This window comes from Mesorhizobium sp. B2-4-19, from assembly GCF_006441315.1.
Classification (GTDB): Bacteria; Pseudomonadota; Alphaproteobacteria; order Rhizobiales; family Rhizobiaceae; genus Mesorhizobium.
The window spans coordinates 1-55,946 of sequence record NZ_VFUV01000010.1; the positions used below are offsets into that span (position 1 = coordinate 1).

General features: G+C 64.9%; 54 protein-coding genes and 1 pseudogene (1 of these 55 running past the window's edge). 27 read left to right on the forward strand and 28 right to left on the reverse strand.

The window, feature by feature from the left end:
* From FJ546_RS17910 to xth, 5 genes and pseudogenes are all read left to right on the forward strand, one after another.
* Nucleotides 1–412 (forward strand): annotated as a pseudogene (locus FJ546_RS17910) (ammonium transporter); the annotation flags it as partial.
* Between the two features lie 325 nt (nt 413–737).
* A complete protein-coding gene (locus FJ546_RS17915; RefSeq protein ID WP_140890713.1) occupies nt 738–1,013 on the forward strand; it encodes a hypothetical protein in 276 nt (91 codons plus the stop codon).
* Between the two features lie 241 nt (nt 1,014–1,254).
* Nucleotides 1,255–3,918: a DNA translocase FtsK gene (locus tag FJ546_RS17920; protein ID WP_140890549.1), complete on the forward strand. Its 2,664-nt coding sequence runs from the start codon at nt 1,255–1,257 to the stop codon at nt 3,916–3,918.
* A gap of 136 nt (nt 3,919–4,054) precedes the next feature.
* Nucleotides 4,055–4,735: an outer membrane lipoprotein carrier protein LolA gene (locus tag FJ546_RS17925; protein ID WP_140890714.1), complete on the forward strand. Its 681-nt coding sequence runs from the start codon at nt 4,055–4,057 to the stop codon at nt 4,733–4,735.
* A gap of 419 nt (nt 4,736–5,154) precedes the next feature.
* The gene (gene xth / locus FJ546_RS17930) at nt 5,155–5,961 is read left to right on the forward strand and encodes an exodeoxyribonuclease III (RefSeq protein ID WP_140890550.1); all 807 of its coding nucleotides are present in this window, start codon (nt 5,155–5,157) and stop codon (nt 5,959–5,961) included.
* A gap of 53 nt (nt 5,962–6,014) precedes the next feature.
* Here xth and FJ546_RS17935 read toward each other — a convergent pair whose 3' ends face one another.
* Together FJ546_RS17935 and FJ546_RS17940 are read right to left on the reverse strand one after the other, a co-directional pair.
* Nucleotides 6,015–6,473 carry a cyclic nucleotide-binding domain-containing protein gene (locus FJ546_RS17935; RefSeq protein ID WP_140890551.1) on the reverse strand — a complete coding sequence of 153 codons (459 nt, stop codon included), beginning with the start codon at nt 6,471–6,473 and terminating at the stop codon, nt 6,015–6,017.
* A 184-nt stretch (nt 6,474–6,657) separates the two neighbouring features.
* Nucleotides 6,658–7,341, reverse strand: a complete 684-nt coding sequence (locus tag FJ546_RS17940) for a response regulator transcription factor (RefSeq protein WP_010912284.1) — start codon at nt 7,339–7,341, stop codon at nt 6,658–6,660.
* A gap of 144 nt (nt 7,342–7,485) precedes the next feature.
* On the opposite strand from FJ546_RS17940, the gene FJ546_RS17945 reads away from it, so the two are divergent.
* Nucleotides 7,486–8,022: a L,D-transpeptidase gene (locus FJ546_RS17945; protein WP_181167990.1), complete on the forward strand. Its 537-nt coding sequence runs from the start codon at nt 7,486–7,488 to the stop codon at nt 8,020–8,022.
* Nucleotides 8,023–8,121: 99 nt separating this feature from the next.
* On the opposite strand, the gene FJ546_RS17950 is transcribed toward FJ546_RS17945, so the two are convergent.
* Nucleotides 8,122–8,364: a hypothetical protein gene (locus FJ546_RS17950; protein WP_140890553.1), complete on the reverse strand. Its 243-nt coding sequence runs from the start codon at nt 8,362–8,364 to the stop codon at nt 8,122–8,124.
* Nucleotides 8,365–8,494: 130 nt separating this feature from the next.
* Here FJ546_RS17950 and gcvA point away from each other — a divergent pair, with 130 nt between their 5' ends.
* Nucleotides 8,495–9,427: a transcriptional regulator GcvA gene (gene gcvA / locus FJ546_RS17955; protein ID WP_140890554.1), complete on the forward strand. Its 933-nt coding sequence runs from the start codon at nt 8,495–8,497 to the stop codon at nt 9,425–9,427.
* 24 nt (nt 9,428–9,451) lie between these two features.
* Here the strand turns inward: gcvA and FJ546_RS17960 are convergent, their stop codons facing one another.
* The 7 genes from FJ546_RS17960 to tsaD all read right to left on the reverse strand — a co-directional run bounded on the left by FJ546_RS17960 (nt 9,452) and on the right by tsaD (nt 14,256).
* Nucleotides 9,452–10,195 (reverse strand): glycosyltransferase family 25 protein, encoded by a 744-nt coding sequence (locus FJ546_RS17960; protein ID WP_140890555.1) that lies wholly within the window; start codon nt 10,193–10,195, stop codon nt 9,452–9,454.
* Between the two features lie 15 nt (nt 10,196–10,210).
* On the reverse strand, nt 10,211–10,627 hold the full coding sequence (locus FJ546_RS17965) for a DUF1761 domain-containing protein (protein WP_140890556.1): 417 nt from the start codon (nt 10,625–10,627) through the stop codon (nt 10,211–10,213).
* Nucleotides 10,628–10,696: 69 nt separating this feature from the next.
* Nucleotides 10,697–11,353, reverse strand: coding sequence for a methyltransferase (locus FJ546_RS17970; RefSeq protein ID WP_140890557.1), 657 nt, complete (start codon nt 11,351–11,353; stop codon nt 10,697–10,699).
* Nucleotides 11,350–11,775: an EVE domain-containing protein gene (locus FJ546_RS17975; protein ID WP_140890558.1), complete on the reverse strand. Its 426-nt coding sequence runs from the start codon at nt 11,773–11,775 to the stop codon at nt 11,350–11,352. The genes FJ546_RS17970 and FJ546_RS17975 overlap by 4 nt, the downstream gene beginning before the upstream one ends.
* Nucleotides 11,776–11,813: 38 nt before the next feature.
* Entirely contained in the window at nt 11,814–12,110 is a 297-nt protein-coding gene (locus FJ546_RS17980; protein ID WP_140890559.1) for a YciI-like protein, read from the reverse strand.
* Between the two features lie 38 nt (nt 12,111–12,148).
* Entirely contained in the window at nt 12,149–13,174 is a 1,026-nt protein-coding gene (locus tag FJ546_RS17985; protein WP_140890560.1) for an NAD(P)H-dependent glycerol-3-phosphate dehydrogenase, read from the reverse strand.
* Nucleotides 13,171–14,256 (reverse strand): tRNA (adenosine(37)-N6)-threonylcarbamoyltransferase complex transferase subunit TsaD, encoded by a 1,086-nt coding sequence (tsaD, locus tag FJ546_RS17990; RefSeq protein WP_181167991.1) that lies wholly within the window; start codon nt 14,254–14,256, stop codon nt 13,171–13,173. Before tsaD ends, FJ546_RS17985 begins: the two co-directional genes overlap by 4 nt.
* Before the next feature lie 102 nt (nt 14,257–14,358).
* Between tsaD and hemC the strand changes: the two genes are divergently transcribed.
* The 6 genes from hemC (at nt 14,359) to FJ546_RS18020 (ending at nt 20,466) form a co-directional block, all read left to right on the forward strand.
* Nucleotides 14,359–15,285 (forward strand): hydroxymethylbilane synthase, encoded by a 927-nt coding sequence (hemC, locus tag FJ546_RS17995; RefSeq protein ID WP_140890562.1) that lies wholly within the window; start codon nt 14,359–14,361, stop codon nt 15,283–15,285.
* Between the two features lie 2 nt (nt 15,286–15,287).
* A complete protein-coding gene (locus FJ546_RS18000) occupies nt 15,288–16,004 on the forward strand; it encodes a uroporphyrinogen-III synthase (protein WP_140890563.1) in 717 nt (238 codons plus the stop codon).
* A gap of 110 nt (nt 16,005–16,114) precedes the next feature.
* Entirely contained in the window at nt 16,115–17,587 is a 1,473-nt protein-coding gene (locus FJ546_RS18005) for a COG4223 family protein (protein WP_140890564.1), read from the forward strand.
* A gap of 10 nt (nt 17,588–17,597) precedes the next feature.
* Nucleotides 17,598–19,199 carry a heme biosynthesis protein HemY gene (locus FJ546_RS18010; protein ID WP_140890565.1) on the forward strand — a complete coding sequence of 534 codons (1,602 nt, stop codon included), beginning with the start codon at nt 17,598–17,600 and terminating at the stop codon, nt 19,197–19,199.
* A 52-nt stretch (nt 19,200–19,251) separates the two neighbouring features.
* Entirely contained in the window at nt 19,252–19,731 is a 480-nt protein-coding gene (locus FJ546_RS18015) for a TerB family tellurite resistance protein (RefSeq protein ID WP_140890566.1), read from the forward strand.
* Nucleotides 19,732–19,749: 18 nt separating this feature from the next.
* Nucleotides 19,750–20,466 carry a glutamine amidotransferase gene (locus FJ546_RS18020; protein ID WP_140890567.1) on the forward strand — a complete coding sequence of 239 codons (717 nt, stop codon included), beginning with the start codon at nt 19,750–19,752 and terminating at the stop codon, nt 20,464–20,466.
* Nucleotides 20,467–20,605: 139 nt separating this feature from the next.
* Here FJ546_RS18020 and FJ546_RS18025 read toward each other — a convergent pair whose 3' ends face one another.
* The 8 genes from FJ546_RS18025 to FJ546_RS18065 form a co-directional block, all read right to left on the reverse strand.
* A complete protein-coding gene (locus FJ546_RS18025) occupies nt 20,606–20,914 on the reverse strand; it encodes an NIPSNAP family protein (RefSeq protein ID WP_140890568.1) in 309 nt (102 codons plus the stop codon).
* A gap of 48 nt (nt 20,915–20,962) precedes the next feature.
* Entirely contained in the window at nt 20,963–22,201 is a 1,239-nt protein-coding gene (locus FJ546_RS18030) for an MFS transporter (RefSeq protein ID WP_140890569.1), read from the reverse strand.
* Between the two features lie 259 nt (nt 22,202–22,460).
* The gene (locus tag FJ546_RS18040; RefSeq protein ID WP_140890571.1) at nt 22,461–23,561 is read right to left on the reverse strand and encodes an aminotransferase class I/II-fold pyridoxal phosphate-dependent enzyme; all 1,101 of its coding nucleotides are present in this window, start codon (nt 23,559–23,561) and stop codon (nt 22,461–22,463) included.
* 122 nt (nt 23,562–23,683) lie between these two features.
* The gene (locus FJ546_RS18045) at nt 23,684–24,139 is read right to left on the reverse strand and encodes a MucR family transcriptional regulator (protein WP_140890572.1); all 456 of its coding nucleotides are present in this window, start codon (nt 24,137–24,139) and stop codon (nt 23,684–23,686) included.
* 212 nt (nt 24,140–24,351) lie between these two features.
* Nucleotides 24,352–25,056 (reverse strand): ROK family protein, encoded by a 705-nt coding sequence (locus tag FJ546_RS18050; protein ID WP_140890573.1) that lies wholly within the window; start codon nt 25,054–25,056, stop codon nt 24,352–24,354.
* 14 nt (nt 25,057–25,070) lie between these two features.
* The gene (gene zwf / locus FJ546_RS18055; protein ID WP_095774739.1) at nt 25,071–26,447 is read right to left on the reverse strand and encodes a glucose-6-phosphate dehydrogenase; all 1,377 of its coding nucleotides are present in this window, start codon (nt 26,445–26,447) and stop codon (nt 25,071–25,073) included.
* A 22-nt stretch (nt 26,448–26,469) separates the two neighbouring features.
* Nucleotides 26,470–27,486: a phosphogluconate dehydrogenase (NAD(+)-dependent, decarboxylating) gene (gnd, locus tag FJ546_RS18060; protein WP_140890574.1), complete on the reverse strand. Its 1,017-nt coding sequence runs from the start codon at nt 27,484–27,486 to the stop codon at nt 26,470–26,472.
* 48 nt (nt 27,487–27,534) lie between these two features.
* Nucleotides 27,535–29,952 (reverse strand): glucan 1,4-alpha-glucosidase, encoded by a 2,418-nt coding sequence (locus FJ546_RS18065; RefSeq protein WP_140890575.1) that lies wholly within the window; start codon nt 29,950–29,952, stop codon nt 27,535–27,537.
* Between the two features lie 209 nt (nt 29,953–30,161).
* Between FJ546_RS18065 and FJ546_RS18070 the strand changes: the two genes are divergently transcribed.
* The 5 genes from FJ546_RS18070 to FJ546_RS18090 all read left to right on the forward strand — a co-directional run bounded on the left by FJ546_RS18070 (nt 30,162) and on the right by FJ546_RS18090 (nt 36,843).
* Nucleotides 30,162–31,175: an ABC transporter substrate-binding protein gene (locus tag FJ546_RS18070; RefSeq protein ID WP_140890576.1), complete on the forward strand. Its 1,014-nt coding sequence runs from the start codon at nt 30,162–30,164 to the stop codon at nt 31,173–31,175.
* A 49-nt stretch (nt 31,176–31,224) separates the two neighbouring features.
* Nucleotides 31,225–32,694 (forward strand): sugar ABC transporter ATP-binding protein, encoded by a 1,470-nt coding sequence (locus FJ546_RS18075; RefSeq protein ID WP_140890577.1) that lies wholly within the window; start codon nt 31,225–31,227, stop codon nt 32,692–32,694.
* A 1-nt stretch (nt 32,695) separates the two neighbouring features.
* Nucleotides 32,696–33,676 (forward strand): ABC transporter permease, encoded by a 981-nt coding sequence (locus tag FJ546_RS18080; protein ID WP_181167981.1) that lies wholly within the window; start codon nt 32,696–32,698, stop codon nt 33,674–33,676.
* A 3-nt stretch (nt 33,677–33,679) separates the two neighbouring features.
* On the forward strand, nt 33,680–34,627 hold the full coding sequence (locus tag FJ546_RS18085) for an ABC transporter permease (RefSeq protein WP_140890579.1): 948 nt from the start codon (nt 33,680–33,682) through the stop codon (nt 34,625–34,627).
* Nucleotides 34,628–34,776: 149 nt separating this feature from the next.
* Nucleotides 34,777–36,843, forward strand: coding sequence for a 3-hydroxyacyl-CoA dehydrogenase NAD-binding domain-containing protein (locus FJ546_RS18090; RefSeq protein WP_140890580.1), 2,067 nt, complete (start codon nt 34,777–34,779; stop codon nt 36,841–36,843).
* Nucleotides 36,844–36,882: 39 nt separating this feature from the next.
* On the opposite strand, the gene FJ546_RS18095 is transcribed toward FJ546_RS18090, so the two are convergent.
* The 9 genes from FJ546_RS18095 to FJ546_RS18145 form a co-directional block, all read right to left on the reverse strand.
* The gene (locus FJ546_RS18095) at nt 36,883–38,391 is read right to left on the reverse strand and encodes an aldehyde dehydrogenase family protein (RefSeq protein ID WP_140890581.1); all 1,509 of its coding nucleotides are present in this window, start codon (nt 38,389–38,391) and stop codon (nt 36,883–36,885) included.
* Between the two features lie 20 nt (nt 38,392–38,411).
* Nucleotides 38,412–38,756 carry a cupin domain-containing protein gene (locus FJ546_RS18100; protein ID WP_095202811.1) on the reverse strand — a complete coding sequence of 115 codons (345 nt, stop codon included), beginning with the start codon at nt 38,754–38,756 and terminating at the stop codon, nt 38,412–38,414.
* Nucleotides 38,757–38,778: 22 nt separating this feature from the next.
* A complete protein-coding gene (locus FJ546_RS18105) occupies nt 38,779–39,120 on the reverse strand; it encodes a cupin domain-containing protein (protein ID WP_140890582.1) in 342 nt (113 codons plus the stop codon).
* Nucleotides 39,121–39,143: 23 nt separating this feature from the next.
* The gene (locus tag FJ546_RS18110) at nt 39,144–39,494 is read right to left on the reverse strand and encodes a cupin domain-containing protein (RefSeq protein WP_140890583.1); all 351 of its coding nucleotides are present in this window, start codon (nt 39,492–39,494) and stop codon (nt 39,144–39,146) included.
* A 235-nt stretch (nt 39,495–39,729) separates the two neighbouring features.
* A complete protein-coding gene (locus FJ546_RS18120) occupies nt 39,730–41,004 on the reverse strand; it encodes a glycosyltransferase (protein WP_140890584.1) in 1,275 nt (424 codons plus the stop codon).
* 10 nt (nt 41,005–41,014) lie between these two features.
* A complete protein-coding gene (locus FJ546_RS18125) occupies nt 41,015–42,088 on the reverse strand; it encodes an ABC transporter ATP-binding protein (protein ID WP_140890585.1) in 1,074 nt (357 codons plus the stop codon).
* Nucleotides 42,085–42,879, reverse strand: a complete 795-nt coding sequence (locus tag FJ546_RS18130) for an ABC transporter permease (protein WP_140890586.1) — start codon at nt 42,877–42,879, stop codon at nt 42,085–42,087. Before FJ546_RS18130 ends, FJ546_RS18125 begins: the two co-directional genes overlap by 4 nt.
* Nucleotides 42,872–43,714: an ABC transporter permease gene (locus FJ546_RS18135; RefSeq protein ID WP_140890587.1), complete on the reverse strand. Its 843-nt coding sequence runs from the start codon at nt 43,712–43,714 to the stop codon at nt 42,872–42,874. The genes FJ546_RS18130 and FJ546_RS18135 overlap by 8 nt, the downstream gene beginning before the upstream one ends.
* Before the next feature lie 237 nt (nt 43,715–43,951).
* Nucleotides 43,952–45,016, reverse strand: coding sequence for a spermidine/putrescine ABC transporter substrate-binding protein (locus FJ546_RS18145; RefSeq protein WP_140890589.1), 1,065 nt, complete (start codon nt 45,014–45,016; stop codon nt 43,952–43,954).
* Between the two features lie 236 nt (nt 45,017–45,252).
* Between FJ546_RS18145 and FJ546_RS18150 the strand changes: the two genes are divergently transcribed.
* The 4 genes from FJ546_RS18150 to FJ546_RS18165 are packed head-to-tail and all read left to right on the forward strand — an operon-like array spanning nt 45,253 to nt 50,162.
* Complete coding sequence (locus FJ546_RS18150) at nt 45,253–46,191, forward strand: GntR family transcriptional regulator (protein ID WP_140890590.1); 939 nt, start codon at nt 45,253–45,255, stop codon at nt 46,189–46,191.
* A 10-nt stretch (nt 46,192–46,201) separates the two neighbouring features.
* Nucleotides 46,202–47,485 (forward strand): glycosyltransferase, encoded by a 1,284-nt coding sequence (locus tag FJ546_RS18155; protein ID WP_140890591.1) that lies wholly within the window; start codon nt 46,202–46,204, stop codon nt 47,483–47,485.
* Between the two features lie 5 nt (nt 47,486–47,490).
* Nucleotides 47,491–48,861 carry a glutamine synthetase family protein gene (locus FJ546_RS18160; RefSeq protein ID WP_140890592.1) on the forward strand — a complete coding sequence of 457 codons (1,371 nt, stop codon included), beginning with the start codon at nt 47,491–47,493 and terminating at the stop codon, nt 48,859–48,861.
* A 2-nt stretch (nt 48,862–48,863) separates the two neighbouring features.
* Nucleotides 48,864–50,162, forward strand: a complete 1,299-nt coding sequence (locus FJ546_RS18165; RefSeq protein ID WP_181167982.1) for an FAD-binding oxidoreductase — start codon at nt 48,864–48,866, stop codon at nt 50,160–50,162.
* A 16-nt stretch (nt 50,163–50,178) separates the two neighbouring features.
* On the opposite strand, the gene FJ546_RS18170 is transcribed toward FJ546_RS18165, so the two are convergent.
* A complete protein-coding gene (locus tag FJ546_RS18170; RefSeq protein ID WP_140890593.1) occupies nt 50,179–50,949 on the reverse strand; it encodes an IclR family transcriptional regulator in 771 nt (256 codons plus the stop codon).
* Nucleotides 50,950–51,069: 120 nt separating this feature from the next.
* Between FJ546_RS18170 and FJ546_RS18175 the strand changes: the two genes are divergently transcribed.
* From FJ546_RS18175 to FJ546_RS18195, 5 genes are all read left to right on the forward strand, one after another.
* Nucleotides 51,070–51,927, forward strand: coding sequence for a CoA transferase subunit A (locus FJ546_RS18175; RefSeq protein ID WP_140890594.1), 858 nt, complete (start codon nt 51,070–51,072; stop codon nt 51,925–51,927).
* Complete coding sequence (locus tag FJ546_RS18180; RefSeq protein ID WP_140890595.1) at nt 51,924–52,721, forward strand: CoA-transferase subunit beta; 798 nt, start codon at nt 51,924–51,926, stop codon at nt 52,719–52,721. The genes FJ546_RS18175 and FJ546_RS18180 overlap by 4 nt, the downstream gene beginning before the upstream one ends.
* A gap of 1 nt (nt 52,722) precedes the next feature.
* Nucleotides 52,723–53,928, forward strand: coding sequence for a 3-oxoadipyl-CoA thiolase (gene pcaF / locus FJ546_RS18185; protein ID WP_140890717.1), 1,206 nt, complete (start codon nt 52,723–52,725; stop codon nt 53,926–53,928).
* A gap of 154 nt (nt 53,929–54,082) precedes the next feature.
* Nucleotides 54,083–55,114 carry a BMP family protein gene (locus FJ546_RS18190; protein WP_140890596.1) on the forward strand — a complete coding sequence of 344 codons (1,032 nt, stop codon included), beginning with the start codon at nt 54,083–54,085 and terminating at the stop codon, nt 55,112–55,114.
* Nucleotides 55,115–55,383: 269 nt separating this feature from the next.
* On the forward strand, nt 55,384–55,946 hold the 5' end (the start) of the coding sequence (locus FJ546_RS18195; protein WP_140890718.1) for an ABC transporter ATP-binding protein. It continues 928 nt past the right edge of the window; 563 of the gene's 1,491 nt are visible here — the first part of the coding sequence; it begins with the start codon at nt 55,384–55,386; its stop codon lies off the right edge, out of view.

Here is a 55,946-nt window from a genome sequence, read left to right on the forward strand (position 1 = left end):
CTCGGGTGCCGTCGCCGGTCTCGTCGCGGTGACGCCGGCTTCCGGCTTCGTCAACCCGACCGGCGCCTTCATCGTCGGCATCGTCGCCGGCGTGGTCTGCTACATCTCGGCGGTCAAGGTGAAGCACATGTTCGGCTATGACGACTCGCTCGATGCCTTCGGCGTCCATGGCGTCGGCGGCGTGGTCGGTGCGTTGCTGACCGGCGTGCTCGCCGATCCGGCGATCAATGCGCTCGGCAAAGACGCTTCCATCGGCAAGCAGCTCTACGGCATCCTCTTCACTATCCTGTGGACCGCGATCGCCACCTTCGTGATCCTCTACATCGTCAAGGCGCTGGTCGGCCTGCGTCCGACGACCCAGGAAGAGGTCGAAGGCCTCGACATCTCCCAGCATGGCGAAGTGGTGCCGTAAGGCCAGCCTCGCCAACGGGGCCGGCGGATCCTCCTCCCGCCGGCCCTGTAGTTCCCCGCGCAATTCTGGGAAAACCCGCAATTCGGCTTTCCCTGGAACTGCTGCAGAGATCCCGTCGTGACGCTCCCGCAAGGAGCTCACGCCTTGAGGCCCGGATTGTTTCCGGGCCTCTTTTTTGGTAAAATGTTCTGATTATACCCCTGGTTCGTGCAATCACGTTCGCGTGATGGGCCTTTGGGAAGAAACATCGACCGCATTGGTTCCGAACTGTGGGGGCGATCGTCGTTTTGACGCTCGTGCAAAAAAACAGGGAAGGAACTTTCTCATGAACCTCAAGAATATCTGCCTTGGAGCGCTCGCTCTTTCTATGGTCGGTGGCATGGCATTTGCCGGTGCTCTGGATGAACCGGACAACATGGCGCCGTTCTTCACCGATTCCAGCATGAAGACTATGAAGCCCGAGGCGGGTTTCAAGGCAGCCTGGGCCTCGACGGCCAAGGACAAGCAGGACAAGATGATGAAGGAATGCCAGGACGCAGCGATGAGCAAGCCTCACGCCGAATTCTGCGCCAACCTGATGATGTATGCCGGTCACAACTGATTGCGCGAGATCGGGTCCGAAAGGGTCCGATCCTTTGTAGCCGAACGATGGCGGGTCTACGTGCCCGCCATCGCTTCGTTTGCACGCCCGTCCGCTACCGCTTCAACCTGAAGTGACGAGGTTTGATGATCTCAACTTCTTATAGTTAATGCGCCCTTAACCTTCCCACCGATAGTCTGGCATCCGAATCTGCCGGAGTGCGTCATGCGCTCTGGCCAGGCAATCACTGACGGGGAAGAGCATGCGTTCAGGGGCTTCAGCACCGCTCGCGATGACCGATACGGGGCACGGCATCCAGGCTTTCGCGCGGCGCCAGGTCGGCCGGCTGGTCGGCGCCGGCATGTTTGCGGCCGTGGCCTTCGGGGTCGCCAGCCTCGCCACCTGGAACGTTGCCGATCCAAGCTTCTCGCACGCCACCAACAACACCGTCACCAACGCCATGGGCTATTCCGGCGCGGTTTTCTCCGATCTCGCCATGCAGTTCTTCGGCCTTGCCGCGGTTGCCGCGCTGGTTCCGGCCGTCATCTGGGGGTATCTGCTGTTTTCGGCGCGCGGCGTCGACAGACTGCCCAAGCGCGGTTTGTTCTGGTTCGGCTTCGCGCTGCTTGCCGCCGCGATCGCCGGCTGCATCGTTCCGCCCAAGACCTGGCCGCTGCCCACCGGCCTCGGCGGCGTGTTCGGCGACATGGTGCTCAAGATTCCCGGCGTGCTGATCGGCGGCTACCCGACCGGGCTGATCGCCAGCGTGCTCGCCGTGCTGCTGGCCGGGCCGGCGCTCTGGCTGTTCGCCTATGGCTCGGCGCTGATCGGGCGCAAGAACGGCTTCGCCGTGATGGAAGAGCCGGTGACCGCGGACCCGCGCCAGGACGATCTTCTGTTCGACAATGAAGAGGATGAGGGCGACGAGGGCATATTGGCGCTCGGCGCCATCACCCATTGGTGGCTGTCGCTGCGCGCGTGGATGCATCGCCGCGCGGTGCGCCGCAGGCAGGAGCGCGACGAATACGAGGCGCAGATGGAGCCACGCCCCAGCGCCTGGCGGCGCGCCGCCGAGCGCGTCGAATCGGCCGAATACGCCGAGCAACGGATGAGCCCGGACGGTCGCGCCCGCGTCGAGCCGGAATTCTTCGCCGCCATGGTCAATGACCGCAGCGTATCCGTCGATCCCGACGATGACGACATTTTCGACCGCGACGACGAGGACATGGATTTCGACGAGGAGCCCGTCACCCAGCGCCGTGCGGCGCCAACGGCCAAGGTGCAGCAGTTCCGTTCGGACGCCGCCACCCGCGTCGAGGCGCCGGCGCCGCGCCCGGCGCCGGGCGCGCGCGTCCAGCGCGAGGCGCAGACCTCGCTGATCGGCTCGGACAAGTTCGAGATGCCGTCGCTGCATTTCCTGTCCGAACCGAAGAACGTCGCGCGCGACCCGAGCCTGTCGAAGGACGCGCTGGAACAGAATGCGCGGCTGCTTGAAGGCGTGCTGGAGGATTTCGGCGTCAAGGGCGAGATCATCGCCGTGCGCCCGGGTCCCGTCGTCACCCTCTATGAGCTGGAACCCGCGCCCGGCATCAAATCGTCGCGGGTCATCGGCCTCTCCGACGACATCGCCCGCTCGATGAGCGCGATCGCCTGCCGCGTCGCCGTGGTGCCCGGCCGCAACGCCATCGGCATCGAACTGCCGAACGCCAAGCGCGAGACGGTGTATCTGCGCGAGATCATGGCGAGCCGCGATTTCGAGACGACCAAGGCAAAGCTCGCGCTGGCGCTGGGCAAGACCATCAATGGCGAGGCCGTCATCGTCGACATCGCCAAGATGCCGCACGTGCTGGTCGCCGGCACCACCGGCTCGGGCAAGTCGGTCGCCATCAACACCATGATCCTGTCGCTGCTCTACCGGCTGACGCCGCAGGAATGCCGGCTGATCATGATCGATCCGAAGATGCTGGAACTCTCCGTCTATGACGGCATCCCGCATCTTCTGACGCCGGTCGTCACCGATCCGAAGAAGGCGGTGGTGGCGCTGAAATGGACCGTACGCGAGATGGAGGACCGCTATCGCAAGATGTCCAAGGTCGGCGTGCGCAACATCGACGGTTTCAACGCACGCGTTCAGCTGGCTGAGAAAAAGGGCGAAAAAATCTCGCGCACCGTGCAGACCGGCTTCGACCGCCAGACCGGCGAGGCGATCTACGAGACCGAGGACCTCGATCTCGAGCCGATGCCCTATATCGTCGTCATCATCGACGAAATGGCCGACCTGATGATGGTCGCCGGCAAGGACATCGAGGGCGCGGTGCAGCGCCTGGCGCAGATGGCGCGCGCCGCCGGCATCCATGTCATCATGGCGACGCAGCGTCCGTCGGTCGACGTCATCACCGGCACCATCAAGGCCAACTTCCCGACCCGCATCTCCTTCCAGGTGACGTCGAAGATCGACAGCCGCACCATTCTGGGCGAGCAGGGTGCCGAGCAGCTGCTCGGCATGGGCGACATGCTCTACATGGCCGGCGGCGGCCGCATCCAGCGCGTGCACGGTCCTTTCGTCTCCGACGACGAGGTCGAAAAGATCGTCGGACACCTGAAGCTGCAGGGTGTGCCCGAATATCTCGACGCCATCACCGAGGATGACGACGAGGATGACGACGAACCGTCCGGCAAGGGCGGAGGCTCGGGCGGCGGTGGCGGCGGCAATTTCGAAGATTCCGACGACCCCTACGACCAGGCGGTTGCCGTGGTGCTGCGCGATGGCAAGGCGTCGACCAGCTACATCCAGCGTCGGCTCGGTATCGGCTACAACCGCGCCGCCTCGATCATCGAGAAGATGGAAAAGGAAGGCATTGTCGGCCCGGCCAACCATGCGGGAAAACGCGAAATCCTGGTGCCGACGGAGGACGACAAGTTCTGATGGCGGGGCGTCCACGGCAACCTTGAACCCTCTGGCGCGTTCAAGCGAACAAGCAGCGTTCGCCCCCGCCAAACTTCAGCCCAACTGGGGGTTCAGGACAGCGACAGATACAGGAATCACCACGAGAGTGACCGACATGAAAAACGACCTTTCCAAGCTCAGCGATTTTGCCCCGACCCGCCGCCAGTTCCTCGGCCTCGGCCTTGTCGCTGCCGGTGCAGCCGCCTTCAACGTGGTGCCCGGGTTCGAGCTTCTGGCCTCGGCGCAGGCGGCCGTGCCCGCCGCCGCGCAGAAGATCGCCGACCATTTCTCCTCGGTCAAATCGATGAGCGGCGAATTCGTGCAGTTCGGCCCCAAAGGCGAGCAGACCGGCGGCAAATTCTTCCTCGAGCGGCCGGGCAAAATCCGCTTCAACTATGACGGGGCGTCGAATTTCAAGGTGATTTCCGACGGCAAGTCGGTGGTCATCCTCAACAAGAAAATGAACACATCGGACCTTTATCCGTTGTCGAAGACGCCGCTGAAGCTGCTGCTCGATGACCGGATCGACCTCTCCGGCGACCGCGTCAAAAGCGTCAAGGAAGAAGACGACCTCACCACCATCCAGCTTTCCGACAAGCAGGTGTTCGGCAATGCGCGCATCACCATGATGTTCGATCCGAAAACCTATGATTTGCGCCAGTGGACGATCACCGACGCGCAGGGCAAGGACACGACGGTGATGATCTTCAACACCAAGGAAGGCGTCAGCTTCGCGCCCGACACCTTTGCCATCGACTATACGGCGAACCGCGAGCTGAATACCAAGACGCGCTAATCGCTGACGTGTTGGCCTCCTTGCTTTCGTCATCGTAGGGGCGGAGCAAGGAGCGAAGCGACGCGGCACAGACCCCTGGAGCTGTGTTCCGCAGTCCAAGGGATACATGGCGTTGCGCAAGAGCGTCGAGGCGGTGTCAGGCGGATGGGAACGGTCGCTACAGCGTTCATTCCGCCCCCGTGGTGTTCTTCGACAGACCTCACGGAATGGATCCCAGGGTCTCCGCGACGGCGCTGCGCGCCTGCTTCGCCCTAGGATTGACGAAGTTGGGGGGCTTTGACCGAAACCGAAGGGTTCGCAGCAAGCCCGGCTTGTCTTTGCGGCGCCCGGCTGGCAGTTTCCGGACCGACTCCCTCAAAAGGCGTCTTCCCCGTCAGGGCCGATCGATCCTGGCTGGCTGCACGCTGTCCGGATTGCCAATGCCCTTTTCCATCGCCACCTGGAACATCAACTCCGTGCGCCTGCGCATGCCGATCGTCGAGCGCCTGCTCGATGAATACGCGCCCGATGTGCTGTGTCTGCAGGAAACCAAGGTTCCGGACGAGCTGTTCCCGGAAAAGGCATTCCGCAGGCTCGGCTACCAGCACATCGCCTTTCATGGCCAGAAGGGCTACCACGGCGTCGCCACGGTGGCGCGGCGACCGATCGCGGTGGTCGAAAAGCGCCGCTTCTGCGAGATCGAGGACAGCCGGCATCTGTCGGTGACGGTGCGCGCCGGCGGCAAGACGATCCTGCTGCACAATTTCTACGTTCCGGCGGGCGGCGACGAGCCCGATCCCGAAATCAACAGGAAATTCAAGCACAAGCTCGACTTTGTCGCCGAGATGAACGCCATCCGCGCCGAGCACACAGAGGTGTCCGCCTCGGTGCTGGTCGGCGACCTCAACATCGCGCCACTCGAGCACGACGTCTGGTCGCACAAGCAATTGCTCAATGTGGTCAGCCATACGCCGGTCGAGACCGAAAACTTCGAGGCGATGCGGCTCGCCGGCAATTGGGTCGACCTGATGCGGCACAACGTGCCATTCGACCAGAAGCTCTACACCTGGTGGAGTTATCGCGCGCAGGACTGGGAAGCATCGAACCGGGGCCGGCGGCTCGACCATGTCTGGTCGTCGCCCAATCTGGTGCCTGATTTCGCCGACTACGAAATCCTGCGCGCGGCGCGCGGCTGGGAGCGGCCGTCGGACCATGTGCCGGTTATCGCGCGGTTCAACCTGGATTAGGTGTGCCGAAGCCCCCGCCTAATGTCGTTCCTGACTGCAACCGACGATCGCTCTCACCTACCCGAAAACCGTGGCGCCAGTTCCTCGATGCGGCGGATCATGTCCTGGAATTCCTCGGAGATGCGCTGGTGCAGCTTCACCGCCACTTCCGGATATTCCTCCAGGATGCGGCGGAACATCTTGCGGCTGAGCCGGATCACTTCCGAGTCGATTTCGGCCGACGCGCTGGTCAGCCGGTTGGTGTCGGCGATCAATGCCAATTCGCTGAGCATGGTGCCGGGGCCGGCGGTGCCGATCGGGATGCGTTCGCCACTCTGCTCGCGATAGAGCACGATGCGTCCGCTGACCACGACATAGGCCGAATCGGCCTCGTCGTCCTCGCGGTAGAGCTTGTGGTTGGCCTGCAGCAGTGTGGTCTCGGCGCCGAAGGCAAGCAGGCGCAGCTGTTCCTGCGTGAAACCCTGGAAGAGTCTCACGGCGGACAGGATGCGGATGTCGTCATCCAACGCCATCTCTAGCTGCGTCCCCGAACGGTCAGTCCAATCCCTCCTTCACGAGTCGATCCTTAATCCCCTCCAACAGGATCGCACCCGAAAGCGGTCCCGCCCAGACCGCTCTATCCATCCAGTTTTTCGCAATTCCGGGCGGAAAACCGCCCACACTTTTCCTGGAATTGCTCATTGGATAGTGAAATGTTTAAGGAACCAGCTTGTAGCCACCGCTTTCTGTCACAAGAATTTCCGCATTGGAAGGATCGCGCTCGATCTTCTGGCGCAGCCGGTAGACATGGGTTTCCAGCGTGTGCGTGGTGACGCCGGAATTGTAGCCCCAGACTTCCTCCAGCAGCACGTCGCGCGTCACCACCTTCTGGTCGGCGCGGTAGAGATATTTGATGATCGAGGCTTCCTTCTCCGTCAGCCGCACCTTGCCGCCACGCGGGTCGATGAGCAGCTTCTGGCTGGGTTTGAACGTGTAGGGGCCGACCGAGAAGGTGGCGTCCTCGCTCTGCTCGTGCTGGCGCAGCTGGGCACGGATGCGCGCCAGCAGCACCGCGAAGCGAAACGGCTTCGTCACATAGTCGTTGGCGCCGGCCTCGAGACCCAGAATCGTGTCCGAATCGGTGTCGTGGCCGGTCAGCATGATGATGGGCGCCTTGTAGCCGCCCTTGCGCAGGATTTTGACGGCCTCGCGGCCGTCCATGTCGGGCAGGCCGACATCCATGATGAGCAGGTCGATGAGGCCGCCGCGTGCCGCCGTGACGCCTTTTGCCGCAGTCGCTTCCTGCAACACGTCGAATTCCTCGTAGAGGGCGAGTTGCTCGACCAGTGTGCCGCGCAGGTCGTCGTCGTCGTCGACGATTAGGATGGTGCGTGAAGTCATGGATCAATCCGTTGTTTTGAAAAAGAAATTCAGTTGACCGCTGCGTATTTATGCGGAAGCTGGCCGACACAATAGCCGATCACAGTGATTTGTTCCGTGGCACGATCATACAAGAAAAAACGCGATCGCAATGCAGCCGGCGCAATTTTGCCGAAACGACTGCGTGTGCTGACCGTGCGGGCAAGGCCCGGCCACCCCAGCCAAGGCCTGCTGCAGGCCGGAAAAACAGTGTTTGCCTGCGCGCTGGGGCGCGGCGGCATCTCGGCCGACAAGCGGGAGGGCGATGGCGCCACGCCGCTCGGCTCGATGCGGATCCTGTCGGGTTATTTCCGGGGAGATCAGTTTGCCGGTGGCCGCCGGACGCGGCTGGCGATGACGCCGATCGGGCCCGATCTCGGCTGGTGCGAGGTATCAGACGACCGCAACTACAACAGGCCGGTCAGGATCCCCTATGGCGCCAGCCATGAGCGCATGCGGCGCGACGACCGGCTCTACGACGCCTGCCTGGTGCTCGACTGGAACATCGCGCCGCGCCGCCGCGGGCGCGGCAGCGCCATCTTCTTCCACCTGGCGCGACCAGATTTCACGCCGACGCAAGGTTGCGTGGCGGTGACCGCGCGCACGATGGCCCGGCTGCTGCCGCTGCTGTCGGATAGGACGGTGGTGAGGGTGGTACGGTAGGCAGTAGGCAGTAGGCAGTAGGCAGTAGGCAGTAGGCAGTAGGGCATCTCTTTCTACGCCTATTCCCTACTGCCCACTGCCCACTGCTCATTGCCTTTTCTATCGCTTCTGCCAACCCGTGCCCAGCAGTCCGATTTCGCGAAGCTCACGGTCCATCGCCCTGGCGATGTCGCGGCGTTCGCCGCCGATGTCGCGCAGTTCACGGTCGGAGAGGTCGTCGACCGGTTCCAAGGGAAGCCTGGCGGCGACGTTGGCCTGGTGCAGCCAGTCGAACGTGGCGCGAAGCCACCGCGGGAGAGATGATTTCAGGGTGGTGCGGGACTTCAGAGCGATGTCGGTCATGGCTTTATCCGGTTTCTCCGAATATCAAATCCGGTTTGAAGGTATCTCGATGTCGAAATCATGCCCGATTGAAAAACAAACGGGAAACGAGTAGTTCTTTTCAGATTATCAAGTTTTATTTGGAGATCAGATGTCTCGCCTCCTGCCCGGGACGCGCGCGCTTAGGACCTTCGAGGCGGCGGCGCGTCACCTCAATTTCACCCGCGCCGCCGACGAGCTTGGGCTGACGCCGGCCGCGGTCAGCCATCAGGTCAAGGAAATCGAGGATCAACTCGACCTGGTGCTGTTCACGCGCACCAGCCGCACCATGCGGCTGACGGAAGCTGGAAACGTGCTTCACGAAGCGTCGATCGATGCGCTCGCCCTGCTCAACCGGGCGGTGTCGCGCGCCCGCAAGATGGCGCGCGGCACGGCGCTCTTGAAAGTGACGCTCGACGCCCAATTCGCGACGAAATGGCTGATGCGGCGCATCGACGATTTCCGCCGCCAGCGGCCAGGCATCGAGTTGCGTTTCGACATCTCCTACGATGTCAGGGACTTCGAGCGCGACGACGTCGATATCGGCATCCGGTTCGGCACCGGCAAATATGCCGGGCTTTGCGCGCACCGGCTGTTCGACAACATCATCATCCCGGTGTGCAGCCCGGCGCTGCTGGCTTCCGGGCCGCCGCTCAACGAGCCGCGCGATCTCTTCCAGCACACGCTCGCGCATATCGATTGGTCGCGGCAAGGCGTCACCTGGCCGAACTGGAGCATGTGGATGCAGGCGGCCGGCGTCGACGATTTCGACGACAGCCGCACCCTCGTCTTCGGCTCCTCGACCGATGCCACGCAGGCGGCCCTCGACGGCAATGCCGTGGCGCTGGCCGACTTCGCCATGGTCGCCAACGACCTGTCGCAAGGGCGTCTCGTGCGCCCCTTCGAGCTCGGCATCAAGGTCGCGCCGGAGTTCGCCTATTTCCTGGTCTATCCGGAAGCCGTGAAGGACGACGCCCGCATCGCGGCGTTTCGTGAGTGGCTGCTGGAGGAAGCGGCCAAGACGCACGGCACGGAGAAGGTGTAGGCGGCTGCCGGGCTGGTCCTTCGATCACGACCGGGCGTTATGGCCGAAGATCATGCGCGTGTACTTCTTCCACTTCCATTTCACGCTTTTGTAGAGACGCGGGTGGTTTTTCGCGGAAATGGACGTCTGAAACGCCCCGTTTTCGCTGCCCTGTTCGACAATGGGCCGTTCGAACCACAGCATTTCAATACCGAGCTTCTCGTCCATCCGTTCGACCTGGTGATCGATCGAGGTGCATATCTTGTTCTGCTCGATCCAGGCGCAACGCGCTTCAGCGACCGGGCGGGTGATGAGGTAGGAATCCGTGCATCTGGCATGCAATGCCGGGTAGAGCCTTTGCTCCTTCCGCAATTTCCAAATCGGCGTGTAATAGTTGCTGCCATTGCCGAGATAGATGACGGCCTTGCGTGCGGGGCCGCCGAGTTCGGCCAGCCCCTGCCGGAACTCGGCGACGAAGTCGCGGGCAAGGAAGACGTCGTCCTCGAACACCAGGCAATAGGGAAGGTCGGTCTCCAGGAAGTCGCGCCAGATGCCGACATGCTTCAGCGCCAGCGAGACGGTCGCCGGATGGGTAAGGGCTGGCACGACCAGCTCGTTTCGGATTTCCGGCGTGATGTCTGCCTGGTCCCAGTCCGTGTAAAAATAGACCGGCACGCCGCGCCGCTCGAACTCGCGGACAATGTGGCGGCGCCGGTCGTCATAGCCCTGCTTGACGTGACAGATCCGGCTGAACACCAGGTCGCGTGGAAATCCGGACTCGTCCGCCATCGTCAACGCGCCGCTTTAGCCTGCCGCGGCGCCGAACCAGCCGATCACCGCGCCGACGATCAACAGGACGCCCAGCCAGTGACCACCGTCGATGAGGGTCAGGTCCCAGCCGAAATTTTCGTAGCGATGGTTGACCGACAGCGTCGTGGCGATGAACCCCAGCCAAAGCACGAAGCCGAAGACAAGTCCGGCGAGCAATGTCGGTTCACCCCCCGTCATCGCAGCGACGATCAGGGCCATGATGTAGGCCATGACCAGTTCTGCGACGAAGCTGATGACGAAAGGCAGCGGCGATTTCTTCATCGTCGCCGGATCGAGCTTGGCGGCCTTCAGCCACGGCTTGCTCAACGCCATGTACCAGGCGGCGCCGAACAGCCAGGCCAAGACGGCGGCGGCAATGACCGCCAGCCAGTTCACTGCTGAAAAATCCATGAGCTTCCCCCTCCAGATGCAGGCCATGCGACATGCAAGCATTGTGTATCAGGCGCTTCGGCGATGGCGTCAAGCAAAGCGCCAGACGGTGGTGCGCTTGACCAGGCAATCCTCCAGCGCCCGCGTGACCTCCACCTCATAGACCGCAAGCGGCTCCAGCCCCGATTTCGGCAGATACGACCGGCCGGGATCGCCGACGAAGATCTCGGCCCCGCGCGCCTTGAGTGTCGCGAACCACGGCATCAGGCGGTCGGCGAAGGATTTGTCGTAGAAAACGTCACCGGCCAGCACCACGTCCCAGCCCGCGTCGGTGCCGATGCAATCCGTGCCGAGGAAGTCGATCCCGACGCCATTGGCCTCGCTGTTGAGGCGGATCGCCGTGGCGCAAAACGGATCGATGTCGGCGGCGATAACTGCGGCGGCGTCCGCCTTGGCGGCGGCGATGGCGACAAGGCCGGAGCCCGAGGCGAAGTCGAGCACGCGCTTGCCCCGCACCGTGTCGGGATTGTCCAGGACATAGCGGGCAAGGCCCTGCCCGCCGGCCCAGGCAAAGGCCCAGAAGGGCGGCGGCAGGCCGATCTCGACCAGCTCGTCTTCAGTGCGCTGCCACAGATCGTGCGCTTCATCGGCGAGACGCAGCAGAATCTCGGGCACATGCGGCGGCGCCATCAGCGCCGTGTTGTCGAGGATGAATTGCTTGGCGCCGTGCGGGGTGAGCGCCGTCACGGAGCGGGCGTCAGGCCGCCCATGCGGCAGACTTCCTTCCATTCGGCCGGTGTCACCGGCTGCACGGAAAGCCGGCCAAGCCGCACCAGCGCCATTTCGGCGAGCTTCGGATTGGCTTTCACCTGCTCCAGCGTCGGCGGGTTCGGCACATCGCGAACCGCGCGGATGTCCACGCATTCCCAGCGCGGATCGTCCGAAGTGGTGTCGGGGTGGGCCAGCGCGCAGACTTCGGCGACGCCGACGATGTTGAGCCCCTCATTGGAATGGTAGAAGAAGCCGAGGTCGCCGATCTGCATGGCCTTCATGTTGTTGCGGGCGGCGTAGTTGCGCACGCCGTCCCATTGCGTGCCGGCCTTGCCCTTGGCCTTCAACGCCTCGAAGGAGAAAACCGAGGGTTCGGATTTGAACAGCCAGTAGTTCATGTGTCTCCTCCGTGCGATCCAGGTGCGGGCAACCGGAATTAACTAGCCGCCGGCTTGTTGAACGTCCAGTTCCACTGGCGAATTTCGACGCTTTCGAACAGGCCCGCCTTGGCATAGGGGTCGACGGCCGACAAGGCCTGCGCCGCGGCCAGATCCGGCGCCTCGACAACCACGAGGCTGCCATTGGGCTTGCCGTCGGCATTGAGGAACGGACCGGCGAAGGCCAGTTTCTTGTCCGCATTCAGCCCTTCGAGAAAGGCGACATGCTCGGGCCGCGTGTCGAGGCGCACCTGCAGGCTTCCCGGCTTGTCCTTGCAAACAAAAGCAAACAGCATGGTCTTTCTCCTGGTCGTTGAGATTGAAGTTGGGGGGATCAATCGTTGGTTTCGGTCTTCAGCGGCCGGGTCATCAGGGCCGTCACCGCCTGGCCGATGGTGATGGCGCCGTCCAGTATGGCTGCCACGGCGGTGATGATCGGCGCGTCGATGCCGCGCTCGGCGGCGATGCGGGCGGCGATCGCCGCCGTCGGCACGCCCTCGGCCAGCGCCAGTCCGGCGAGCGCCTTGCCTTGCCCGAGCGCCAGCCCGTAGGCGAAGTTGCGCGATTGCGCCGACGAGCAGGTCAGCAGCAGGTCGCCAAGGCCGGAAAGCCCCATCAAGGTCTCGGGCCTGGCGCCGAAGGCGGCACCGATGCGGCGCAGTTCGACGAAGCCGCGCGTCACCATGGCAGCCTGGGCGCTGGCGCCAAGCCCGGCGCCGGTGACAGCGCCGGCAGCGATGGCAAAGACATTCTTCAAGGCGCCGCCGATCTCGACGCCGATCAGGTCGTCGCTCGAATAGCAGCGCAGGTTTTCGGCGGAAAAGCGGGCGGCAAGGTCAGCCGCCAGCGCCTCGTCGCGGGCGGCGACCACGACCGCTGTCGGCAGGCCGCGGGCGACATCGGTGGCGAAGCTCGGGCCCGACAGCGCGGCGACCGGATTTCGCGGCAGGATTTCCGCGACAATCGCCGACAGCAAGGCGCCGGTGTCGCGCTCGATGCCCTTGGCGCAGAGAACAAGCGGGATGCCGCCCGGCATATGGTCTTTCGCGGCCGCCAGGGTCGCCCGCAGCGACTGCGCCGGCGTTACCGCCAGCACGCAATCGGCCCCCGAGAGCGCCGCCGCAATGTCTGTTGTCGCCTCGATGCCGGGCGCAATGGCGATGCCGGGCAGATAGCGTGGATTCTGCCCCTGGCCGATCGCGGCCACGGTTTGCGGATCGCGCGCGAACAGCCGCACCTTATGGCCGGCGCGCAGCATCGCCAGCGCCAGCGCAGTGCCCCAGGCGCCGCCGCCCAGCACGGCGACCCACCAGCCGCCTTTACCGGGATTGCCGACGTCTTGGCCGCTCTCACCCGTCATGCCTTGGCTCCGCGCCGGCCGGAACCGACCATCGGCGCCGAGATGCTGTCCAGCGGCCAGCGCGAGCGCGGCACGAAATCGAAGCCGTTCTCCTGCGCCATGCCTTCGCGCAGCCGTTCGATGCCGGCCCAGGCGATCATCGCGGCATTGTCGGTGCACAGTTTCAGCGGTGGCGCGACGAAGGTGAAGCCGGCCTCGGCGCACAGCCGTTCCAGCGTTGCCTTGATGGTGCGGTTGGCGGCGACGCCGCCGGCAACCACCAGCGCCGGGTTTTTTGTGCCGGGAAATGTTTGGCCGAATCGCGCCAGCGCGCGCGAAACGCGGTCAGCCAGCGCATCGGAGACCGCCGCCTGGAACGAGGCGCAGATATCGGCGACGTCCTGGTCGCTCAGCGGCTCGATCGCGGTCGCCGCCTGGCGCACGGCGGTCTTCAGGCCGGAGAAGGAGAAGTCGGGCTGCGCCGAACCCTTCATCGGACGGGGGAAGGCAAAGCGCGAGGCGTCACCCGATAGAGCCGCCGTCTCGACATTCGGTCCGCCGGGATAGGGCAGGCCGAGCATCTTGGCGATCTTGTCGAAGGCTTCGCCGAGCGCGTCGTCTATGGTGGTGGCCCAGCGCTGATAGTCGCCGACGCCCCGCACCGCCAGGATCTGCGTATGGCCGCCGGAGACCAGCAACAGCAGATAGGGGAATTCGAGCCCGTCGGTCAGCCGCGCCGTCAAGGCGTGGCCTTCGAGGTGGTTGACGGCGATCAGCGGCTTGCCGGCGGCGGCGGCGATCGCCTTGGCCGTCATCAGCCCGACGATCAGGCCGCCGACCAGGCCGGGGCCGGCGGTGGCGGCGATGGCATCGATATCGGCCAGGGTTGTGCCCGAATCAGCCAGGGCGGCCTCGATGATGCCGTCCAGCGCCTCGACATGGGCGCGGGCGGCGATCTCGGGTACGACACCGCCGAAGGCGGCATGTTCCTCGATCTGGGAAAGCACGATGTTGGACAGGATTTTCGGCGCGGCATCGCCCTCCAGCGCCACGACGCTGGCGGCAGTCTCGTCGCAACTCGTCTCAATGCCCAGAACGCGGATCAATTCGTCGCTATCCCAAGAGATTGTGCAGCCAGGCGTTCCCCTTTAGGGAGAATGCCGGAAACGCAAAGCCAGCCGGGGGGTTATCACGGACCGCGCGCCATGCAAACAATCTTGAAGATCGGAACACGCGGCAGCCCGCTGGCGCTGGCCCAGGCGCATGAAACACAGGCGCGGCTGATGGCCGCGCATGGCCTGCCGGCGGAAGCCTTCGAGGTCGTCGTCATCTCGACCAGCGGCGACCGCATCCAGGACCGGCCGCTGTCGGAAGCCGGCGGCAAGGGCCTGTTCACCAAGGAAATCGAGGAGGCGCTGCTCGCCGGTGCGATCGACATCGCCGTGCATTCGTCGAAAGACATGCCGACACGGTTGCCGGACGGTCTGGAGCTCAGCGCATTCCTGCCGCGTGAGGACGCGCGCGACGCCTTCGTCGGTAGGGCGGCAAAGACCATCGCCGAGCTGCCGCGCGGGGCCAAGGTCGGCTCGTCGTCGCTCAGGCGGCAAGCGCTGATCCGCCGCATGCGGCCGGATCTCGACGTGGTGATGTTCCGCGGCAATGTGCAGACGCGACTGCGCAAGCTCGACGAAGGGATCGCCGCCGGCACCATCCTCGCCTATGCCGGGCTGAAGCGGCTGGGGCTGGAACATGTCGCCACCGACTTGATGCCGCTCGACATTTTTCCGCCCGCACCCGGCCAGGGCGCGATCGGCATCGAGGCGCGCATCGGCGATCGCGCCGTCGAAAAAATGCTGGTCGCCATCCATGATGTGCCGACGGGGCAGGCGCTGGCTTGCGAACGCGCCTTCCTGGCGGCGCTCGACGGCTCCTGCCGCACGCCGATCGCCGGCCATGCGACGATCGAGGCCGGAAATCTTTCTTTCGCCGGCCTGATCATCTCACCCGACGGCACGCAGTCGCATGTGGTCGAATTGCAGGGACCGGCACAGGATGCCGCCCGCATCGGCGATGAGGCCGCGCGGACGGTGCGGGCCAGGGCCGGCGAAAAGTTCTTCGACGGCTGGCTCTGAAGATGCTTCGCGTCCTAGTGACCAGACCGGAACCGGGCGCATCGCGCACGGCGCGGCGGCTTCAGGACACGGGATTCCAACCGGTCGTGCTGCCTTTGACCGAAACGGTGGGTTTGCCTGTCGATGCGGGGCTCGTCACCGGCGATGCGGTCGCGGTTGCCGTTACCAGCGCCAATGCCGTGCGCCATGCCCCGAACGAGGTCATCGCGGCGCTTGCTGCCCTGCCTTGCCATGCGGTGGGTGCCAGGACCGCCGAAGCGGCGCGCAAGATGGGGTTTTCTTCCATCATTGAAGGCTCAGGCGATGCCGAGGCGCTGGCCGACGCAATCGCGGCGGCTTTTCCCGGCAAGGCAGTCACCTATCTCTGCGGACGCGTGCGTTTTCCGGTGTTTGAACAACGGCTGGAGGCGGCTGGAGTCCGGCTCCGCGCCGTGGAGACGTATGACACGCTCCCGGTGCCGTATTCCGACGAGACCATCCTTGCGCTGCTGTCCGGCCACCCGGTCGAAGCGGTGCTGCTCTATTCGGCCAAGGCGGCCGCCGCGATGCAGGCCTTGACCAAGCGGCCGGCTCTGCAAGAGGCCTTTCAAAAAACGCGGTTTATCGCGCTCTCCGCACGCATCGCCGACGCCTTCGACGATGGCGCAGGCAAAGCGATCCGCGTTGCCGCACAGCCCGATGAGGAGGCGCTGCTGGCGCTTTTGCGGGTGCTGCCCTGAGCCGCGTCATCACACCGCCCCTTTTCACCGCTTGGTGATGTGCTAGACCCTTTCTGAACCATCACGCGCCGGCAGGCGTTGAGACGAAGCGAATTTTGCGGAGCCCAGGCATGGTCAAGACGCCGAAGATGCGACACTCGAAAAGCCGCCGCGAGCCGGTGACCATCGATCTCGAGCCTGGTGCCGTTTCCCGCATCGTCGAGGAGGATGCGGCCAAGGCAGCGGACGAGACAGACGAGGCGAAGGCTGAAGAAGCCGCCAATGCCTCGCAGCCGGAGGCTCCCGAAGAGCCGGTGCATGCCGACCAGACCGATCTCGAACCCTGGGAGCATGCCGACGGCGGGGGGCAGGCCGAAACCGAGCCGTCCGCGGAGGCCAAGGCCGTCGAGCCGGAGATGCCCTATCCCGGTTCGGATGCGCCAGCGGACCGCACTGCCGCCTCCGACTACAATTTCGAGGATGCGTCGGCGAAGCGCAGCGACGACGGCAAGGCAAAAACCCAGACGCGGGACGAAAGGATGGCGCCGACACCTGCCGCGGCAAAGCGTGGCGGCCTCAACGGCATCGCTGCCGGCATCATCGGCGGCGTCATCGCGCTCGCCGGCGCCGGCGGCCTGCAATTTGCCGGCCTGCTTGGCGCGCCGGGTTCCGGCGCCGGCGTCTCGCTCGACGGCGTCAATGGCGAGATCGCTTCGCTGAAAACCGAGATTGCCGGGCTGAAGGACGGCGGCGGCAACAACGACGCAGCGGCCAAGGTGGCCGGACTTTCCTCGGGACTGGAGCAGGTAAAGGCCGATGTCGCGGCGCTGAAATCGGCGGTCGAACAAGGCGGCGCGGGCGACAATGCCGGGCTTGCAGCCCTTGGCGACAAGGTCAGGCAGATCGAAACCGCGGTCGCCGCCCTCGGCAAGGCCGGCAGCACGGCGCCGGTCGATCTCGGCCCGCTCAACGAAAAAATGGCCAGTCTCGACGCGCTGGCGAAATCGACGGGCGAGGCGGCGAAGGCCCAGGACAGCCGGCTCGCCGCGCTGGAACAGTCGGTGTCGCAGCTTTCCGGCAAGGTCGAGGCGGCGGCAGGGCAGCCGAAGATCGCGCTCGCCATTGCCGCGTCTGCGTTGAAGTCGGCGCTCGAACGCGGTGCGCCGTTCTCGGCGGAACTCGATACGCTGGCGGCGATTTCGCCCAACGCGCCTGAGCTCGCGACCTTGCGGCCCTATGCCGAAAAAGGCGTGCCGACCCGGACCGAGATCGCCGCGCAGATGGATGCCGCCGCCAATGCCATGGTCGCCGCCGCCACGCCGGTCGACCAGAATGCCGGCTTCCTGCAGAACCTGATGTCGAGCGCCGAATCGCTGGTCAAGGTGCGGCCGATCGGCGCCGTCGAGGGTCCCGGCGCGCCGGAAACCGTGGCGCGCATGGAAGTCGCCGTCACGCAAGGCGACTATGCCAAGGCGCTCGGCGAATACAATTCGCTGCCTGAGGCCGTGAAGGCCGCCGGTGCCGACTTTGCCGGCAAACTGAAGGCGCGCATCGAGGTCGAAACCCAGGTCGACGCGCTGATCTCCGGCGCGATGAAGGCATGAGGGCAAACCGATGATCCGCCTGCTCGCCTTCCTCATCGTCGTCTTCGCGCTCGGGCTCGGCTTTGCCTGGCTGGCCGACCGGCCGGGCGACATGGTCGTCACCTTCAACGGCTATCAGTACCAGGTCAGCCTGATGGTGGCGGCCGTGGCCGTCGTCGCCGTGGTCGCCGCCGTGATGATCCTGTGGTGGCTGATCAGGTCGCTGTGGAACAGCCCTTATACCATCTCGCGCTATTTCCGCGTGCGCCGCCGCGACCGCGGTTATCAGGCGCTGTCGACCGGCATGATCGCGGCCGGCGCCGGCGACGGTGCGCTGGCCCGCAAGAAGACCAAGGAAGCGGCCAAGCTGATCCGTTCCGATCAGGAACCGCTGATCCATCTGCTCGAGGCGCAGGCCTCGCTGCTTGAAGGCGACCATGAAGGGGCGCGCCAGAAGTTCGAAAGCATGCTCGACGATCCCGAAATGCGGCTGCTCGGCCTGCGCGGGCTTTATCTCGAGGCCGAACGGCTGGGTGACCGCAATGCCGCCCGCCACTATGCCGGCCGCGCCGCCGCCGTTGCGCCGCAGCTGGCCTGGGCGGCCGAATCGACACTGGAGGAATTGACCGCGCGCGGCGATTGGGACGGCGCCTTGAAACTGGTCGACGCGCAGAAGGCGACGCGGCAGATCGAGCGCGACGCCGCCAACCGCCGTCGCGCCGTGCTGTTGACCGCCAAGGCGCAGTCGCTTGCGGACAGCGATCCCAATGCGGCAAGAGGCGCGGCGCTGGAGGCCAACAAGCTGCTGCCGGATTTCGCCCCCGCCGCCGTTGCCGCCGCCGCCGCGCTGTTCAAGCAGAACGATGTGCGCAAGGGCTCGAAAATCCTGGAGACCGCCTGGAGGGCCGAGCCGCATCCCGAGATTGCCGAGCTCTACACCCATGCCAGGCCGGGTGACGCCGTGCTCGACCGTCTCAACCGGGCGAAGAAGCTGCAGGAGATGAAGAGGAACCACGCCGAATCGTCGATGACCGTGGCGCGTGCGGCGCTCGACGCACAGGATCTCGCCACCGCCCGCAGCGAGGCCGAGGCGGCGATCCGGATGGACCGCCGCGAAGGCGCCTATCTGCTGCTGGCCGACATCGAGGAGGCCGAGACGGGCGACCAGGGCAAGGTGCGGCAGCTGCTCTCCAAGGCGGTACGAGCGCCACGCGATCCGGCCTGGGTCGCCGATGGCGTCGTTTCGGAACGCTGGGCGCCGGTATCGCCAGTTACGGGACGGCTCGACGCCTTCGAGTGGCGCGCGCCGATGGAGCGGCTTGGCCAGTTGATCGACGGCCGTGACGATGCGCTTGAGACCGCCGTGCCGGTGATCGAGGCGCTGGCGAAGCCGGCCAGTGAAAAGCCGGTCGAAGCGATCGAGCCTGCCACGGCGGGCAGCGAGACAACGGGCAAGGGAACGGATAGAAGCGAAGACCAGGTCACACCGGTCACGGCGGCTGCGTTCGCGGCGGTGCCGGCCGATGCCGAGGGCGTCGAGCCGGCGGAAGAATTGGCGCGGCTGCCGGATGATCCAGGCGTCGATCCGGACGAGGAAGCGGAAAAGTCGCCGCGCCGCTTCCGGCTGTTTTGATTTTAGCCTTCGGGTGATTGACTTGGCCCTTGGGCCGTTTGGGATTGGATTGATGTTCGAACGCGTTCTGTCGTTTCTCAGGGATTTGCCGGCCGGCGCCGGCGCGCATACCAGCACGGACGATCCGCGCGTTGCCGCCTCGGCGCTGCTCTACCATGTGATGAATGCCGACGGCGTGCGCCAGGATGTCGAATGGGAGCGGTTCAAGGCCGTGCTCTCCGAGAGCTACTCGATCAGCGGCGCCGAACTCGAAGCGCTCGCCGCTGCCGGTGAGCGGGCCGACAATGAGGCGATCGACCTCTATGCCTTCACCAGCGTGCTCAAGCGCCATCTCGACGCGGACGGGCGCAAGGCCTTCATCGGCCTGATGTGGGAGATCGTCTATGCCGATGGCGAGCTGCACGAGCTCGAGGACAATACGGTGTGGCGCGTCGCCGAACTGATTGGCGTCGAACGCCACGACCGGGTCGAGGCGCGCCGCAAGGTGGCGGCGCACGCGCCGGGTGCCCGTGGAACATCCAGCGACGAATAGACGGGATCCCGCCTGACGATGCCGCGCGCGACGAGCTCGAAGCCAAAAATCCTGATCGTGCTGCACCAGGAGAATTCGAGCCCCGGACGCGTCGGCCATATGCTCATCGAAGAGGGTTTCGAGCTCGACATCCGTCGGCCGCCGCTCGGCGACGCCTTGCCGGAGACGCTGGACGGCCATGCCGGCACGGTGGTGTTCGGCGGACCGATGAGCGCCAATGACGAAGACGAGTTCGTTCGCCGCGAGACCAACTGGCTGGAAATCCCGCTCAGGGAAAACCGGCCGTGCCTCGGCATCTGCCTTGGTGCGCAGATGCTGGTCAACCATCTCGGCGGCAAGGTCGAGGGCCACGGCGAAGGGCTGGTCGAGATCGGCTGGTATCCGATCAAGGCGACCGAGGCCGGCAGGAACCTCATGCACTGGCCGGAAATGGTCTACCAGTTCCACCGCGAGGGCTTTTCCCTGCCCAGCGACGCGACGCTGCTGGCGACGGCCGAGACCTACCCCAACCAGGCTTTTCGCTATGGCGACAATGCCTGGGGCATCCAGTTCCATGGCGAACTGACCCGCGTGATGATGCAGCGCTGGGTGGTGCGCGGCGCGCATCGCTTCGAATTGCCGGGCGCGCAGCCCGGCCGCGATCACCTCGGCGGCCGGCTGATCTGGGACATGCATCTGAAGCGCTGGCTGGACGAATTCCTGCGCATGGTGTTCGGCAGGCCGGCAGTGCGATAGCTCCGTCCGTTTCGCAATTCCGGGCGGAACTGTTTCGCGTTTTCCTGCAATTTCTAACTCTTTGTTTTTACGCAATTCCCAAGGGAAAGCGCTATGCGCTTTTCCCGGGAAAACCGCCCGCACTTCTCCTGGAATTACTCTAGGATTCGAGCACCGGCCGCATGAAGCTGCGCTCATAGCTCAGAATGCTGCGATTGCGTTTTTCCGCTTCAAACACATCCTGGCATTCCGGGTCGGACGCCATCCGCTTGCGATAGTCCTCATAGTCGGCAAGGCTCGGAAAGCTGAACATGGCATAGGCGATATTGTTGGCTCCTTCGCTCGGTAGGAAATAGCCATGATGGTTTCCGCCGAGGCGATTGACCAGACCGATCCAGCGGCGGCCATATTCTTCAAACTCGGCAAGCTTGTAAGGGTCGATGACATATTTCAGGTAGCAGGTGATCATGGGATTTCCTGTGACAGGGTGATGTATCTTGCCGACCATCGGTGAGCGTCAGTTGCGCCCGTCGAGGTGGCGAACCTTGCGCAATTGCGGGAACAGATAGGCCCACAGGCCGGCGACCGCGATGGCGCCGACGCCGCCGATCACGACGGCCGGCACGGTGCCGATCAGCGCCGCCATGGTGCCGGCACGGAATTCGCCGACCTCGTTGGACGCGCCGACGAAAACCTGGTTGACGGCGTTGACGCGGCCGCGCACCTCGTCCGGCGTCCACAGCTGGATCAGCGTCTCCCTGATATAGACGCTGAACATGTCGGTGGCGCCGAGGAGGGCCAATGCGACGATCGACAGCCAGGTGAGGGTGGACAGTCCAAACAGCACGGTGGAGGCGCCGAATGCAGCGACGAAGCCGAGCATGATCACACCGGCATGGTTGCGGATCGGGTGCCCGGCGAGCCACACCGCCACGCAGATGGCGCCGATGCCCGGCGCCGAACGCAGCAGCCCGAGGCCCCACGGGCCGAGCTGCAGGATGTCGCGCGCATAGACCGGCAGCAACGCCGAGGCGCCGGAGAGAAGCACGGCGAACAGGTCGAGCGAGATGGCGCCAAGCACGATCTTCTCGCTCCAGATGTAGCGGAAGCCGGCAAACAGCGTCTCCATGGAAGGCTTGTCGGTGGCGGTCCGCTGGGCGGGCCTGGGAATGGTGAAAATCAAAAGGGCGGCAGCCAGCATCAGGATGGCGGCGACTGCGTATGCGACCTCCGGAGAAACGCCGTAGAGCAGGCCGCCGGCAACCGGTCCAACGATGGTCGCCGTCTGCCAGGCGGACGAGTTCCAGGCAATCGCGTTGCCGAAATCCTCCGGCGGCACCAGATTGGCGAACAGCGAGGATGAGGCCGGGCCGAAAAAGGCGCGCGCCGTGCCGAACATCGCGAGCACGGCGAAGATCGGCAGCGGGCTGGCGAGACCGCGCAGCGTCAGGACCAGCAGAATGAGGGCGCATATGCCCTCGATCACCGTCGACAGCGCCATGATCAGCCGGCGTCCGAAGCGGTCGGCGACGACGCCGGTGACCAACACCAGAAGCAGGGACGGCAGGAACTGGACGATGCCGACAATGCCGAGGTCGAAGGGATCGCGAGTCAAATCATAGACCTGCCAGCCGACGGCGACGGAGACGATCATGGTCGCGAAAGTGGTGAGAAAGCGCGCCGTCCAGTAGCTGAGGAAAGCCTTGTGCCGGAAGGCAGCGTAACGCTGCTCAGGTGAAGTCTGCAGGGATGTCATGAATAAAGGCCCCGTTGCGATGGCATTGGAGCGACGTCCAATTGGACGCACAAAGTACGCTCCAACACTGTTTGGTTTCGCATCGTGCTTTCCGAAAATCGGAGTGGATTTTCGGGCCGATGCGATGCCGGCGGGGCTCTTCCCGGATGGGCGCTGGTCCGACCAATGGAACGTCTAGCAAAGTTCGATGCGCGATGTGCGCGAAAATCAGCACTGGATCAAGGGATTTTCACCCCGTTGCGTCCGTCGCACAAGGACGTTACTGCCGAAGTGCTGCCGAAATGGCGTCGAGCCCGCCTCGCAACTCGACCTCCGTCGGCCAGCCGAAGCCGACGCGGAAGAAGCGCTTTTCCATGTCGAACCAGTGGCCGGGCCCGACATAGGTGCCATGGTTTTCCAGCAGGTTCACATAGAAGCGGTCGAGATCGAAGCCGGGTTCGACGTTGAGGCGCGGGAAGCCGACGACACCGCCTTCGGGCCGCACCCAGTCGACCAGCGGTTCGCGGTCGATCCAGGCCTGGACGATGTCTCGACGCTTCGCCATTTCGGGCAGTAGCGCTCCCAGGAAGGCGTCCCGGCGCTCGAGCATGCCGCGCGCGATGCCTTCGTCGATGACGCTGCCGCAGATGCCGATCTGTTCCTTGGCGGCAAGGAACGTCTCCTGTAGCGCTGGATCCCTGGTGATCAGCCAGCCGATGCGGATGCCTGGAATGCCGAAGGCCTTCGACAGCGACGCGACGCTGATTGCCTTCGCGCTGAGCGAGGCCGCTGACGGCAGGCGCCGGCCATAGGAAAGATCGCGATAGGTCTCGTCGACCAGCAGATGGCAGTTGCGGCTTTCCGCGAGCGCTACCAGCGCGTCGAGATCGGCCTGGCCCATCATCGTGCCTGTCGGGTTGTGCGGGCACGTAACGCTGATCAACCTGGTGTTCGGCCGCATCGCCGCCTTGATGGCCTCGACGTCGATGGCAAAGCCGTCCTCGAAGGCGAGGTCGACAAAGCTGATGGCGCAGCCGATCGCGCGTGGGGTTTCGATATTGGTGGCGTAGTTGGGCGGGATGACGACGAGATGGTCGCTCGCCGACAGCAGCGATGTCGAGATGATGAACAGCGCCCCGGCGGCACCGGCGGTGACCAGCACATCGTCAGGCGAGATGACGGCATCCTGCGCCGCGATCAGCGCACGCAAGTCCTTGTCGCCGCGATGCTCGCCATAGAACAGCGTGAGGTCAGGCAGCGACAGGCCGATGTCGGAGAGCTTCTGGTCGGCGATCGAGCTCTCGGAGAGGTTGAAGCGGATGCGGTCGTAGCCGTACTCCTCCGGCGCCTCCTTCTCGATCACCATCCTGGTGTAGTTCATGGCTTCCCCCACATGACCTTTGTCTGGTCTATCCAAGCCACAAAAGCAGGAAGCCTGCCAAGGCGGTTTCGCCGGCAGGCTTCTGTTCCAGTCGTCCTAAATATTGGCTCAGGCCTGAATGCTCAGGCCGAAACCTTCGCCCTGCGGCCCTTGGCCTTGACAGGCGCCACCTCGACCTTGCGGCCGAGTCCGATGGACTTCGCCAGTTGCGAGCGCGAGGCCGCATAGTTGGGAGCAACCATCGGATAGTCCGAGGGCAGGCCCCATTTGGCGCGGTAGGCGTCCGGCGTCAGGCCAAAATGCACGCCGAGATGGCGCTTCAGCGATTTGAACTTCTTGCCGTCTTCGAGGCAGATGATGAAATCCGGCGTCACCGACTTCTTCGGGTTGACCGCGGGAACCAGGGGGGCCGCCACCGGCACCGCCGGCTTGCCGAGCCCGCCGATCGAGGTGGCGACGCTGGCGATGAGGTCGGCCAGGCCGGAGGCGGGCAGGCGGTTCTTTTCAACGTAGGCGGATACGATGTGGGCGGTCAGCTCGAGAAGGTCGATGCGAGCGTCGTTGCTATCGTCGGTCAATGTTTCCTCCGTCTATGGTGCACAGGCTCGAAAATGGGGATCGCTTTCGAAAGGACGAGGCACAAAACAAAAAATGCTGAACGGTCTTCAAGCGTATCCAGTGGAGCGCGCGGGTCAGTGCGCGAAATTCCTAGTCGGCAAATCTGCGCAACGCAATGATTAAGCGCGGCGTCACACGTTATTTTGAACAACTATACTAAACAGTAATAATATCAGACAATCAGCGCCTTGTCTCGCCACAGACGAAATCCGCCTTCGAAGGCGCGTGTGTTGTCACCGCGCCTGGCCTCGGCCGGCAACTCGTCGAGCTTGTCGACATTGCCGCCGCCAATGATGACATAGTCTGGCTGCAGGGCGGCGCGCAGCCGGGTGACGACGTCGAAGACGTATTTGCGCCACTTCTTCTTGCCGTGCTTTTCCAGGCCGCGCTCGCCGACATAGTCCTCGAAACTCCGGCCTTTCCTGTAAGGAAGATGCGCGAGCTCCATCGGCTGGCCGACATTGTCGAAGACCATCGCCGCACCGAGGCCGGTTCCCAGCCCGAGGAACAGCATGCGCCCGCCTTCATAGCTGCCGATGGCCTGCATCAGCGCATCGTTGACCACCTTGACCGGCTTGCCGAACTGCGCGTCGAAATCGAAGCCGGCCCAGCCCTTGCCGAGATTCTTGGGATCGAGCACCGGCTTGTTGTGACGCACCGGGCCGGGATAGCCCATCGAGATGACGTCGTAGGACAGGCCCTCGGCGAGCTTCTTCACCTTGTCGATCATCTGCTGCGGCGTCAGGCCCGGGCCGGAATCGTCCCGGCGCTCGGCGCCGCCGGCGCTGGTCAGGATCTTGACGTGCGAGCCGCCAATGTCGATCGAAAGCACGATCTGCCCGGCGTCCGGTGCCGCCTGCTTCACCGCCTTGGCCATCGTCTCTCCTCCGCTCATGCCACCGGGTCGATCCAGCCATTGGGCGGCCCGAAGCCGGCCATGGCGTCGGCCGGCCCCCATGTCTTCGGCTCATAGAGATGCGGCGGCGTGGTGTCGCCGAGCACCGGCCCGACAATGCGCCAGGCAAGCTCGGCCGCGTCCTGGCGGGTGAAGAGCTGGCCATTGCCGTTCATGGCGTCGCCGATCAGGCGCTCGTAAGGCGGCATGTCGGCCTTGCTATCGTCGAGCGCCGTGAGCTCCACCTGCTCGCCGACCATGTCGTCGCCGGGCGCCTTGCGCTGCGCGCCGATGGCGATCACCACTTGCGGGTCGATGCGGAAACGCACGTAGTTCTGGTCGGCGGGCTTGATCGGGTCGAAGACGTCGAGCGGCGGGCGCTTCAGCCGCACCACCACTTCCGTGACATGCACCGGCATGTTCTTGCCGGCGCGGATGAAGAAAGGCACATCCTGCCAGCGCCAGGTGTCGACGAAGAAGCGCACCGCCGCGAAGGTCTCGACCGGCGAATTCGGCTTCACGCCGGGCTCGGCGAGATAGCCGGTGAACTGGCCGCGCACGACATCGTCTTTTGTCAGCGTCCGAATCGCCCTGAGAACCTGCACCTTCTCGTCGATCAGGTCATCGGCGGAGCGGCCGACCGGCGGCTCCATGGCCAGCAGCAAGAGGATGTTGAGCAGATGGTTCTCGATGACATCCCTGATGCAGCCGACGTCGTCATAGAAGCGGCCGCGGCCCTCGACGCCGAAATCCTCGGCCATGGTGATCTGTACGCTCTCGACGAAATTGCGGTTCCAGATCGGCTCGAGAAAGGAATTGGCGAAGCGGAAATAAAGCAGGTTCTGGATCGCTTCCTTGCCGAGATAGTGGTCGATGCGGAAGATCGACTGCTCGTCGAACACCAGATGCAGCACGCGGTTCAGCCAGCGCGCCGACTGCAGATCATGGCCGAACGGCTTTTCCACCATCAGCCGCGCGCCACGCGCGGTGCCCGACTGCTCCAACCCTTGCACGACAGTCTCGAACATGGTCGGCGGCACCGCCATGTAGTGGAGCGGCCGCTGGGCGGTGCCAAGCGCGGTCTTCAGCTTCTCGAAGGTGGCCGGATCGCGGTAGTCGCCGCTGACATAGCGCAGCAGCGAGGCGAATTTGGCGAACACCTTCTCGTCGATCTTGCCGATGGCGTTGACGATGCCGTCGCGGGCGCGGGCCTGCAACTGCTTGATGTCCCAGGCGTCGAAGGCGACGCCGATCACCGGTTCGGTGAGCGTGCCCTTGGCGACCATCTGGTAAAGGGCCGGAAATATCTTCTTGTGGGCGAGGTCGCCGGTGGCGCCGAAGAGCACCAGCGTGTCGGACCGTTCCTGGCTCATGCGTGCGTCTCCCCAGACCGCGTCACTTGCCGGCCTTCGGCTTTTCGGCATGGCCGCCGAAGGCATAGCGCATGGCGGACAACAGCTTGTCGGCGAATTCGGATTCGCCTTGCGAGGAGAAGCGGTCGAACAGCGCCGAGGACAGCACCGGCGCCGGCACGCCGGTGTCGATCGCCGCCTTCAGCGTCCAGCGTCCTTCGCCCGAATCCGAAACCTGGCCGCCGAACTGCGCCAGGCCGGGGTCGCTCTTCAGCGCGCCGGCGGTGAGATCGAGCAGCCAGGAGCCGATGACGCTGCCATGCCGCCAGACCTCGGCCACCTGCGGAAGATCGATGTCGAACTGATAATATTGCGGGTTTTCCAGCGGGCTGGTCTCGGCGTCGGCCGTGCGTTGCCGCTTGCCGGCATTGGCCGACTTCAGGATGTTCATGCCTTCGGCATAGGCGGCCATGACGCCATACTCGATGCCGTTGTGCACCATCTTGACGAAGTGGCCGGCGCCGCTCGGCCCGCAATGCAGGTAGCCGAAGGGCGCGGTGCCGGCGGCCTTGTCGGGAGCCGGCGCGCCGGCATCGGCGCCGGGTGCCAGCGTGGCGAAGATCGAATCGAGGTGCTGCACCGCAACGTCGGGACCGCCGATCATCAGGCAGTAGCCGCGCTCGAGGCCCCAGACACCGCCACTGGTGCCGACATCGACAAGATGGATGCTCTTGGTGGCCAGTTTCGCCGCCTGGTCGACGGCGTCGTGATAGTAGGAATTGCCGCCGTCGATGACGATGTCGCCGGGCTCCATCAGGGCCGAGGCCTGATCGATGATTTTGCCGGTGATCGCCGCCGGCAGCATCAGCCAGACACAGCGCGGCTTGGCGAGCTTGCCGACGAATTCCGTCAGCGATGCCGCGCCAAGCGCACCGTCGCTCACCAGGGCCGCGACGCTTGCCGGGTTGATGTCGTAGACGACGCATTCATGGCCGTCGCGCATCAGGCGCCGCACCATGTTGGCGCCCATCCGGCCCAGTCCCATCATTCCGATCTGCATGGTTTCGTCCTGTTTCCTAGAGATTTTCTGGGTTTATCGAGGAAGGATCTAGCCGCTATCCCGCTCGCCTGATGTGACGGAGAAGTCGACATTCTCCCAATCGCCGGTTCCGGGCCAGAAAAAAGTGAAGATCAGCGTGCTTCCGCTGCGGAGGCTGGCGGTGGGAAGATCGGCAAGATGGATGCCGAAGGTATTGTCCGCCGTCTGGCTGTCATGGGCGGTTGCCCAATTGTCGCTGCTCCAGTGCACCGTGGCCGCGGCCAGCAATTCGATGCGCAGCGTCTTGCCCTCGGGCAGCGTGCGGATCTTGTTGTTGAAGCGCCAGGTCTTGAACGGCGATGTGGTCTTGCCCTCGATGTAGCGCTTCACGCCTTGCGGCGGCATGTCGAAGACAACGCCGTCGCGCAGCGAGCGCAGCAGCTTGATATGCTCGGAATGCGCCCAGACCAGCGGCATGGCGCTACCCGAGGGGCGGCCGCGCAGCAATTCGCGCTCGGGCAGGTTGGCGCCGTCCCAGACCTGTTCCGGCAGCAGGCCGCCGGGCTCGGCCGAACCTTCCAATGCCGCCAGAAGATTGGCTGCCTTATCCTTGCGCCCCGCCGCCAGTTCATAATGGGCGCGCTCGCCGGCGAGCAATGGCCACGGCCGGCCCTGGCCGGTGCCGTCGAAAGGGGCGCCGTCCTGGTGTTCGCCATAGCCGTCGCCATTGTAGCGATACCAGAGCGGGCCTTGCGGCAGCGCGCAGCGTAACTGCGCGTCGATCACCTTGACCGTATCGACGATGCGCGGGTCATCAGCCGACCTCAGGCCGAAGCGCACCAGCGCCAGCGCGTCCGGGCTGACAATTTCCTGCGGCGGGCGGTTCGCGTCGCCGGGCGGCCGGTTCTTGATCGGCACATAGCCGTCCTTCGGCGAGGCGGCCTCGGCGCTGTCGGGCGGCGCGATGCGGACATAATAGCCTTCGACGCCGGCCGCCTTGCCGATGGCCGTGTCGGTGGCGTAGGTCCAGCGTTCGACCTGGTCGTTCCAGCCATCCGATGTCTCGCGCAGATAGATCGCTTCGTCCTTCTTGCCGCAGGCATCGAGCAGGTCGGCCGCGGCAAGCAGGGCCGCGATCTCCACGGCCAGCGTGAACGGGCTGTAGCCGGCATCCTCTTCCCAGCGATCCTCGCCGGTGACCGGTCCATTGCGCACGACATAGGTCGCGGCGCGCTCGATCATCGGCAGGAAAGCGGCAAGCCTGGCGCGGGGCAGGTGTCCCACGCGATGCAGGGCATCGGTCAGAAGCAGCGGGAAGGCACATTCGTCCATCTGGATGCCGGGCCAATAGGCCGACCCGTCGAGCCAGGCATTTTGTGGCCAATGTCCGTCAGGCTGCTGGATGGAGCGCAGATACTCAAGGATCTGCAAGGCCGAGCCGGCATCGCCGGCGGCGAGAAAGCCGCCCGCCGTCTCGACCAGATCGCGCGGCCAGACCAGATGGTAGCCGCCGAGGTCGTCGTCACCCTTGTTGAAGCCCCAGGGGATGGACAGGCTGGCGACCGCCGCGCCCGGCATGGCGGTGGAGCGGTGCGTCGCCAGAACCGCGGTCGAGGCGCGATAGGTGTTGATGCCGGATGCCGCGTGCCGGTCCAGCGGCAGCAGTCCCGCCTGCCATTTGCGCCAATTCTGGACATAGGCCTTGGCCGTGGGCTCAAAGCCCCTCTTCAGGCTGGCGAAGGCATTTTCGGCGGCTTCTTCCGGTGTCGCGCCGAAACCCAGCGCCAGCACGGCTTTTGTCTTGGTCGGCGAAAAGCCGATCTCGCCGGTCAGTGCGACATTGCCGTCTTCTGCCCGCTGGCAAGCCGGATCAAGGATGCCGGTATGATTGAGTTGCCGCCAGCCGTCGGAAAAGCCGACATAGCCGGCTGAACGGTCCCGCCAAAGCAGCGACGAGGCCAGCGCCAGGCAAGAGCCGCGGCCCGAAGCGAACAGCACGGGCTTTCCCTTGTGGTCGCCGACCCAGGCGGTGTTGCCCATGCCGGCATTGACCAGATGCGGCGCCAGAAGCGCGTAGACGCGGTAATCGTCGGGCGCACCTTTAAGCGCCGCGAAGGTGATTTCCTGCAGCAGCACGGGCCGCGCCGGGTCGCAGAGGATGCGCTTCTCGATGCGGTAGGCGCCGTCGCCGGCCGTGTTGACCAGCCGGTAGGCGGGCACGCCGGCCTCGAAGGGCTCGATTTCATGCGCGGCATCGCGCTTCTCTTCCGAGAAATAGCCGCCGGGACCGGTGACGATCAGGCCGAGATCGCGCGTGCAGGCGCTGTCGAGCCGCGGATAGTAGACTTCGTTGAGGATGCCGTGGCTGATGGTGAACCAGATGTGGCCGGCCGGCGAAAGCGACGTCCCCACGCCGCTCTTGGCGCTCGACGTCCAGCGCGCCGGAATGCCCGGCGCGCCCGGGGGAACGATCGGCGTCACTGCCATCTCTGTTGGCCTCCTGTGCGCATGGCTTACCCATCCACCGACGCCGTTTCAATTGGCGCACCGCAAGTTGATCGGCAGGCTTTGCGGATTGCAGTTGACAGGCCGCTGTGCCATCTTCATTTGTCTGACAATCGATAAAAAACAGGAACGCAGGCGCGACTTTCCACCTAAAATCCGCACGACCAGCAACTCTTGGGAGGAGTATGAACATGAAGAAACTGTTAGCTCTGAGCGCTCTTGCCGCGATGCTCGCATCGGGCACGGCACTTGCCGACACCAGCGGCAAGAAGATCGCATTCTCGAACAATTACGCCGGCAATTCGTGGCGGCAGGCGATGCTCGACAGCTACGGCATCGTCACCAAGAAGGCGGTCGCCGACAAGATCGTCGGCGCGGCCGACATCTTCACCACCGCCGACAAGGAAGTGCCGACGCAGGCGGCACAGGTTCAGAACCTGATCCTGCAGGGCTATGACGCCATCGTCATCAACGCCGCCTCGCCGGACGCCCTCAACGGCGCCATCAAGCAGGCGTGCGACGCCGGCATCACGGTCGTCTCCTTCGATGGTACCGTGACCGAGCCCTGTGCCTACCGCGTCGTCGTCGACTTCAAGGACATGGGCAAGCAGGAAGTCGAGCAGATGGCCAAGTTCCAGCCCAAGGGTGGGAACCTTTTGGAAATCCGTGGCCTGGCCGGCACCTCGATCGACGATGCCATCCATGCCGGCATCCTCGAAGGCGTCGCCGCGCATCCCGAGTTCAAGATCGTCGGCTCGGTGACCGGCGACTGGGATCAGACGACGGCGCAGAAAGCCGTCGCGACCATCCTGCCCTCATTGCCCGAAATCGTCGGTATCGTCGACCAGGGTGGTGACGGCTATGGCGCCGCACAGGCTTTCGCCGCCGCCGGCAAGCCGCGCCCGACCATCATCATGGGCAACCGGCAGGACGAATTGAAGTGGTGGAAGGAACAGAAGGACAAGGACGGCTACAAGACCTGGTCGGCTTCGATCGCGCCCGGCGTGTCGTCGCTCGCCTTCTGGGTGGCGCAGCAGGTGCTCGATGGCCGCAAGGACATTCCGCACGACCTGCTGGTGCCGTATCTGGCCTTCACCCAGGACGACTTCGAGGCAGCCCTGCCGAAGATCAAGGAAGGCGGCGTCGCTACCCACGAATACACGCAGGAAGACGCCCTCGCGGCGATCAAGGCCAACATCAAGTGAATGTCGCGCTTGCGTTGCCCTTCGTACCATCGCGCGGATATATCTAGGCATGCCTGAAGGGAACGCTGACATCATCAGACTGAACGGCGCCGAAAAACATTTCGGCGCCGTTCGCGCGCTGGGCGGCGTGGACTTCCATGTCCGGCCCGGCGAATGCGTCGGCCTGGTCGGCCACAACGGCGCCGGCAAATCGACGCTGATGCACATGGTGGCGGGCACGCTCACGCCCGACAACGGCCAGATCGGCGTGCATGGCGGCATCGAGGACAACTACTCGGTGTCGCGGGCGCAAAAGCTCGGCATACGCTGCGTGTTCCAGGAACTGTCGCTGTGCCCCAATCTCAGCGTCGCCGAAAACACGCGCATCAACCACGCCTCGCTCTCGGGCCTCGGCTGGCGGCGCAAGGCGGCCGCGCTGATCACCGCCAAGCTTGACGAGATCTTTCCCGATCACCGCATTTCGGCCTGGGACATTGTCGGCGACCTGTCGATCGGCCGGCGCCAGATGGTCGAGGTGGCGCGCGCCTTCACGGTGACGCAGGACAGGCTCGACCTCGTCATCCTCGACGAGCCGACTTCGTCGCTCGACGCGCATACTGCGGGGCAACTTCTGGCCTTCGTGCGCCGCTTCATCGCCGGCGGCAAGAGCTGCATCCTGATCTCGCATGTTCTGGGCGAGGTGCTCAGGAATGCCGACCGCATCGTGGTGATGCGCGACGGCAAGGTGGTCGTCGCCGATGCGGCGAATGCCTTCGACCGCGACCGGTTGGTGACGGCCATGGGCGGGGCCGAAGCGCGCCAGAAGATCGCCGCCGAGATTGCCGCGGCCAAGCCGGCTGACGGTCCGTTGCGGGTGCGGGCGCGTCCCGCCGCGCAGAAGGACGGCGCCGACCTTGTCGCCCGCGCCGGCGAGATCATCGGCCTTGCCGGGCTGGCGGGACATGGCCAGACCGACCTGTTGCTGGCGATCTTCGCTGCTGCTTCCCGCGCCAGGACCGGCATCGAAGTGACCGCGCCGGTGGCGCTGGTCGCCGGCGACCGCCAGTCGGACGGCATTTTCCCGCAATGGTCGATCGCAGAAAACATCGGCATCCGCTCGCTGGCGCGCTTGCGCAACGGGCTGCTGATCTCGCCGCGGCGCGAGGCCGAGTTGGCCCAGTTCTGGCAGAAGAAGATCGGCATCCGCACGCCCGACATGAACAACAACATCTTCTCGCTGTCGGGCGGCAACCAGCAGAAGGCGCTGTTTGCCCGCGCGCTCGGCTCGGATGCCCAGATCGTGCTGATGGACGATCCGATGCGCGGCGTCGATATCGGCACCAAACTGGAAGTCTACGACCTCGTGCGCGAGGAGGCTGGCCGCGGCCGCACGTTCCTCTGGTACACCACGGAAACCGAGGAACTCGACAATTGCGACCATGTCTATGTTTTCAAGAACGGCCGCATCGTCGCCAATCTGGGTCGCGACGAATTGACCGAAGAGAAGATCATCCAGTCCTCGTTCGGCGATGCGGCTTGAGATGACCGCCGCCAGCCTCGACGCCACTGCCAGGAGTTCGGCCGAGCGTGGCGCGCTGGCTCGTGCCCGCCTGCTGCGCGGGCTGCTGCCGGCGCTGTCGCTGGCATTGGTGCTGCTCGCCATCGCCTGGCTCAACCCGCGCGCCATCAGCTATTTCGGCTTCAGCCTGATGCTGAACCTGGCGATCCCGATCGCGCTGGCGACGATCGCGCAGATGTTCGTCATTTCAGGCAATGAGCTCGATCTGTCGATCGGCACCTTCGTCGGTTTCGTCGGCTGCGTCACCGCGACCTGGCTGAAGGACGCGCCGCTCATCGGCGTCGCCATCCTGCTTGGCTCGATCGGCGTCTATGCGCTGCTCGGCGCGCTGATCCACCTGCGCAATCTGCCGTCGATCGTGGTGACGCTCGGCATGAGTTTCGTCTGGCAGGGGCTCGCCATCCTCGTCCTGCCCAAGCCCGGCGGCAAGGCGCCGGACTGGCTGCTGGCGATCATGTCGTTCAAGCCGCCCTTCGTGCCGTTCCCGATCATCGCGGCGCTGCTGATCGGCCTCGTCGTCCATTTCGGCCTGATGCGCACCTCCTATGGCGTGATCCTGCGCGGCTCCGGCGGCAATGCGGCCGCGCTCAAGCGCGCCGGCTGGTCGCTGCTCAGGACCAAGATCGTGCTGTTCGCGCTGGCCGGCCTGTTCGGCGTGCTGTCGGGCATGGCGCTGATCGGCATCACCACCTCGGCAGATGCCAATATCGGCAATGGCTATACGCTGCTGTCGATCGCCGGCGTCATCCTCGGCGGCGGCGAATTCGTCGGCGGCCGGGTGTCGCCGATTGGCGCGGTGATCGGCGCGCTGACACTGGCGCTGGCCGCCTCGCCGCTGCTCACCTTCATGCACATTCCGCCGGACTGGCAGGTGGCCGCCAACGGCGCCATCCTGATCATCGTGCTGGCGGCGCGGGTGCTGATCAGCCGCAGGGAGAGGTAAGCGATGGTCCTGGTTAGATCGCTGGCCGGCAAACCCTGGGTATGGTCGTTCCTCGGCGCGCTGGTCGTGTGGCTGGCGACGATCGCCTTCACCGGCGGCTACGGCGCCGGCGGCATGGTCACGGCGGCGTTGTCGCTCGCGGTGTTCACCGTCATCGTCGGTGTCGGCCAGATGTTCGTCATCACGCTTGGGCCCGGCAATGTCGACCTGTCGCTGCCGGCCAACATCGGGCTCGCCAGCGCGGTCGCCATGAAAGTGATGGCCGGCAGCGATTCCATGATCGTGGCAGGCCTGCTGGCGGCGCTCGCCTGCGGCGCGGCGATCGGCGCGGTCAACTATCTGCTGATCTGGGCGCTGCGCATTCCGCCGATCATCGCCACCTTGTCGGCGAGCTTCATCATCCAGTCGATCGACATCAGCTATGGGCGTGGGCTGCAGATCAAGCCGCCGCCCGGCTTCGCCGATTTCACCAACTGGCAGATCCTGGGCATTCCCGTGCTGGCGGTGCTGACCGTGCTGTTCACCATCGGCGCGGCCATCGCCCTGCAGCGGATGATCTATGGCCGCTCGGTGCTGGCGATCGGCCAGAATATCCGCGCCGCGTGGCTCGCCGGCGTCAATGTCGGGCGCATCCGCTTCCTCACCTATACGCTGTCGGGCGCGCTCGGCGGCATCGACGGTGCGCTGCTCGCCGGCTATTTCCGCGGCGCCAATGTCGATATCGGCAATGAATATCTGCTCGCCTCGATCGCCGTCGTCGTCATCGGCGGCACGTCGGTGGCCGGCGGCAAGGCCAATGTTCCCGGCGTGTGGGGCGCGGCGCTGTTTCTGGTGCTGCTGCTCACCATGCTCAACACATTCGGGGTCAGCGCCGGCGTTCGCCTGCTGCTGACGGGGCTGATCATCGTCGGGGTGATTACGGCGGCAGGCGGGGAAAAGGCGGTGCGGTGATCGCCGTTCCCGAGCGTCTGGCCGACCGCAACCTCCTGGGGCAGCCCGTCACGCCGCCAAACGTTGGGCCAGCCCAACGGCGGGTTCCCATTCGCGGCGCGGCCTAGTAAACCCTTCCGCGATCTCAGTCGGTCCCGGGAGGGCTCTGCTTGTCCAATTCTGTCAGCGTCGTGAACGAGAATGGCGTCGCCATCGTCACCATCGACAATCCGCCGGTCAATGCGCTGAGTTTCCATGTCCGCGAGCCGCTGATGCAGGCGCTTGTCGACTTGCGCGATGACGCTTCGGTCTCGGCCATCGTGATTGCCTGCGCCGGGCGGACTTTTGTCGCCGGCGCCGACATCACCGAATTCGGCAAGCCGGTGCAGCAGCCTGATCTGCGCGCCATCGTTGCGATGCTGGAAACCATCGCCAAACCGACGGTCGCCGCCATCCACGGCACCGCGCTCGGCGGCGGGCTGGAACTGGCGCTCGGCTGTCATTTCCGCGTTGCCGATGCCGGCGCCAGGCTCGGCCTGCCCGAGGTGAAGCTCGGCTTGCTGCCGGGCGGTGGCGGCACGGTGCGGCTGCCGCGTGTTGTCGGCGCGGCGAAGGCGCTGAAGATGATCGTTTCCGGCACGCCGATCGGCGCGAATGAGGCGCATGAAGCCGGTCTCGTTGACGCTGTCTTCGAGGGTGATCTGGTCACGCATGCCGTGAACTTCGCCCGGGAAATCGCCCGCAAGGGTGGTCCGTTCACGCCGGTGCGCGATCGCAATGACGGGCTTGGGGAAACCGATCTGGCGGCTTTCGACGCCGAGGCGGCGGACCTCGCCAGGAAAGCGCGCGGGCTGGAAGCACCGGTCGCCTGCGCGCAAGCCGTGCGCAACGCCCTCACGCTGCCTTTCGACGAGGCGCTGGCGGCGGAGCGCGCGCTGTTCGCGAAACTGGTCGCCAGCGATCAGTCGCGGGCGCAACGGCACCTGTTCTTCGCCGAACGCGAGGCGGCAAAGCTTCCCGGCAAGGACACGCCCAAGCGCAGGACCGCCCGCGTCGGCGTCATCGGCGCCGGCACCATGGGCGGCGGCATCGCCATGGCCTTCGCCAATGGCGGTTTTTCGGTCACCTTGCTGGAAACCAGCGCGGAACCGCTGCAGCGCGGGCTGGGCATGATCGAGAAGAACTATGCCGTCTCCGTTTCGCGCGGTTCCCTGACCGAAGACGCCAAGCGTCAGCGGCTCGCCCAGTTCGAGGGCTCGACCGACTATGCCGATCTTGCCGATTGCGACCTGATCATCGAGGCGGTGTTCGAGGACATGGCGGTGAAAAAGCAGGTTTTCGGCAAGCTGGATGCTATCGCCAAGCCGGGCGCCATCCTCGCCACCAACACCTCCTATCTCGACATCAATGAAATCGCCGGCTCGATCTCGCGGCCGCAGGATGTGCTCGGCCTGCATTTCTTCTCGCCGGCCAATGTCATGAAGCTCCTGGAGATCGTGCGGGCCGACAGGACCGCGCCGGATGCGCTGGCGACGGTGGTCGATCTCGCGCGGCGGATCGGCAAGGTGGCGGTCGTCGTCGGCGTCTGTCACGGCTTCGTCGGCAACCGCATGCTGGCCGCGCGCGGCTCTGAATCGGAAGCGCTGCTGCTCGAGGGCGCGACACCCAGCCAGATCGACAAGGTCTTCACCGATTTCGGCTGGCCGATGGGGCCGTTCCAGATGGGCGATCTCGCCGGCCTCGACATTGGCTGGCGCAACCGCAAGGCGCGCGGCCTGACGGCCGTCATCGCCGACACGCTGTGCGAACTGGGGCGTTTCGGCCAGAAGACCGGTCGGGGTTTCTATCTCTATGAAGCCGGCGCAAGGGCGGGCCTCCCAGATCCGGAGGTCGAGGCGCTGATCCGCGACAAGGCTGCTGAAAAGGGCGTTGCGCCGCGCGCGATCAGCGCGGAAGAAATCATCGAGCGCACACTCTATCCCCTGGTCAATGAGGGAGCGAAAATCCTCGAAGAGAAGATCGCGGTCCGTGCCTCCGACATCGATGTCGTCTGGGCCAATGGCTACGGTTTTCCCATCGGCAAGGGTGGCCCGATGTTCTGGGCCGGTCTCGAAGGGCCGGCAAAGATCGTCGAACGGCTCGACCAGTGGCACCAGCGGACCGGCAAGGACGTGTTCAAGCCGGCCCCGCTGCTGAAGCGGATGGCCGAGACCGGCTCCTGGAAGGCCGAGGCGTAAACCTTGTCGAGCCGCGCGGTGTTGCCGCGCGCCATTCCCTCACACGTGCTTGCGGCCCCCGGTCTCGCGGAACCAGCTGTCGGGGTAGGGATACCACCAGTCCTGGATCGCCGGTCTGTGGTCGATGATGACCATCTTGGAACGACGGAAGGCATCGAGCCCCTGCCGTCCCAGTTCGCGGCCGAGGCCTGACGCCTTCCAGCCGCCGAAGGGCAGGGCGTCATTGTCGATCAGCGGGTTGTTGACCCAGACCATGCCGGCCTCGAGCCGTTCGGCCGCTTCATGCGCTTCGGCGAGGTCGGTGGTGAACACCGAGGCGCCGAGCCCGAACGGGCTGTCATTGGCAAGCCGGATCGCCTCGTCGAAATCCTTCACCCGGCAGATGGCCGCGACCGGCCCAAAACACTCTTCGCGCACGATCGCCATGCCCGGGGTGACGCCGGTCAGGATCGTCGGTTCGTAGAACCAGCCGGTGTCGTGCGACGGCGGGATGCGCCCGCCGGTGACGGCCTTGGCGCCATGGGCAATGGCGTCATCGACAAGACGCATGACCTTGGCTCGAGCCGCTTCGCTGACCAGGGGGCCGATCTCGGTCTTGTCCATGCCGTTGCCGATGCGCAGCGCGCGTGTCCTTTCGGCAAACAACTCGACGAAGCGGTCATGCACGGCATCGACGACGAAGAAGCGCTCGGCCGAAGTGCAGACCTGGCCTGTGAGATGGAAGGCGGCGGTGACGCTGCCGGCCGCGGCGACCTCCAGCGGCGCGTGTTCGCTGATGATCAGCGGGTCGCTGCCGCCGGCCTCGATGACGCAAGGCTTCATGCGCTCGGCGCAGGCGACGGCCACCGCCTTGCCGGCGGCGACCGAGCCGGTGAAGGCAACCGCATGGGTGCGGTCGGATGTGATCAGCGCCTGGGCGGTCGCGGCTCCGCCGGGCAGGCAGGAGACCAAGCCCGCCGGCAGCGAGCCGAACACGGCCATGTAGTCCAGGGTCGACAGCGTCGTCGCCTCGGCCGGCTTGACGATGCAGGCATTGCCCGCGGCAAGCGAAGCGGCCACCGTCCAGCACATCAACAGGATCGGAAAATTGTAGGGCATGATGTGGACGGAGACGCCATAGGGCTCGTAGCGCGCATATTGGAACGAACCGGCCTGCGTCGTGCCGGCGATCTTGCCGGCGTCGTCGCGCGCCATCTCGGCATAGTAGCGGAAGATCGGCGCGCAATTGGCGATCTCGCCGATGGCTTCCGGATAGGGCTTGCCCATCTCGCGTACCATCAGCTCGGCGCAGCGCGTGAAATCGGCAGCCTCGATGGTATTGGCTACGGCATGCAGGTGCTTCGCCCGGCTCTTGGCATCGAGCCTTTTCCAGGCGGCCTGCGCCCCGGTCGCGGCGGCGAGCACGGCATCGATTTCGCCGTCGCTGGCCGCGGCGATGGCGCCGACCGTTTCCAGCGTGGCCGGATCGATCACCGGTTTGTTTGCACCGGCCATCGGCCGGTAGTCCGGATTGACGAAGAAGGTCGGCCGGTCAGGGGAGAAGTGCATGAACATCCTCTCAGATCCGCTCAGCGGATCATGTAGACCTTCTTGATGGTCTCGTGGACGGTGCAGACGCCCTTCCAGTCCTGTGGAAAGAAGGCCGCCGTGTCCGGCTCGATTTCGATCACCTCGCCCGATTCGTGCACATAGGTGCAGCGGCCTTCGAGGAAATGGCAGAACTCGTCTCGGGTGACGTGGCAGTGCCATTTGCCCGGCGTGCAGACCCACAGGCCGCATTCGGAGCGGCCTTCCGGCCCCTTGTGGAGCAGCTTGCCCGAGGTGTGGGACTGGCCCTCGATCATCGTCGGGATGACGCCCCAGTCGACGAGGTCGGTGATGGCGAGCGGCGATTGCATGATGGGCGTGGTCATATGGATTTCCTTGGAAAGATGCTCACCGGCACATGAAGGCCTTGGTCAGCGTTTGCGTGATGACGGAAATGCCGGTCCAGCCGGCGGGAAAGAAAACCAGCGTGCCGGCCTCGACCGGAATCTGTTCGCCGTTCGCATGGACATAGCTGCCGTGACCCGACAGGAAATGACAGAACTCGTCGGCGGCGAAGGTGACCTTGCGGGTGCCCGGCGTGCACGACCACAGGCCGCATTCGCTCGATCCGTCCGGATTCTGCGACAGGATCTTGCCGGAGGCGCGCGGCGCGCCGGCAAGCGTGTTGCTGCCCGCGCCCCAGTCCTCCAGTTCCACGCTCGAGGCCTGTGGCCAGTGCGGTGTCGACATGTCTTGCTCCCTGTGTCGCGATGTCAGGCCAGCATGTAGACGTTGCGCATGGTCTCGTGCACCGTGCATTCGCCCGTCCAGCCGGCGGGGAACATGACCACGGTCCCGGCCGACACTTCTATCACTTCGCCGGCATCCGAGCGGTAGCTCGCACGGCCGGCGACGAAATGGCACAATTCATCGCGCGGGATCGAGAGTCGCCAGCGGCCCGGCGTGCAGACCCAGATGCCCGATTCCGGCCGGTTGTTCGGGCCCTTGTGCACCAGCCTGCCGGTGGAGTGCGACGCGCCGTCCAATGCGTCCGGCTGGGCGCCCCAGTCGACGAGATCGGTGCGGGTGGATGCCTGGCGAAGGTGCGGAGCGGAGGAGGTCATGGACGTGCCCCACGATCATGGCGCGGAACACCGATCCGTTGCCACTCTACGAGGCCCCCCTCTGTCCTGCCGGACATCTCCCCCTCGAGGGGGGAGATCGGCAGCTTTGGCTTCGGCTCTCCTTTTTCACCGCTGAAAATTGGCGAAGGCAGCAACGAGATCCGATCTCCCCCCTTGAGGGGGAGATGGCCGGCAGGCCAGAGGGGGGTGCCTTGGCTCGGCATTTCAATCTCATTCACAGCAACGCCTCCAGCAAGCCGGCAGCCTTCTCCGGCCCGTTCTGCGCGTGCATCTGTGCCGATGTCTTCGCCAGCCTGGCCTTCATCCGGGGATCGGTCAGGCAGGCCTCGATCTTCTCGACCAGCTCGGCGTCGCTCCAGTCGTAGCGCGGCATGCCGAAGCCATGGCCGGTTTCCTCGACGCGGGTGGCGTTGTCGTGACCGTCCCAGACATAGGGCATGATGATCGCCGGCTTGCCGAAATAGAGGCACTCGGTGAACGAGTTGTTGCCGCCATGGTGGATGACGGCATCGACCTGCGGGATCACCGAAGGTTGCGGGAACCAGCTCTCGACGATGACGTTGCCGGCCACGTCCGTATACTGATCCTTGTAGCCGCCGACATTGACCAGCGCCCGGTAGCGGGTCTTGCCCAGCGTGGCGATGATGCGCCTCAAGAGCTCGACATCGCCGGCGCCGAGGCTGCCGAAGGAGACATAGAGCAGCGGGCCGTCATTGTTTTTCGCGAAGGTCGGCACGGTGTAAGGCTTTTCCTGCCGCACGCAGCCTTCGAGATACTGGAATTTCGCCGGGTCGAGCGCATGGCGGCGCTTGAATTTCGCCGCTTCGGGATAGAGCAGCAAATTGAGATAGGGCGAGGCCTCGAAGAACTGGCCGATCGGGTAAGGCGCCTCGTTGTTGGCCTTCAGGAAGGCGTTGAAGTCGTCGTGGATCGGCTTGATCACCGTGTTGAAGTGGTCGCGGTAGCGCTGGTGCCCGGCATGGTCGTTCTCGCCGCAGCCTGAGAGGTGCGGCGGGATGTCCTCGTCCTCGATCTCGTTTTCCGAGCAGGAGATGACGCGCACCCATGGCTTGCCGAACTGTTTTATGGCCGGAAACAGGATGACGTTGTCGACGCAGATGACGTCGGGCTTGATGGCGGCCAGCACGCCCGGCAGATCCTTCTGCGCCCATTTGGCGCTGTCGACGATCGCCGTCCAGCAATCCTTGACGTAATTGTCGACCTGGTCGTAGGGCGATTTGCGGAAATTCGGGATGTGGCCGTTGATGAAATCCTCCCAGAATTTCGCCATCTGCTCGGGCGGCATCGGCTCGGACAGGTTCACCGGATGCGCCTCGAAACCGTAGCCCCGATAAACCTCGACGAAGCCGGGGTCAGACAGGAACACCGCCTTGTGGCCACGCGCCTCGACGGCCTGGGCGATGCCGACGGAATTGAGCGCCGGGCCGTAGGCGGCTTCCGGGAAAAAGGCGATCGTCTTCTGCGCCATCAAGCTTCTCCTATTCTGCGAAAATTCTGACATCGGCGGCATCCCAGCCGAGTTCGACCCGGTCGCCCGACGACACCTGTCGGCGGTCGGCTGCATCCGCAGTGACGCGCACCAGGAACGGCTTGGGCGACAGCGGTGTGCGGATATGCAGCTGCAGATCGAGGCCGTGATAGGCCAGCGCCTCGACCGTGCCGATGGTGCGGTTGGCGGTCTCGCTCGACGGAAACAACCGGATGCGTTCCGGCCGCACCGAAGCTACGGCCGAAGCACCTGGCGTGAGTGTTGCGGGGACCTTACCGGCAATGCGCGCGCCATTCGTGGCCACCACGCCATCGGCTGACGCCTTGCCCGGGATGAAATTCATCACGCCGATGAAGTCGGCCACGAAACGGTCGGCCGGATGCTCGTAGACCGTGTGCGGCGTGTCGCATTGCAGCAGCCTGCCATCCTTGAGCACCGCCATGCGATCGGCCATGACGAGCGATTCTTCCTGGTCGTGGGTGACGACGACGAAGGTGATGCCGACCTCGTGCTGCAGGCGTTTCAATTCCAGCTGCATGGCGCCGCGCAGTTTCTTGTCGAGCGCGCCGAGCGGCTCGTCGAGCAGCAGCAGGCGTGGCCGCTTGACCAGGGCGCGGGCCAGCGCGACGCGCTGTTTCTGGCCGCCCGACAATTGCTCCGGCTTGCGATCGGCGAAGGGGACGAGCTCGGTGGTCGCCAGGATGGCGTCGACGCGGGAACGGATTTCTTTAGCCGGCAAGCGCTCCATCTCCAGCCCATAGGAGACGTTGGCGCGCACGCTCATATGCGGGAACAGCGCGTAGGACTGGAACATCAGGTTGACCGGCCGCTTGTTGGGCGGGGTCCTGGCGATGTCCTTGCCGTCGAGCAGGATGCGGCCGCCGCTCGGGGTCTCGAAACCGGCCAGCATGCGCAAGAGCGTGGTCTTGCCGCAGCCGGAGGGCCCAAGCAACGCGAAGAACTCGTTCTCCCGGATATCGAGCGAGATGCCGTCGACGGCGGTGACCCGGCCGAAATTCTTCGACACGTGGTCGATGGCCAACAGCGTGCGCGGTTCGCTCATTGGCCGATCATTCCCCGGTTAAGCCGCTGCGACAGGGTCAGCGCGGTGATGCTTACGGCCATGACGATGGTCGCCAGCGCGTTGATCTCAGGCGTGATGCCGAAGCGGATCATGGCGTAGATCTGCATCGGCAGCGTGGTCGAGGCACGGCCGGCGCCAGCGGTGAAGAAGGCGATGATGAACTCGTCGACCGACAGCGTGAAGGCGAGCAGCGCTCCGGCGATTACGGCAGGCGCGATGACCGGCAAGGTCACGCGCCGAAAGGTGGTGAGCGCGGAGGCGCCGAGATCGGCGGAGGCCTCGACGATCGACCAGTCGAAGCTCTTCAGCCTTGCGCGCACCACCGAGCAGACGAAGGCGAGGTTGAACACGACATGGGCGAGGATGATGGTGTGCAGGCCCATGGTCAGGTTGAGTATGGAGAAGAAGGAGAGCAGAGCGATCGCCAGCACGATGTCGGGAATGATCATCGGCGCGAAGATCAGGGCTTCCAGCCCCTTGCCATATTGCCGGCGCATCTCGACGCCGATCGCCAGCAGCGTGCCGAGCACGGTGGCGATGGCGGTCGAGACCAGCGCCACGATCAGCGTGTTGAGCGCGGCGGACAGGATCGCGGAATTGTTGGCCAGCGAGGCATACCATTTCAGCGAGAAGCCAGACCATGCCGTCGGCAGTCCGCTTTCGTTGAGGGAGAGCGCCACCAGCACGGCGATCGGGATGTAGAGGAAGGCGAAGACCAGGCTCAGCACGAGCCAGAGCGTGCGGCGCGTCGCAGGGGAGCGCTCAGCCATCCGCGCCTCCCCCGGCCTGCGTTGTCCGCCCCGAGGCGCGGTCGGCGGCGAGCGCCTGCGCCATCAGGACCAGCAGCATGATGGCGATCAGCGCCATCGCCAAGGCGGCGCCGAAGGGCCAGTCATTGGCGGTGAGGAACTGGTCGTAGACGAGATTGCCGATCATCTGGAAGCGGCCGCCGCCGAGCAGCGCCGGGGTGACGAAATTGCCGATCGACAACACGAAGACGAAGACGGCGCCAGCGGCGATGCCGGGCACTGTCAGCGGCAGGATGACGCGGCGGAATGTGGTGGCGGCCGAGGCGCCGAGATCGCGCGAGGCTTCGGCGAGTTCGGGGTTGAGCCGCGACAGCGGCGCGTAGCAGGCGAGGATGACGAAGGGCAGATAGTTGTAGACGAGGCCGGCGATGACCGCGCCTTCGGTATAGAGCATTGACGGCGGTTCGCCGGCATAGCCGAACAAGCGCAGGAGCTGCGTGATCAGGCCTTCGCGGTTGAGCAGCACGATCCAGGCATAGGTGCGGATCAAATAGTTCGACCAGAACGGCAGCACGGCAAAGAACAGGAACACAGGCTGCCAGCGGCGCGGGGCAGCGGAGATGGCGTAGGCGGCGGCATAGCCGATCACCACCGCGATCAGCGTGGCGGTGCCGGCGATGCGCGCGGATTTCAGGAAGATGCCGGCATAGAGCGGGTCGAAGACCAGCCCGAAATTCTCCAGCGTGAAGGTGTAGTCGATGCCGCCATAAATGCCGCGGCGGAAGAAGGCGAGCGCCAGCACCAGCGCGCACGGCACCACCATCAGCGCGGTCAGCCAGACAAGCGCCGGGGCCATCAGCAGGGAGGAGCGAGAGGGGACGCACCTCACGAAGTACCCACCGCTGCCCTGTCGGGCATCTCCTCCTCAAGGGGGGAGATTAGCAGCTCTAGCCCCTCGCTTATCTTCAAATATGGAAGATTGGCGAAAGCGACGCCACAGCCAATCTCCCCCCTTGCGGGGGAGACGGCCGGAAGGCCAGAGGGGGGCGACGCGTAACGCAAGCTTGCTTCCAACATGCTGCCGGAATGCCGCCTACTGCGCGGCCTTGATCTCGCTGACGATCTTGGAATAGTCGCGCTGGGCTTGACCGACGTCACGCAGCTGCTCGAACTTGACGAGATCGGCCACCGGCATCGCCATGTTGGGGAATTTGGCCAGGAAATCGGCCGGCAGGCTTTCCATCGCCGGCTTGTTCGGCACCTTGTAGTCGATGTTCTGTGCCGCCCAGGCGTGGTTCTTGGCGTCGAGCATGAAGTTGATGAACTTGAAGGCGTCGTCCTTGTGCTCGGAGGCCTTCATCACCACCATCGTGTCGACCCAGAGGTCCGAACCTTCCTTCGGAATGACGTATTTGATCTCCGGCTTCTCGGCGATGCCGTAATTGCACCAGCCGTCCCAGGCCTGCACCATTAGCGCCTCGCCCGAAACCAGCTTGGAATAGAAGGTGGTGTCGTCATAGGCGAGCAAGGTCTTCTTGGCCGAGATCAAGAGGTCCTTGACCTCGGCCATCTTGGCCGGATCGGTCTCGTTGACGGAAAAGCCCTTGTCGAGCTGCCCGGCCGCCAGCAGCCAGCGATCGGTCGCCAGCATGGTCGTCTTGCCCTTCAGCGCGTCTGAAGGCGCGAGCAGGTCGCTCCAGCTGGTGGGCGCCGTCTTGACCAGGTCCGAGCGGTAGCACAGGCCGGTCGTGCCCCAGGTGTAGGGCACGGAGAACGAGTTGCCGACATCGTGCGGCAGCTTGGTCGCTTCCGGATAGAGGTTGGCGAGATTGGGGATCTTGGCGTGGTCCATCGGCTCGGTCAGGCCGAGCTTGTTCAGCACCTCGGCGAAGGGCGAGGAGACGAAGACCACGTCATAGCCCTTGCCGCCGGCGGCGATCAGCTTGCCCATGATCTCTTCATTGGTGGCGTGCACCACCACTTCGCCGGAGACGCCGGTGGCGGTCTTGAAGGCGGCCATGGCGTCGGGCGCCATGTAGCCGTCCCAGTTGGAGATGACGAGGTCGGCGGCGATTGCCGGCGCCGACAGCGCCATGGCAAGGCCGAGAGCGATTGAAGAGACCTTGAGCGCACGGCGCCGCGGGCTGGTAGCGGTCATGGCAGACTCCCATTCCGGTTGATCGTCGAATTCTGTGCTGGACCGGGTGCGACCCATGCCGCTGCTTTCGATCCTGTTCCCTCGGTCTTTTTTATCGCCGATTATCCTGACAGTACTATTGCGGAAAAAAGTACGTCAATCCATAATTTGCCAAGCGACCGAGGAATCTGGCCGATTGCGCTTGTGCCGGCGATCAGCCAAACCAATGCGGTCATTTCCGTCCGCCGAGACAAGTCATGCAAGCCGCAGCCCGACGACCTCGCACCAACCATCTCGACCTGGCGCAGCGCATCCTGGATGTGGCGCGCCAGCGCGGCTTCGAGCCCGGCGCGCGCCTGCCCGAACAGCAGATCGCCTCGCTGTGCAATGTCTCGCGTACGCCGGTGCGGGCGGCACTCAGCCTGCTCGCGGAACGAGGCGTCGTGCGCTGGGAGGCCGATACCGGCTACCACCTGGCCGTCGACCTCGCCGCCCAGCCGGCGATTGCCGCCGAGCTTCCGAGCGCGGAGGAGGATGAGCTGGCCGAGGCGATCCTGCGCGATCGCTCGGCGCGGCGGCTGGACCAGACGGTGACCGCCGCCGCGCTGATGCGACGCTACAGTGCTGATCGCAAGACGGTACTAAAAGCGCTTAATAAACTGACAGAGGAGAACCTGCTGGACCGCGCGCCCGGCCAATCCTGGCTTTTCCGGCGCACGCCCGACGATCCCGAGGCGCAAGGCGAAAGCTATGAGTTCCGCTTGCTGCTCGAGCCGGCGGCGATCCTGACGCCGGGCTTCCGGCTGGACGGCGCGCGGGCGGCGGCGTTGCGCCAGGGCATGGACGCCCTGTCGGCACTGCCGGATGCCGCCTTCGACACGCGTGAGTTCCAGCGGCTGGACATGGATTTCCACGGCATGATCGCCGACGGCTGTGCCAACCGCTTCATTGCCGACGCGCTGGCCGATCATCTGCGCCTGCGCCGGCTGCCGGGCATCTATGCCGGGGTCAACGTCTTCCGGCTGCGGCAATCCTTGCTGGAACACCTGAACATACTCGACCATCTCGAAAGCCGGCAGTATGAGGTGGCTGCCGATCTGCTTCGCATCCACCTGCGGCTCTCCCGCAACCAGCGACCGCAAGCAGCCAGCCGCGGGGCGCCCGCCCTGTTCGGCATGATCAGCCGGCCGGAATGAAGAGGATTAATTGACGCGTAAAGCCAGCCCGACCATCGCGCTGTTTCCCGAAGCAAGCTTCGGCGCCGCGTTGAATTGCGTCGGCATCGCGCAGGCCCTGCGGGCGCGGGGCGCCCGGCCCGTCTTCATCTGCCATGCCGGTTTCTCCGGCGTCTTTGCCGACTATGGTTTCCAGGAATACCAGCTGCCGACCGACGAGCCGCTGAGCGACAGCGAGCGCCAGAGCTACTGGCAGGCCTTCGTGCGCCGGCACCTGCCGCATTTTAGGCTCAGCCCGATCGACCAGCTCGAAACCTATGTCGCGCCGACCTGGCAAGCGATCGTCGACACGGCGGTCAATGCCGAAGCGCCGCTGCGCCAATTGCTGGCGCGGCTGAAGCCGGACGCGGTGGTGCTCGACAATGTCATCATGTTCCCGGCGATCGCCGCCGCCGACTGCCCCTGGGTGCGTGTCGTCTCCTGCGCCGAGACCGAACTCCCGGACGCCGAGGTGCCGCCTTACCTTTCCGGCATGGCTGCCGATGACCCGCAACGCGCGGCGTTCGAGGCGCGCTATCTCTCGGCCTCGGCGCCGGCGCATGACCGTTTCAACCGCTTTCGCGTGGATGCCGGCCTGGCGCCATTGCCGAAGGGCCTATTCCTGGAAAGCTCGCCCGACCTCAACCTGCTGCTGACGCCGACGATCGTGCGGCGCGAGCGGGCCGAACCGCTCGATCCCGCCCGCTTCGTCTATCTCGAAGGCTGCGTGCGCTCGGAAGGGCCGTTCGAGGTGCCGGTGTTTCCGCGCAATGGCGGGCCGCTGGTCTATGTCAGCTTCGGCAGTTTAGGGGCCATGGATGTCGGGCTGATCGAACGCATGCTTGCCGTGTTCGACAGGCTGCCGGCGCGCTTCATCGTCAATGTCGGCGGCCTGCGCGACGCCTATCGCGCGGTGCCGGACAATGTCTATCTCGACGCCTGGTTTCCGCAGCCTTCGGTGGTGGCGAAGTCGGACCTGTTCATCCATCACGGCGGCAACAACAGCTTCTGCGAGGCGCTGCGCTTCGGCGTTCCGTCGCTGATCATGCCCTATTGCTGGGACGGACACGACAATGCGCGCCGCGCCGGCGAGACCGGCACCGGCGACCATATCGGCCGGGATGCCTGGACCGAAGGAGTATTGGAGAGAGCCATTCTCGGCCTGCTGGCCGACGACGCCATGCGCGCCCGCCTGAGGGACAACGCAGCCCAAATGGCGCTGCAACCCGGAACGGACGTGGCCGCGCAAGCCATACTCTCTCTGATACGGACTTGAACGACATGCTTGATAAGAACACGAATACCGCGACCAACGATCCCAGGGCCTGGCTGGAACAGCACGGCATCAACGAGGTCGAATGCCTGGTGCCCGACATGAACGGCGTGCTGCGCGGCAAGGCGCTGCCGACGGCCAAATTCCTCAAGGCGCTGGAAGACCGGGCGCTGTATCTGCCGAGCAGCGCTTTTCTCGTCAGCATCGACGGCCGCTATTCCGGCTCGATCGACGAGGGCTTTGCCTATTCGGATCCGGACATGCGCATGGTGCCTGACGTCTCGACGCTGTGCCTTGCGCCGGGCGCCGGGGCGGGGAAGGCCTATGTCTTTGCCGACGCCTTCCACATGGACGGCAGGCCATGGATGGCCTCGCCGCGGCATGTGCTGCGCGCCGTGCTCGATCTCTACCGCCAGCGCGGCTGGCGGGCGGTGGTGGCGCCGGAGGTCGAATTCTATCTGACCGCGCCCAACCCCGATCCCGACAGGCCGCTGACCGCGCCGGTCGGGGCCAATGGCCGTGCCGAGGGTGTGCAGCATCCCTATGACATGGCGGCGCTGGAAGAATTCGAGCCGGTGATCCGGCGCATCTACGACTATGCCGCGGCGGCCTGGCTGCCGCTCGATACGCTGATCCATGAATCGGGCACGGCGCAGCTGGAGATCAACCTCCTGCATGGCGACGCGCTGCCGTTGGCCGACAAGGTGCTTTTGTTCAAGCGGCTGACGCGCCAGGCCGCGCAGCAATGCGGCATGCATGCCACCTTCATGGCCAAGCCGATCGCGGCCCAGGCGGGCAGCTCGATGCATCTGCACATGTCCGTTGTCGATGAGGCGGGCAATGCGCTGTTTGCCGGCGACGATGATGCCGACACCGAGATGTTCGGCCATTTCATCGGCGGCCTGCAGACATATGTGCCGGAGATCATGCCGCTGTTCGCTCCCAACGTGAATTCGTTCCGCCGCATAAGGCCGAACCACAGCGCGCCGGCCAACATCGAATGGTCGCATGACAACCGCTCTTGCGGCCTGCGCGTGCCGGCTGGTGGCCGCTCGGCGCGGCGGGTGGAGAACCGTTTGCCGGGCGCCGATTCCAATCCCTATCTGGCGATCGCCGGTTCGCTGCTCGCCGGCTATCTCGGCGTCGAGCAGAAACTGGCGCGTTCGGCCGAAGCCACGGGCAATGCCTACAAGATCAAGAGCACGCTGCCGAAGACCATGGAGGAGGCGCTCGACCGCTTCACCGCCTGTGAGCCGGTGCGCAAACTGCTCGGCGAGGATTTCTTCCAGACCTATCTGCGCGTCAAGAGCGTCGAGCTCGACCTGTTCCAGAGCGTGGTGACGAGCTGGGAACGCGATCACCTGCTGCTGAAGGTGTGATCATGGCATCTTCAACAGGGTTCAATTCCGGTCTCGATATCGGCAAATCCTATTATGTCGCCACCGCCAATCCGGCGCCGGACCATCCGGCGCTTGTCGGCGATGTCGAAGCCGATCTGGTCGTCGTCGGCGGCGGCTGCACCGGCCTGTCGGCTGCCCTTCACGCCGCCGAGCGCGGCCTGAAGGTGGTGCTGCTCGAAGGCGGCAGGATCGGCTGGGGCGCATCGGGGCGCAATGGCGGCCAGATGATCCCCGGCCTGCGCAAGGGCGCCAAGGGCCTGGTCAAGCTTTACGGGCCGCAGCGGGCAAAGGTGCTGTTCGACCTTGCCTTCGAAGCACGCGGCCTGGTGCTCGATATCATCGAGCGCCACGCCATCGACTGCGATCTCAGGCTCACCGGCCATATGGTCGGCGCGGTCAACGGTTCCGATCTCAAGGATTTGGAGGAAGAGGCCAAGTGCCTCGACAGCGTGATGAAGTTCCGCGACGTCGAGATCCTCTCGGCGGCGGACGCCCGCGCCAAGGTCGACACGCCCTATCACGGCGCGATGTATGAGCCGCTTGGCGGCCACATGCATCCGCTGAACTATACGCTTGGCCTTGCCGGCGCGGCGGTGGCCGCCGGCGTCACCATTCATGAGAATTCGGTGGCGGTGAAGCTGGAGCGCGAGCCTTCGATCCGGGTCTCGACATCGAAGGGCTCGGTGCGCGCAAAACATGTCGTGCTGGCCGGCGATGCGTTGCTCAATGGGCTGGAGCCGCGCGTCAACAGCCGCATCATGCCGGTCGGCAATTACATCGTCGCCACCGAGCCGCTGGAGGGCAAACGCAACGTCATCCCGGCCAATGTCGCGGTCTCCGACACGCGCTTCGTCGTCAATTACTATCGCATGTCGGCGGATGGACGGCTGCTGTTCGGCGGCGGCGAGCGCTACACGCCGTCACCGCCGGCCGACATTGCCGACTTCGTGCGGCCGCATATGGAAGCTACCTTCCCGCAGCTCAAGGGCTGCCGCATCGATCACGCCTGGGGCGGGCTGGTGTCGGTGACGACATCGCGGCTGCCGCATGTCGGGCACTATGGCGAGGTCTATTTCGCGCATGGCTATTCCGGCAAGGGCGTCATCCTGTCGACGCTGTCGGGCAAGCTTTTGGCCGAAGCCATCACCGGCGACGCCTCGCGGCTCGACCTGTTCTCGACGCTGACGCCGCTGCCGTTCCCCGGCGGCACGGCGCTGCGCGGGCCGCTCTATGTGCTGGGCATGCTGTGGTACGCGATGCGGGATCGCATCAAGCATTGAGACGGCCCGACGCGACCTAAACGACGAAGAAATCCTCGATGCGCTGTCTGGCTCCAAGCAGCGCCGGCAGGATTTCCCGCTCCATCTCGGCGACGGTGAACCGCGCCGACTGGGTCGAGACGTTGATGGCCGCGACCGTGCTGCCGGAGCGGTCGCGGATTGGCACGGCGATGGAGCGCAGGCCAAGTTCCAGCTCCTCGTCGACGATGGCAAAGCCGTCTGCCTTCGCCTTGCCGATGGCCTCGGCCAGCAGCCCGATGGAGGTGATCGTCTTCGGCGTCCGTCTCTCGATGGTCGCCTGGTGCAGAAATTCGTCGAGTTCCTCTGGCGCCAGGCCGGCGAGAAGCATGCGGCCCATCGAGGTGCAATGGGCGGGCAGCCTGGTGCCGATATCGAGCGATACGCTGAGGATGCGCCGGCCGGGAATGCGGGCGACGTAGACGACATCCTGGCCCGACAGGATCGCCGCAGAGCAGGCCTCGTTCAGTTGTGCCGCAACAGTCCGCATGATCGGCGCGGCGAAGCTCCACAGCGAGCCGCCACCGAGCCATGTGCGGGCAACGGCCAGCAGGCGCGGCGACAGCGAGAACACACGGCCGTCCTGGGTGGCATAGCCTGATGCGACAAGCGTCAGCAGGAAACGGCGGGCGCCGGCCCGGGTCAGGCCGGCTTGCTGGGCCATTTCCGTCAGCGTCATGCCAGAGGGGTGGCGGGCGAGGATCTCCATCACCGCAAGGCCGCGCTCGAGCGAGCCGACATGATCACGGGAAGCGGTTTCTTCGCCCATCTCACCTCCGCCAAAGGGTTTCGACGCCAGGATTGACTCCATGACCTCACCCGGCGTAGAAAGTTTCGCATACAAAACATAAGTTCGCAATACGAACTTTTCGAATCCGGAGCCCGATCGATGGTCAAGTTCCTGCCGCTCAAACGGGCCGTGGCCGAGAATTTGAACGATGGCGACTCCGTCGCCTTCGAGGGCTTCACCCACCTGATCCCGACAGCCGCCGCGCATGAGGCGATCCGCCAGGGGTTTCGCGACCTGACCCTGATCCGCATGACGCCGGACCTGATCTACGACCAGATGATCGGCATGGGCATGGCGAAGAAGATCGTCTTCTCCTATGTCGGCAATCCCGGTGTCGGCCTGCTGCGGCGCGCCCGCGATTCCATCGAGAACGGTTTTCCCCGGACGATCGAGGTCGAGGAGCACAGCCATGCCGGCATGGCCAACGCCTATGAGGCGGGCGCGGCCGGCCTGCCCTGCGCGGTGTTCCGCGGCTATCGCGGCGCAGGCCTTGCTGCGGTCAACCCGAACATCAAGTCGGTCACCTGTCCGTTCACCGGCGAGGTGCTGGCGGCCGTTCCCTCGATTCGGCCTGACGTCACCTTCATCCATGCGCAGAAGGCCGACAGGAAAGGCAACGTGCTGGTCGAGGGCATCATCGGCATCCAGAAGGAGGCCGTGCTGGCGGCCAAGCGCGCCGTGGTGACGGTGGAGGAGGTGGTCGACAATTTCGACGATCTGCACCCCAATCTGACCGTGCTGCCGCGCTGGACGATCGCGGCGATCTCGGTGGTGCCCGGCGGCTCGCATCCGTCATATGCCCATGGCTATTACGCGCGCGACAACGCCGCCTATCTCGAATGGGACGCGATCGCCGCCGACCGCGAGAAGTTCGAGGCCTGGATGCAGGCGAATGTCATCGAAAAGAGCGCCGACGATTTCGCTGGCCGCGTCGAGCATCTGAGGAAAGCGGCATGAGCGACAATCCGGGCTTCACCCCCAACGAGATGATGACGATCGCCGCCAGCCGCGCGCTGCGCAATGACGATGTCTGCTTCGTCGGCATCGGCGCGCCGTCCGCCGCCTGCAACGTGGCGCGGCTGACGCATGCGCCTGACATCACGCTGATCTATGAGAGCGGCACGGTCGGCACCGCGCCTGACGTGCTGCCGCTATCGATCGGCGACGGCGAATTGTGCGAAACCGCCGTCACCACCGTCGCGGTGCCGGAAATGTTCCGCTACTGGCTGCAAGGCGGCCGCATCTCGATTGGATTCCTCGGCGCGGCGCAGCTCGACAAGTTTGGCAACATCAACACCACGGTCATCGGCGACTATGTCCATCCCAAGACAAGGCTGCCCGGCGGCGGCGGCGCGCCTGAGATCGCGACCTCGTCGAAGGAGATCTACATCACCATGGCGCAGACCAGGCGCGGCATGGTCGAGAAGATCGACTTCTTCACCTCCTTCGGCCATGGCGAGGGCGGCGATCACCGCAAGCGGCTGGGCATCGACACCGCCGGTCCGACGCTGCTGATCACCGATCTCGCCATCTGGCAGCCGGACCCGGTGACCAAGGAATTCACGGTCGTGTCGCTGCATCCCGGCGTCACCCGCCAGCAGGTGCAGGACAGCTGTGGCTGGGTGGTTAAGTTCGCCGAGGTGCTTGACGAAACACCGGCGCCAAGCGAACTCGAACTCACGACATTGCGCGACCTGCAGGCCCGCACCAAGGCGGCGCATGAGGGAACCGGAAAAGCAAAGGCTGCATGACATGGCCGAGGCCTATATCTGCGACTACATCCGCACGCCGATCGGCCGCTTCGGCGGTTCGCTGTCCTCGGTGCGATCAGACGATCTCGGCGCCATTCCGCTGAAGGCGCTTGTCAAGCGCAATGCCGGCATCGACTGGCAGGCAGTGGACGACGTCGTTTATGGCTGCGCCAACCAGGCCGGCGAGGACAACCGCAACGTCGCACGCATGGCGCTGCTCTTGGCCGGCCTGCCGAAGGAAATCCCGGGTTCGACCGTCAATCGCCTGTGCGGTTCGGGCATGGATGCGCTGACCATTGCCGCGCGGGCCATCAAGGCCGGCGAAGCGGAATTGATGATCGCCGGCGGTGTGGAATCGATGAGCCGGGCGCCGTTCGTCATGCCCAAGGCCGATACGGCATTCTCGCGCAATGCCGAGATCCACGACACCACCATCGGCTGGCGTTTCGTCAACCCGCTGATGAAGAAGCAGTATGGCGTCGATTCGATGCCGGAGACAGGCGAGAACGTGGCAGAAGAATTCGCCGTTACCCGCGCGGCCCAGGACGCCTTTGCCGTGCGCAGCCAGGACAAGGCGGTCGCGGCGCAGGCCAATGGGAGGCTGGCCAAGGAAATCACCGCGGTGACGATCCCGCAGCGCAAGGGCGATGCGGTGGTGGTCTCGAAAGACGAACATCCACGCGCCGGCACGACGCTCGAGGCGCTGGCCAAGCTGCCGACGCCGTTCCGGCAGGGCGGCACGGTGACCGCCGGCAATGCCTCCGGCGTCAATGACGGGGCGGCGGCGCTGATCGTCGCCTCGGAGGCCGCGATAAAGAAATACGGCCTGGCGCCGATCGCCCGCATCCTCGGCGGCGCTGCCGTCGGCGTTGCGCCGCGCATCATGGGCATCGGCCCGGCGCCGGCGACACAGAAGCTTTGCGCGCGGCTCGGCTTGACGCCGCAACAGTTCAATGTCATCGAGCTCAACGAAGCCTTTGCCTCGCAAGGCATCGCCGTGCTGCGCCAGCTCGGCATTGCCGAGGATGCCGAACACGTCAACCCGAATGGCGGCGCCATCGCGCTCGGCCATCCGCTGGGCATGTCGGGCGCGCGCATCTCGGGCACGGCGGCCCTGGAGCTGCGCGAGCGCGGCGGCCGCTACGGCCTGGCGACGATGTGCATCGGCGTCGGCCAGGGCATCGCCATCGCGCTCGAACGGGCCTGACCGCCGCCTTGCGTTTGGCCAGCGAGAATCTGGGCTGGATTCGGCGCGTCGCCAAATTTGACCATGTGGACAAAAGTCCGGACCCGTTCCATAGTTCCCCGTCTGATTTTTAGAACGGCCGGCTCGACACGGCTGTCAAACAGAGGGGACTGCAATGGAAAACCGGAAGAACAAGTCTTCGTCGACACGCGAAGGGATTTCGCGGCGCAATGTGCTGGAGCTCGGCGCGCTTGGCCTGGCAGCGGCCATGCTGCCGGGCGCGGCCTTCGCCAAGGACAAGAAACTGAAGGTGGCGGCGATCTTCGCCACGCCGATCGAGGAGCCGTGGGACAACCAGATCCATGTCGCCTTGCAGAAGGCGGAGAAGGAACTCGGCATCGAATACAAATGGTCGGAGAAAGTGCAGACCGCCGACTTCAGCCGCGTCATGCGCGAATATGCGCAGGGCGGCTACCAGCTGGTGCTGGGCGACGCCTTCGCCGCCGAGCGTGAATCGCGCCGCACCGCAAAACAATTCCCGAAGACCGCCTGGCTGTTCGGTTCCGGCGCCGGTCCGGCCGAACCCAATTTCGGCGTCTTCGACAACTGGATCCATGAGCCCGCCTATCTCTCCGGGATGATCGCCGGCAAGATGTCGAAATCGGGCACGGTCGGCGCCGTCGCGGCGATGGGCATTCCGGAAGTGAACCGGCTGGTCAACGCCTTCTTTGCCGGCGCCAAGGAGGTCAATCCGAACGTCAAGAAGAAGGTCGCCTTCATCGGTTCCTTCTTCGATCCGCCCAAGGCCAAGGAAGCCGCGGTTGCGCAGATCGATGCCGGCGTCGACGTCATCTATGCCGAGCGCTTCGGCGTCATCGAGGCGGCTGTCGAGAAGAAGATCCTCGCCATCTCCAACATGTCGGACCAGTCGAGCCTCGGTCCCGACACGGTCATCACCGGCCCGGTCTGGGACATGTATCCGACGGTCGAACAAGCGATCAAACTGGTCAAGGCCGGCGTCTACACCGCGCAGGACTATGGCGATTTCTCGCGCATGGCCAAGGGCGGTTCGTATCTCGCTCCCTATCACAGGTTCGACAAGACGCTGCCGGCCGAGGTCAAGGATCTGGTCGAGAAGAAGAAGGCCGAGATCCTCGAAGGCAATTTCCGGGTGGATGTCGACGAGAACACGCCGGTTTCGGATTGAGGCTTGGTGGGGGGCTGGCGCGAGGCGCCCCCCTCTGTCCTGCCGGACATCTCCCCTCAAGGGGGGAGATTGGCAGCTTCACCCGAGTCACTTTTCTTTCGACCTGGAAAAACTGGCGAAAGCCGAAAGTGACATCCAATCTCCCCCCTTGAGGGGGAGATGGCCGGCAGGCCAGAGAGGGGTGCAGCGCCACCCGATCAGTCAAAGCCGAATCGTAAAGCCAATTCCGATCAGGAGTATCCTTGCCGACGCCCGCCCCACTCATCGAAATGCGCGGCATCACCAAGAGCTTCGGCGCCGTCAAGGCGAACGAGGCTGTCGACCTCAGCGTCGCACCCGGTGAAATCCTCGGCCTGCTGGGCGAGAACGGCGCCGGCAAGACGACGCTGATGAATGTGCTGTTCGGCGCCTACGCGCCGGATGCCGGGGAGATCCTGGTCCAGGGGCAGCCGGTGCGGATCACCAGTTCGGCCGATGCGCTGGCCGCCGGCATCGGCATGGTGCACCAGCATTTTCACCTGGCGCCACGGCTGACGGTGCTGGAAAACCTGCTCATCGGCATTCCCGGAAAATCGGGACGGATCGACCGCGCCAGCGGGTTGGCGCGGCTGGCCGAAATCGGCCGCCAGCATGGATTGACGCTCGATCCCGACCTGCCGGTCTCGGCGCTGTCGGTCGGCGAACAGCAGCGGCTCGAGATCGTCAAGGCGCTGTTTCGCGGCGCAAAGCTTTTGATCCTCGACGAGCCGACGGCGGTGCTGGCGCCGAGCGAGGTCGACGGGCTGTTTTCAGCGCTGCGCTCGATGGCGGCGCAAGGTCTCGGCATCATCTT

Bases quoted from the DNA above. Each gene is read 5' to 3' on its own strand.
- FJ546_RS18190 (WP_140890596.1), top strand. From the start codon at position 54,083: ATGGAAAACCGGAAGAACAAGTCTTCGTCGACACGCGAAGGGATTTCG.
- FJ546_RS18050 (WP_140890573.1), bottom strand. From the start codon at position 25,056: ATGGCCAAGGCGGTGAAGCAGGCGGCACCGGACGCCGGGCAGATCGTG.
- hemC (WP_140890562.1), top strand. From the start codon at position 14,359: ATGCAAACAATCTTGAAGATCGGAACACGCGGCAGCCCGCTGGCGCTG.
- FJ546_RS17950 (WP_140890553.1), bottom strand. From the start codon at position 8,364: ATGACCGACATCGCTCTGAAGTCCCGCACCACCCTGAAATCATCTCTC.
- FJ546_RS18085 (WP_140890579.1), top strand. From the start codon at position 33,680: ATGGTCCTGGTTAGATCGCTGGCCGGCAAACCCTGGGTATGGTCGTTC.
- FJ546_RS18095 (WP_140890581.1), bottom strand. From the start codon at position 38,391: ATGCACTTCTCCCCTGACCGGCCGACCTTCTTCGTCAATCCGGACTAC.
- FJ546_RS18070 (WP_140890576.1), top strand. From the start codon at position 30,162: ATGAAGAAACTGTTAGCTCTGAGCGCTCTTGCCGCGATGCTCGCATCG.
- FJ546_RS17940 (WP_010912284.1), bottom strand. From the start codon at position 7,341: ATGACTTCACGCACCATCCTAATCGTCGACGACGACGACGACCTGCGC.
- zwf (WP_095774739.1), bottom strand. From the start codon at position 26,447: ATGAGCCAGGAACGGTCCGACACGCTGGTGCTCTTCGGCGCCACCGGC.
- FJ546_RS18130 (WP_140890586.1), bottom strand. From the start codon at position 42,879: ATGGCTGAGCGCTCCCCTGCGACGCGCCGCACGCTCTGGCTCGTGCTG.
- FJ546_RS18150 (WP_140890590.1), top strand. From the start codon at position 45,253: ATGCAAGCCGCAGCCCGACGACCTCGCACCAACCATCTCGACCTGGCG.
- FJ546_RS17980 (WP_140890559.1), bottom strand. From the start codon at position 12,110: ATGCTGTTTGCTTTTGTTTGCAAGGACAAGCCGGGAAGCCTGCAGGTG.
- FJ546_RS17985 (WP_140890560.1), bottom strand. From the start codon at position 13,174: ATGACGGGTGAGAGCGGCCAAGACGTCGGCAATCCCGGTAAAGGCGGC.
- FJ546_RS18180 (WP_140890595.1), top strand. From the start codon at position 51,924: ATGAGCGACAATCCGGGCTTCACCCCCAACGAGATGATGACGATCGCC.
- FJ546_RS18020 (WP_140890567.1), top strand. From the start codon at position 19,750: ATGCCGCGCGCGACGAGCTCGAAGCCAAAAATCCTGATCGTGCTGCAC.
- FJ546_RS18100 (WP_095202811.1), bottom strand. From the start codon at position 38,756: ATGACCACGCCCATCATGCAATCGCCGCTCGCCATCACCGACCTCGTC.
- FJ546_RS18135 (WP_140890587.1), bottom strand. From the start codon at position 43,714: ATGGCCCCGGCGCTTGTCTGGCTGACCGCGCTGATGGTGGTGCCGTGC.
- FJ546_RS18010 (WP_140890565.1), top strand. From the start codon at position 17,598: ATGATCCGCCTGCTCGCCTTCCTCATCGTCGTCTTCGCGCTCGGGCTC.
- FJ546_RS18120 (WP_140890584.1), bottom strand. From the start codon at position 41,004: ATGGCGCAGAAGACGATCGCCTTTTTCCCGGAAGCCGCCTACGGCCCG.
- FJ546_RS18165 (WP_181167982.1), top strand. From the start codon at position 48,864: ATGGCATCTTCAACAGGGTTCAATTCCGGTCTCGATATCGGCAAATCC.
- FJ546_RS17925 (WP_140890714.1), top strand. From the start codon at position 4,055: ATGAAAAACGACCTTTCCAAGCTCAGCGATTTTGCCCCGACCCGCCGC.
- FJ546_RS18065 (WP_140890575.1), bottom strand. From the start codon at position 29,952: ATGGCAGTGACGCCGATCGTTCCCCCGGGCGCGCCGGGCATTCCGGCG.
- FJ546_RS18170 (WP_140890593.1), bottom strand. From the start codon at position 50,949: ATGGGCGAAGAAACCGCTTCCCGTGATCATGTCGGCTCGCTCGAGCGC.
- FJ546_RS17975 (WP_140890558.1), bottom strand. From the start codon at position 11,775: ATGAACTACTGGCTGTTCAAATCCGAACCCTCGGTTTTCTCCTTCGAG.
- FJ546_RS18175 (WP_140890594.1), top strand. From the start codon at position 51,070: ATGGTCAAGTTCCTGCCGCTCAAACGGGCCGTGGCCGAGAATTTGAAC.
- FJ546_RS17915 (WP_140890713.1), top strand. From the start codon at position 738: ATGAACCTCAAGAATATCTGCCTTGGAGCGCTCGCTCTTTCTATGGTC.
- gnd (WP_140890574.1), bottom strand. From the start codon at position 27,486: ATGCAGATCGGAATGATGGGACTGGGCCGGATGGGCGCCAACATGGTG.
- FJ546_RS18075 (WP_140890577.1), top strand. From the start codon at position 31,225: ATGCCTGAAGGGAACGCTGACATCATCAGACTGAACGGCGCCGAAAAA.
- FJ546_RS18145 (WP_140890589.1), bottom strand. From the start codon at position 45,016: ATGACCGCTACCAGCCCGCGGCGCCGTGCGCTCAAGGTCTCTTCAATC.
- pcaF (WP_140890717.1), top strand. From the start codon at position 52,723: ATGGCCGAGGCCTATATCTGCGACTACATCCGCACGCCGATCGGCCGC.
- FJ546_RS18015 (WP_140890566.1), top strand. From the start codon at position 19,252: ATGTTCGAACGCGTTCTGTCGTTTCTCAGGGATTTGCCGGCCGGCGCC.
- FJ546_RS18125 (WP_140890585.1), bottom strand. From the start codon at position 42,088: ATGAGCGAACCGCGCACGCTGTTGGCCATCGACCACGTGTCGAAGAAT.
- FJ546_RS18110 (WP_140890583.1), bottom strand. From the start codon at position 39,494: ATGACCTCCTCCGCTCCGCACCTTCGCCAGGCATCCACCCGCACCGAT.
- xth (WP_140890550.1), top strand. From the start codon at position 5,155: ATGCCCTTTTCCATCGCCACCTGGAACATCAACTCCGTGCGCCTGCGC.
- gcvA (WP_140890554.1), top strand. From the start codon at position 8,495: ATGTCTCGCCTCCTGCCCGGGACGCGCGCGCTTAGGACCTTCGAGGCG.
- FJ546_RS17965 (WP_140890556.1), bottom strand. From the start codon at position 10,627: ATGGATTTTTCAGCAGTGAACTGGCTGGCGGTCATTGCCGCCGCCGTC.
- FJ546_RS18080 (WP_181167981.1), top strand. From the start codon at position 32,696: ATGACCGCCGCCAGCCTCGACGCCACTGCCAGGAGTTCGGCCGAGCGT.
- FJ546_RS18040 (WP_140890571.1), bottom strand. From the start codon at position 23,561: ATGAACTACACCAGGATGGTGATCGAGAAGGAGGCGCCGGAGGAGTAC.
- FJ546_RS18000 (WP_140890563.1), top strand. From the start codon at position 15,288: ATGCTTCGCGTCCTAGTGACCAGACCGGAACCGGGCGCATCGCGCACG.
- FJ546_RS17935 (WP_140890551.1), bottom strand. From the start codon at position 6,473: ATGGCGTTGGATGACGACATCCGCATCCTGTCCGCCGTGAGACTCTTC.
- FJ546_RS18005 (WP_140890564.1), top strand. From the start codon at position 16,115: ATGGTCAAGACGCCGAAGATGCGACACTCGAAAAGCCGCCGCGAGCCG.
- FJ546_RS18030 (WP_140890569.1), bottom strand. From the start codon at position 22,201: ATGACATCCCTGCAGACTTCACCTGAGCAGCGTTACGCTGCCTTCCGG.
- FJ546_RS18160 (WP_140890592.1), top strand. From the start codon at position 47,491: ATGCTTGATAAGAACACGAATACCGCGACCAACGATCCCAGGGCCTGG.
- FJ546_RS18025 (WP_140890568.1), bottom strand. From the start codon at position 20,914: ATGATCACCTGCTACCTGAAATATGTCATCGACCCTTACAAGCTTGCC.
- FJ546_RS17920 (WP_140890549.1), top strand. From the start codon at position 1,255: ATGCGTTCAGGGGCTTCAGCACCGCTCGCGATGACCGATACGGGGCAC.
- FJ546_RS18105 (WP_140890582.1), bottom strand. From the start codon at position 39,120: ATGTCGACACCGCACTGGCCACAGGCCTCGAGCGTGGAACTGGAGGAC.
- FJ546_RS17960 (WP_140890555.1), bottom strand. From the start codon at position 10,195: ATGGCGGACGAGTCCGGATTTCCACGCGACCTGGTGTTCAGCCGGATC.